Annotated in this window: 54 protein-coding genes, 3 pseudogenes and 1 riboswitch (2 of these 58 running past the window's edge); of the genes and pseudogenes, 32 read left to right on the forward strand and 25 right to left on the reverse strand. The window is 60.9% G+C overall.

The features are described 5' to 3' along the window. The 3 genes from FCL40_RS03630 to FCL40_RS03640 form a co-directional block, all read right to left on the reverse strand. Positions 1–763, reverse strand: the 5' portion of a protein-coding gene (locus tag FCL40_RS03630) for a GGDEF domain-containing protein (protein ID WP_136851484.1). It extends 395 nt beyond the left edge of the window; 763 of the gene's 1,158 nt are visible here — the first part of the coding sequence; it begins with the start codon at positions 761–763; its stop codon lies off the left edge, out of view. Positions 764–1,162: 399 nt separating this feature from the next. Further along, positions 1,163–1,930 carry a TraB/GumN family protein gene (locus tag FCL40_RS03635; RefSeq protein ID WP_136851486.1) on the reverse strand — a complete coding sequence of 256 codons (768 nt, stop codon included), beginning with the start codon at positions 1,928–1,930 and terminating at the stop codon, positions 1,163–1,165. 182 nt (positions 1,931–2,112) lie between these two features. Next, positions 2,113–2,838: an AraC family transcriptional regulator gene (locus FCL40_RS03640; RefSeq protein WP_136851488.1), complete on the reverse strand. Its 726-nt coding sequence runs from the start codon at positions 2,836–2,838 to the stop codon at positions 2,113–2,115. Positions 2,839–3,273: 435 nt separating this feature from the next. Here FCL40_RS03640 and FCL40_RS03645 point away from each other — a divergent pair, with 435 nt between their 5' ends. Together FCL40_RS03645 and FCL40_RS03650 are read left to right on the forward strand one after the other, a co-directional pair. After that, positions 3,274–4,167, forward strand: coding sequence for a DUF5692 family protein (locus tag FCL40_RS03645; RefSeq protein ID WP_136851490.1), 894 nt, complete (start codon positions 3,274–3,276; stop codon positions 4,165–4,167). Between the two features lie 9 nt (positions 4,168–4,176). Then, positions 4,177–5,397 carry a DUF5692 family protein gene (locus FCL40_RS03650; RefSeq protein ID WP_136851492.1) on the forward strand — a complete coding sequence of 407 codons (1,221 nt, stop codon included), beginning with the start codon at positions 4,177–4,179 and terminating at the stop codon, positions 5,395–5,397. A 96-nt stretch (positions 5,398–5,493) separates the two neighbouring features. On the opposite strand, the gene FCL40_RS03655 is transcribed toward FCL40_RS03650, so the two are convergent. Both FCL40_RS03655 and FCL40_RS03660 read right to left on the reverse strand, forming a co-directional pair. After that, positions 5,494–6,090 carry a DUF5610 domain-containing protein gene (locus tag FCL40_RS03655; RefSeq protein ID WP_136851494.1) on the reverse strand — a complete coding sequence of 199 codons (597 nt, stop codon included), beginning with the start codon at positions 6,088–6,090 and terminating at the stop codon, positions 5,494–5,496. Between the two features lie 92 nt (positions 6,091–6,182). Continuing rightward, entirely contained in the window at positions 6,183–7,475 is a 1,293-nt protein-coding gene (locus FCL40_RS03660) for a MipA/OmpV family protein (protein WP_229360264.1), read from the reverse strand. 262 nt (positions 7,476–7,737) lie between these two features. Further along, a riboswitch (cobalamin riboswitch) is annotated at positions 7,738–7,918 on the forward strand. 189 nt (positions 7,919–8,107) lie between these two features. On the opposite strand from FCL40_RS03660, the gene FCL40_RS03665 reads away from it, so the two are divergent. From FCL40_RS03665 to cobD, 14 genes are read left to right on the forward strand one after another with little or no spacing between them, the layout of a single operon-like run. After that, positions 8,108–9,904 carry a TonB-dependent receptor domain-containing protein gene (locus tag FCL40_RS03665; RefSeq protein WP_136851498.1) on the forward strand — a complete coding sequence of 599 codons (1,797 nt, stop codon included), beginning with the start codon at positions 8,108–8,110 and terminating at the stop codon, positions 9,902–9,904. A 41-nt stretch (positions 9,905–9,945) separates the two neighbouring features. Then, positions 9,946–10,779, forward strand: a complete 834-nt coding sequence (locus FCL40_RS03670) for an ABC transporter ATP-binding protein (protein ID WP_136851500.1) — start codon at positions 9,946–9,948, stop codon at positions 10,777–10,779. Next, positions 10,766–11,764 carry a FecCD family ABC transporter permease gene (locus tag FCL40_RS03675; protein ID WP_136851502.1) on the forward strand — a complete coding sequence of 333 codons (999 nt, stop codon included), beginning with the start codon at positions 10,766–10,768 and terminating at the stop codon, positions 11,762–11,764. Before FCL40_RS03670 ends, FCL40_RS03675 begins: the two co-directional genes overlap by 14 nt. Next, complete coding sequence (gene cobU, locus FCL40_RS03680; protein WP_136851504.1) at positions 11,761–12,282, forward strand: bifunctional adenosylcobinamide kinase/adenosylcobinamide-phosphate guanylyltransferase; 522 nt, start codon at positions 11,761–11,763, stop codon at positions 12,280–12,282. The genes FCL40_RS03675 and cobU (FCL40_RS03680) overlap by 4 nt, the downstream gene beginning before the upstream one ends. After that, a complete protein-coding gene (locus tag FCL40_RS03685) occupies positions 12,279–13,112 on the forward strand; it encodes a cobalamin-binding protein (RefSeq protein WP_136851506.1) in 834 nt (277 codons plus the stop codon). Before cobU (FCL40_RS03680) ends, FCL40_RS03685 begins: the two co-directional genes overlap by 4 nt. Continuing rightward, positions 13,109–13,618, forward strand: coding sequence for a bifunctional adenosylcobinamide kinase/adenosylcobinamide-phosphate guanylyltransferase (gene cobU, locus FCL40_RS03690; protein WP_136851508.1), 510 nt, complete (start codon positions 13,109–13,111; stop codon positions 13,616–13,618). The genes FCL40_RS03685 and cobU (FCL40_RS03690) overlap by 4 nt, the downstream gene beginning before the upstream one ends. Further along, the gene (locus FCL40_RS03695) at positions 13,615–14,232 is read left to right on the forward strand and encodes a histidine phosphatase family protein (protein ID WP_136851510.1); all 618 of its coding nucleotides are present in this window, start codon (positions 13,615–13,617) and stop codon (positions 14,230–14,232) included. Before cobU (FCL40_RS03690) ends, FCL40_RS03695 begins: the two co-directional genes overlap by 4 nt. Continuing rightward, the gene (locus tag FCL40_RS03700; RefSeq protein WP_136851512.1) at positions 14,229–15,293 is read left to right on the forward strand and encodes a nicotinate-nucleotide--dimethylbenzimidazole phosphoribosyltransferase family protein; all 1,065 of its coding nucleotides are present in this window, start codon (positions 14,229–14,231) and stop codon (positions 15,291–15,293) included. Before FCL40_RS03695 ends, FCL40_RS03700 begins: the two co-directional genes overlap by 4 nt. Before the next feature lie 4 nt (positions 15,294–15,297). Continuing rightward, the gene (locus FCL40_RS03705) at positions 15,298–16,764 is read left to right on the forward strand and encodes a cobyric acid synthase (protein WP_136851514.1); all 1,467 of its coding nucleotides are present in this window, start codon (positions 15,298–15,300) and stop codon (positions 16,762–16,764) included. Beyond that, positions 16,761–18,071 carry a cobyrinate a,c-diamide synthase gene (locus FCL40_RS03710; protein WP_136851516.1) on the forward strand — a complete coding sequence of 437 codons (1,311 nt, stop codon included), beginning with the start codon at positions 16,761–16,763 and terminating at the stop codon, positions 18,069–18,071. Before FCL40_RS03705 ends, FCL40_RS03710 begins: the two co-directional genes overlap by 4 nt. Next, on the forward strand, positions 18,068–18,829 hold the full coding sequence (gene cobS, locus FCL40_RS03715; protein ID WP_136851518.1) for an adenosylcobinamide-GDP ribazoletransferase: 762 nt from the start codon (positions 18,068–18,070) through the stop codon (positions 18,827–18,829). Before FCL40_RS03710 ends, cobS begins: the two co-directional genes overlap by 4 nt. Then, a complete protein-coding gene (locus FCL40_RS03720; protein WP_169306992.1) occupies positions 18,829–19,800 on the forward strand; it encodes a TIM barrel protein in 972 nt (323 codons plus the stop codon). Before cobS ends, FCL40_RS03720 begins: the two co-directional genes overlap by 1 nt. Further along, a complete protein-coding gene (gene cbiB / locus FCL40_RS03725; protein WP_205729079.1) occupies positions 19,797–20,714 on the forward strand; it encodes an adenosylcobinamide-phosphate synthase CbiB in 918 nt (305 codons plus the stop codon). The genes FCL40_RS03720 and cbiB overlap by 4 nt, the downstream gene beginning before the upstream one ends. Then, complete coding sequence (gene cobD / locus FCL40_RS03730; RefSeq protein ID WP_229360265.1) at positions 20,711–21,733, forward strand: threonine-phosphate decarboxylase CobD; 1,023 nt, start codon at positions 20,711–20,713, stop codon at positions 21,731–21,733. The genes cbiB and cobD overlap by 4 nt, the downstream gene beginning before the upstream one ends. Positions 21,734–21,737: 4 nt before the next feature. Here cobD and FCL40_RS03735 read toward each other — a convergent pair whose 3' ends face one another. After that, positions 21,738–23,093, reverse strand: coding sequence for an ammonia-forming cytochrome c nitrite reductase subunit c552 (locus tag FCL40_RS03735; RefSeq protein ID WP_136851522.1), 1,356 nt, complete (start codon positions 23,091–23,093; stop codon positions 21,738–21,740). An 85-nt stretch (positions 23,094–23,178) separates the two neighbouring features. Then, entirely contained in the window at positions 23,179–24,393 is a 1,215-nt protein-coding gene (locus FCL40_RS03740; RefSeq protein WP_136851524.1) for an NnrS family protein, read from the reverse strand. Between the two features lie 393 nt (positions 24,394–24,786). Here FCL40_RS03740 and FCL40_RS03745 point away from each other — a divergent pair, with 393 nt between their 5' ends. Next, positions 24,787–25,218, forward strand: a complete 432-nt coding sequence (locus FCL40_RS03745; protein WP_136851526.1) for a hypothetical protein — start codon at positions 24,787–24,789, stop codon at positions 25,216–25,218. A gap of 36 nt (positions 25,219–25,254) precedes the next feature. On the opposite strand, the gene FCL40_RS03750 is transcribed toward FCL40_RS03745, so the two are convergent. After that, positions 25,255–25,665, reverse strand: coding sequence for a DsrE family protein (locus FCL40_RS03750; protein WP_136851528.1), 411 nt, complete (start codon positions 25,663–25,665; stop codon positions 25,255–25,257). 1,081 nt (positions 25,666–26,746) lie between these two features. Here FCL40_RS03750 and FCL40_RS03755 point away from each other — a divergent pair. After that, on the forward strand, positions 26,747–27,238 hold the full coding sequence (locus tag FCL40_RS03755) for a CIA30 family protein (protein ID WP_136851530.1): 492 nt from the start codon (positions 26,747–26,749) through the stop codon (positions 27,236–27,238). A 67-nt stretch (positions 27,239–27,305) separates the two neighbouring features. On the opposite strand, the gene FCL40_RS03760 is transcribed toward FCL40_RS03755, so the two are convergent. After that, complete coding sequence (locus FCL40_RS03760; RefSeq protein WP_136851532.1) at positions 27,306–28,631, reverse strand: mechanosensitive ion channel family protein; 1,326 nt, start codon at positions 28,629–28,631, stop codon at positions 27,306–27,308. Between the two features lie 365 nt (positions 28,632–28,996). On the opposite strand from FCL40_RS03760, the gene FCL40_RS03765 reads away from it, so the two are divergent. Both FCL40_RS03765 and FCL40_RS03770 read left to right on the forward strand, forming a co-directional pair. Continuing rightward, entirely contained in the window at positions 28,997–29,956 is a 960-nt protein-coding gene (locus tag FCL40_RS03765) for a phytanoyl-CoA dioxygenase family protein (protein ID WP_136851534.1), read from the forward strand. A 116-nt stretch (positions 29,957–30,072) separates the two neighbouring features. After that, a complete protein-coding gene (locus tag FCL40_RS03770) occupies positions 30,073–30,381 on the forward strand; it encodes a hypothetical protein (RefSeq protein ID WP_136851536.1) in 309 nt (102 codons plus the stop codon). Between the two features lie 41 nt (positions 30,382–30,422). Here the strand turns inward: FCL40_RS03770 and FCL40_RS03775 are convergent, their stop codons facing one another. Continuing rightward, entirely contained in the window at positions 30,423–32,333 is a 1,911-nt protein-coding gene (locus FCL40_RS03775) for a methyl-accepting chemotaxis protein (protein WP_136851538.1), read from the reverse strand. Between the two features lie 333 nt (positions 32,334–32,666). Between FCL40_RS03775 and FCL40_RS03780 the strand changes: the two genes are divergently transcribed. The 4 genes from FCL40_RS03780 (at position 32,667) to FCL40_RS03795 (ending at position 34,755) form a co-directional block, all read left to right on the forward strand. After that, entirely contained in the window at positions 32,667–32,978 is a 312-nt protein-coding gene (locus FCL40_RS03780; protein WP_136851539.1) for a YciI family protein, read from the forward strand. A 383-nt stretch (positions 32,979–33,361) separates the two neighbouring features. Continuing rightward, on the forward strand, positions 33,362–33,829 hold the full coding sequence (locus tag FCL40_RS03785; protein ID WP_136851541.1) for a GNAT family N-acetyltransferase: 468 nt from the start codon (positions 33,362–33,364) through the stop codon (positions 33,827–33,829). A 129-nt stretch (positions 33,830–33,958) separates the two neighbouring features. Next, positions 33,959–34,378: a GFA family protein gene (locus FCL40_RS03790; RefSeq protein ID WP_136851543.1), complete on the forward strand. Its 420-nt coding sequence runs from the start codon at positions 33,959–33,961 to the stop codon at positions 34,376–34,378. A gap of 71 nt (positions 34,379–34,449) precedes the next feature. Next, the gene (locus tag FCL40_RS03795) at positions 34,450–34,755 is read left to right on the forward strand and encodes a hypothetical protein (RefSeq protein ID WP_136851545.1); all 306 of its coding nucleotides are present in this window, start codon (positions 34,450–34,452) and stop codon (positions 34,753–34,755) included. A 25-nt stretch (positions 34,756–34,780) separates the two neighbouring features. On the opposite strand, the gene FCL40_RS03800 is transcribed toward FCL40_RS03795, so the two are convergent. After that, positions 34,781–35,314, reverse strand: coding sequence for a protein tyrosine phosphatase family protein (locus tag FCL40_RS03800; RefSeq protein WP_169306993.1), 534 nt, complete (start codon positions 35,312–35,314; stop codon positions 34,781–34,783). A 183-nt stretch (positions 35,315–35,497) separates the two neighbouring features. On the opposite strand from FCL40_RS03800, the gene FCL40_RS03805 reads away from it, so the two are divergent. Both FCL40_RS03805 and FCL40_RS03810 read left to right on the forward strand, forming a co-directional pair. After that, positions 35,498–35,809, forward strand: coding sequence for a hypothetical protein (locus FCL40_RS03805; RefSeq protein WP_136851546.1), 312 nt, complete (start codon positions 35,498–35,500; stop codon positions 35,807–35,809). Between the two features lie 165 nt (positions 35,810–35,974). Further along, positions 35,975–36,541, forward strand: a complete 567-nt coding sequence (locus FCL40_RS03810) for an SMI1/KNR4 family protein (protein WP_136851548.1) — start codon at positions 35,975–35,977, stop codon at positions 36,539–36,541. Positions 36,542–36,804: 263 nt separating this feature from the next. On the opposite strand, the gene FCL40_RS03815 is transcribed toward FCL40_RS03810, so the two are convergent. Beyond that, positions 36,805–37,377, reverse strand: coding sequence for a LemA family protein (locus FCL40_RS03815; protein WP_136851550.1), 573 nt, complete (start codon positions 37,375–37,377; stop codon positions 36,805–36,807). Positions 37,378–37,427: 50 nt separating this feature from the next. After that, a complete protein-coding gene (locus tag FCL40_RS03820; RefSeq protein ID WP_136851552.1) occupies positions 37,428–38,699 on the reverse strand; it encodes a DUF3137 domain-containing protein in 1,272 nt (423 codons plus the stop codon). Between the two features lie 265 nt (positions 38,700–38,964). Here FCL40_RS03820 and FCL40_RS03825 point away from each other — a divergent pair, with 265 nt between their 5' ends. After that, positions 38,965–39,780, forward strand: a complete 816-nt coding sequence (locus tag FCL40_RS03825; protein ID WP_136851554.1) for an alpha/beta fold hydrolase — start codon at positions 38,965–38,967, stop codon at positions 39,778–39,780. Beyond that, positions 39,773–40,108 (forward strand): annotated as a pseudogene (locus FCL40_RS18865) (gamma-glutamylcyclotransferase family protein). The gene FCL40_RS03825 and the pseudogene FCL40_RS18865 overlap by 8 nt, the downstream one beginning before the upstream one ends. 122 nt (positions 40,109–40,230) lie before the next feature. On the opposite strand, the pseudogene FCL40_RS03835 reads toward FCL40_RS18865, so the two are convergent. The 8 genes and pseudogenes from FCL40_RS03835 to hflK all read right to left on the reverse strand — a co-directional run bounded on the left by FCL40_RS03835 (position 40,231) and on the right by hflK (position 49,777). Beyond that, a pseudogene (locus FCL40_RS03835) lies at positions 40,231–40,671 on the reverse strand (ISL3 family transposase). A 40-nt stretch (positions 40,672–40,711) separates the two neighbouring features. Continuing rightward, positions 40,712–41,455: an IS21-like element helper ATPase IstB gene (gene istB / locus FCL40_RS03845; RefSeq protein WP_136851557.1), complete on the reverse strand. Its 744-nt coding sequence runs from the start codon at positions 41,453–41,455 to the stop codon at positions 40,712–40,714. A 9-nt stretch (positions 41,456–41,464) separates the two neighbouring features. Beyond that, positions 41,465–42,994 (reverse strand): IS21 family transposase, encoded by a 1,530-nt coding sequence (gene istA / locus FCL40_RS03850; protein WP_229360278.1) that lies wholly within the window; start codon positions 42,992–42,994, stop codon positions 41,465–41,467. Positions 42,995–43,221: 227 nt separating this feature from the next. Then, positions 43,222–44,110 (reverse strand): annotated as a pseudogene (locus tag FCL40_RS18725) (ISL3 family transposase); the annotation flags it as partial. Next, positions 44,067–44,798: a phosphoenolpyruvate-utilizing N-terminal domain-containing protein gene (locus tag FCL40_RS03860; RefSeq protein WP_136851563.1), complete on the reverse strand. Its 732-nt coding sequence runs from the start codon at positions 44,796–44,798 to the stop codon at positions 44,067–44,069. The pseudogene FCL40_RS18725 and the gene FCL40_RS03860, both read right to left, overlap by 44 nt. Before the next feature lie 77 nt (positions 44,799–44,875). Continuing rightward, the gene (gene acnA, locus FCL40_RS03865) at positions 44,876–47,626 is read right to left on the reverse strand and encodes an aconitate hydratase AcnA (RefSeq protein WP_136851565.1); all 2,751 of its coding nucleotides are present in this window, start codon (positions 47,624–47,626) and stop codon (positions 44,876–44,878) included. A gap of 70 nt (positions 47,627–47,696) precedes the next feature. Further along, positions 47,697–48,701 carry a protease modulator HflC gene (gene hflC, locus FCL40_RS03870; protein WP_136851567.1) on the reverse strand — a complete coding sequence of 335 codons (1,005 nt, stop codon included), beginning with the start codon at positions 48,699–48,701 and terminating at the stop codon, positions 47,697–47,699. Then, entirely contained in the window at positions 48,698–49,777 is a 1,080-nt protein-coding gene (gene hflK, locus FCL40_RS03875; protein ID WP_136851569.1) for an FtsH protease activity modulator HflK, read from the reverse strand. The genes hflC and hflK overlap by 4 nt, the downstream gene beginning before the upstream one ends. A gap of 314 nt (positions 49,778–50,091) precedes the next feature. Here hflK and FCL40_RS03880 point away from each other — a divergent pair, with 314 nt between their 5' ends. The 4 genes from FCL40_RS03880 (at position 50,092) to FCL40_RS03895 (ending at position 53,536) form a co-directional block, all read left to right on the forward strand. Beyond that, complete coding sequence (locus tag FCL40_RS03880; RefSeq protein ID WP_136851571.1) at positions 50,092–50,820, forward strand: Crp/Fnr family transcriptional regulator; 729 nt, start codon at positions 50,092–50,094, stop codon at positions 50,818–50,820. A 555-nt stretch (positions 50,821–51,375) separates the two neighbouring features. Beyond that, a complete protein-coding gene (locus tag FCL40_RS18810) occupies positions 51,376–51,639 on the forward strand; it encodes a transposase family protein (protein WP_267873497.1) in 264 nt (87 codons plus the stop codon). Positions 51,640–52,235: 596 nt separating this feature from the next. Then, on the forward strand, positions 52,236–52,925 hold the full coding sequence (locus tag FCL40_RS03890; protein WP_136851573.1) for a zinc metallopeptidase: 690 nt from the start codon (positions 52,236–52,238) through the stop codon (positions 52,923–52,925). A 356-nt stretch (positions 52,926–53,281) separates the two neighbouring features. Next, entirely contained in the window at positions 53,282–53,536 is a 255-nt protein-coding gene (locus FCL40_RS03895; RefSeq protein WP_136851575.1) for a hypothetical protein, read from the forward strand. A 95-nt stretch (positions 53,537–53,631) separates the two neighbouring features. Here the strand turns inward: FCL40_RS03895 and FCL40_RS03900 are convergent, their stop codons facing one another. From FCL40_RS03900 to FCL40_RS03915, 4 genes are all read right to left on the reverse strand, one after another. Next, positions 53,632–54,357, reverse strand: a complete 726-nt coding sequence (locus FCL40_RS03900) for an amino acid ABC transporter ATP-binding protein (RefSeq protein ID WP_136851577.1) — start codon at positions 54,355–54,357, stop codon at positions 53,632–53,634. Next, on the reverse strand, positions 54,350–55,027 hold the full coding sequence (locus tag FCL40_RS03905; protein ID WP_136851579.1) for an amino acid ABC transporter permease: 678 nt from the start codon (positions 55,025–55,027) through the stop codon (positions 54,350–54,352). The genes FCL40_RS03900 and FCL40_RS03905 overlap by 8 nt, the downstream gene beginning before the upstream one ends. A 4-nt stretch (positions 55,028–55,031) precedes the next feature. Continuing rightward, positions 55,032–55,754, reverse strand: coding sequence for a basic amino acid ABC transporter substrate-binding protein (locus FCL40_RS03910; RefSeq protein WP_136851581.1), 723 nt, complete (start codon positions 55,752–55,754; stop codon positions 55,032–55,034). A gap of 242 nt (positions 55,755–55,996) precedes the next feature. Further along, a protein-coding gene (locus FCL40_RS03915) for a DUF2955 domain-containing protein (protein WP_169306995.1) crosses the window boundary here: on the reverse strand, positions 55,997–56,027 show its final stretch. 938 nt of this gene lie beyond the right edge of the window; 31 of the gene's 969 nt are visible here — the last part of the coding sequence; its start codon lies off the right edge, out of view; the stop codon is at positions 55,997–55,999.

Raw genomic sequence — 56,027 nt, forward strand, 5'->3', positions numbered from 1 at the left:
ATTTTTTACCACTCTCATGGTTGCATAGTTGAGCGTGAGCAATACCTTCAATTCTTCGTCTATTATATACTTTTGTAAGAGGGTCTATGGTTGCAAGCTGTTCAACTTCAAAATAGAGCCTGCTGTTAATCATGAGCTGAAGTGAGAACGTCAAAAAAATAACGCAAACCATGCTGAGTGTAACAAGAACGTTTTCGGCAGTTTGTATGTTAAAATATTCAACACTCTTTGTGTCACTTAGGCTGTAAAGGATTCTGAGTGCTATCACGACCAAAAACAGTATAACGGCTCGCCCAAAAATCGATGCTTGTTTTCTACTTCGTCTGCTTGCCTTGATAAATATTAGGTGGGCGACATGAGAATAGACTGCGAACATCACGGCATTAAAGAAAATGATTCTAGCGTAGATTGGGAATTGGTTTTTCACCAAAAAGGAGTATGCAAAAGGAAAGGTTGCTAGAGCCATATAATAGATTCGGCGCTCTAAGTTTAGATCCAAGTACTTGGCCATGCCAAAAACCAGGAAAACCCCACTTGCGAACATCAAGGTGTTAGAGGCAACTGTTGAAATAAGGGGCGGGGAAACTTGATGAAGAGCAGCAACATTTAACCCTGCTGAAAAACTTAGAGACCAACCCAAGAGATGTATTAACCCTTGAAATTTATGCTTGTTGTGAACATACACGACTATTAGCATTGCGGAACACGCATAACTAATTAGCACATAGACAGTAACAATGGTTCTCATGTCAAGTGAGTGCATAACAACTCTCTATTTTAAGTCCTTTAGCCCCTTAGTGTTTTATAGGGCCATTTCGCACTTATTATAGCTAGTATTAATGGCATCGTGTTGGAATTTTTTTGATTCTCGCGCTTGAGGTGTTTAAGTCCGCAAATGGCGACAATTTGAGTGTTTAAATCCATGTCCTGACGCCAAAATCAGACAAAGTCCCTGGCGAAAGTCGAGGCATGTGGCTGCTCTGCATTTAAGTCGGATTCGTGAGCTATAGAGGTTGGCAAATAGGGGTTTGCCGTACAATTTTTCCAGCTATTAGAATAGCCTGAAGGTGTCTAATCAATCGTGGGCAGCCCATCCTATCCAACCGGGTGTCCAGGGAAGCAAAGGGCTATTCAGGACACCCCAATGACCAAAATTGGCACCTTAGCGAACCCTCGGTAGCGATGGACTTACCCGGCCAATATTCAAGTGCCAATGGTAACCACTAGCCTCAGATGCGGAAATTAAGATCCCGTCTTTTGTCAGCTTCCGCTCCTTGACGGGATAAACCTTAGGGCCTTGCTCTTGATGGTTATAAACACTGCCACCACTTGGAAGCAGATTGATGCTCAGCGGATCGGCTCCCCACTCCTTAAGGTGGGCTCCCATGTTGGTGGTACCCTCAGAGCAACTTGTGTCGTGGGTTACCTTGGTGTGCCAGTTGCCGCCATAGACAATTAGTCTTGAGTCATGATGCAGATAGGGCTTGAGTTTATTTGCCATTCTCAATGCTTTTGGAGAGCCGTGATCATCGGACATCACTAAAGTGAGGCATCTCTGTCTGAGTGGTAATAATGTTTGTAACAGATCAAATATAGCCTCGCTGGTTTTCCCTGTATGCAGTTGTTGCCACTGAAAACTAGTAGCCATGTTTTGGGCAAGTTGATCTTTATTCCCATTAACGTCGGTCTGCACTGCCAGTAGCTCGATGGCTAATATAGTCGGCCTCTGCTTTAACTGGTTGCAGACGATATGTTCGACCCATTTAGGAGCTTGCACACTTCCGTGGATTTCTCCCAGCAGCAGTGGTCGGTTATTGCCAATTATTGCTGCTAATTCGGCGGGCAGAGGCTCACAGGCCCAAGACTTGACTGATAGAATAACGAGTACACCCAATACCCAGAGACGTATAAGAGAAGTTCCTTTTCCCAAAAAGAGCAGTCTATTGAGTTAACAGTGGTGATGCTGTGATGATAATCACTTTGATGCCTTGCACTCCCTACTCTCTACCGGAGAGCAAACGATAACCCGGAGACCGCATCTGGTGCCTAATGACCGTCATTGGCGCCATAGCGGACAAAGAAAGGCCGCCTGATAAGGCGGCCGTGGGGTGTTTACTGCAGTGGCAGGTAGATATCCGTCAGGAGATCGCACTCATCCACCTGGTGGATGAAATTCAGGTAGTGAAAATAGCAGGGGAAGTCCCGGGGTTGCTCGCCACTGCCCGGCAGCCAGTCGCGATAGAGGGCGTTGAGGGTGTCACCGAGTGTGTCGCTTTGGCTGATCGGTGACAGGCCGGTGGATTTGCGCCAGGCGATGAATCTGCCGGCGGTGTCGAAGACCCGCCTAGGGTCTCCTTGATGCTCGATGTAGGCCACCTCTGTGGTGGCTACCTGTTTGATCTCTACCTTCATGAGGTCATTTCCCTGTCTGGGTTGGGCATGTTGGAATCTGGCGTGCCACGCAGACCAGTCCGGCTGGGCTCTGAACTGGGAAGGCGTCTGATCAAAGGTTCGTTTGAAGGTACGGCTGAACCCCTCCGGGGTGTTAAATCCGGCCTCCAGGGCGATGTCGATGATCTTCAGTTCGTTCTCGAAGGCCAGGCGGTAGGAGGCTCGCTTTAAGCGGCTGAGCTGGACATAGCGGGCCAGCCCGATGCCGGTAAAAGCGGAGAAGATCCTGTGAAAGCGAAACTTGGAGCAGCCGGCTACGTTGCAGAGGCGGTCGAGATCCAGCGCTTCATCCAGGTTGTGCTGGACGTAGTTGCATACCCTGCTGACGCGCTGTTGGTGACCTGGGTCGGCCTGTGTCGGTTTCACGGTTGCTGCCAGGTTGGCCATTGGAGTTCCTTCATTATTCAGAGTCCGGGGCAGTGTGCCAGTGCCCTGGCCGGGGTTCTTGACCGAAATTGCGGAATGACTCAGCCATGGAGGGGGGCGACTGCCCTGGTTCCATCCGTAGTCCAGGCTTGGTGGCCAAGGTAACGTTGCCCAGTTAGCAACAAATCTTGATCTGCTTCACAACATCCTGATTGGGTTGTGTTATTTTTAGGGCAGAAAATAGAGTATATACTCTATTTTCTTTCTTTTGGTTTTCAGCCAGATAGACAGGAGGCTGCGTGGCGAGGGGCATCGGTGGTGGGTATTGCCGAGGCCGTGACCCCGCGACCGCCAATGGGGATGACTCGGGGGGATACGGGTTTAACGGACTGAAAACAGACGGGAAATGCCGTGCCAGCGCCGCTGGTTCACTCTGTTTGGTTAAAGGAGAAGGGTATGGAACCCTCAAATCTGACACTGGTCGTCTCCATTATTGTCTACGCCGCCGTTACCTATGCGCTGACCGAAGTGTTTCGGCGCCATCGTTACCTGGGGTTTGCCTTCATTGTTGGCTCCCTGTGTACTTTCCCCCTCTGGGCCGAGAACCGGGACACCTGGTTCGAGTGGGCCAAGATCGTCAGCGTGCTGGTGCCCATGGTGGTGGTCAGCCTGATGCGCATCGCTGTCTACGAGAAGAAGCAGGGCCCCTTCTGGGCGATCTTCAAGAAACCCTGGACCCTGTGGTTCCTGTTTTTCATTCTCGCCCTGAACATTACCGAAGCCTCCATTCACGACTGGCAGCTGGGGAACCCGTGGAACGCCCTGTCCGGCTTCTGCCTGGTGCTGACCATCCCCTTCGTCGGCAAGTTCTGGCGGGTGGAGGACAAGACCTGCGGTGACCTGATCGTGGATTTCCCCCTCGGCTGGTGCTTCCTCTACACCACCTGGAACGCCGCCTTCCTGTTTGGCTGCATTCCCGACGAGTTTGCCGGTGGCCTGGCGATCCTCATCGCCTGCGAGCTCTACTCGGTGTTTGGCCGTCATGACCTTTACATCATGGGCCGTATCTACACCCTGGCCATCTTCGTGGTGCAGTTGGGTCTGACCGACGTCTTCCCCTTCATGGACTCCTCTGCCTGGGCCAACCCCGAGCTGGCCACCTGGTGGGGCATCGCCAACCTGGTGCTGAGCGTGGCCTATGTCTTCTGGTACAACTGGCAGATGTACACCGGTGGCTGCGACATCAAGTTCCGCCATCCCGCCTCGGCGCCTCAAGGGGTGTTTACCGACAGGGAGCGCCAGGAATCCATCGGTGGCTTCTGGTCCCATCTCTACTTTCACCGCGCCTGAGGAGGGGGTATGACACCATTGAATCGCTGGGCCGTCTGGCGGGCCGCAGTGGCGCTGGCCTGGTTGTTGGCGGGCACGGCCCTGGCCGCCCAGTTGCCGGAGCAGGGCACCCGTGACAACTACGATCTCGGCACCTACCAGATCCTGCTGGAGGGGGTGCCGGGTACCGGAGGGTTGAGCTACCACATCGTGTTCAACCGCGGCGGCTCGGTCTACATCGAGAAGAAGTTCAACGGCGAAAACCTGGCGGAAACCCACTCCTGGACCCGGGAGGGCGACCAGCTGCGCATCCTGCCGGTGCAGGGCGGGGTGATCAACGATTTCGACCAGGCGACCCTGTCGGTGCTCGACCAGGACAACATCGCCGTCAGCCTCAATGTGCCCGGTGAATCCCTCAAGCTGATGGAGAAGGACACCGAGTTTACCCTCTACCGCTGGTACGAGTTTCAGGCCAAGGCCCACATCCTGCTGACGCTGATCTTCCTGGTGGCGCTCAACGAGCTGTTTAGGCTGGTGAAGTGGAGCGGCTTTGCCTTCTTCGTCGGCCTGTCGCTTCTGCTGACGGTGTTCGTCTGGCCCTACCAGGGGGTGGCTTACTGGTTTAAGTGGGCTAAGATCTACTCGGTGGTGTCGGCGTCGGTGTTCTTCCTGCTGATGCGCTTTACCCCGCTGCACAAGTACACCTTCGCCAAGCTGTTCTGCGTGGGCTTCCTGGCGCTGAACATCGCCGAAGCGGTGGCCCAGGACTTCACCATGGGCTTTACTCCGAACCTGCTCAACGGGGTGGCCGGAGTGCTCTCCATCCTCACCTGCTACTACGGCTGGAAGGGGATCAAGGCCGATGACTCGCCGCAGAAGGATATGGTATGGCCGAAGATGACCGCCCTGTGGATCATCGCCTACGACGTGTGGAACTTCGTCTACGTCTACCTGAACTTCCCCGCCTCCGCCTCGGCGCAGCTGATGGTGATCGTGGCGGCCACCATCCCGGCGCTGTTTATCAAGGAGGGCACCTGGCTGCAGGCCCGGGCCTACACCCTGGCGGCCTGGTTCATGTTCTACTTCACCTTCACCGAGTTCTACGAGCGCAACCTGTGGATCTTCCCCAGGACCGATGTGCTGACCTACTCGCTGGCGCTGCTGAGCCTGGTGCTCAATATCGCCTGTGTGGTTCAGCTGTGGGAGTTCCGTAAACAGCGACTGGCCCGGCAACAGCCCGCTGCGGCTTGATGTTGCTTTGACCAAGAAAAAGGCCGCCTGAATGGGCGGCCTTTGTCGTGCTAATTGGAGCGGACAGAACCAAGTGCCCATCCCATAGCGGGCCCACTAGCCCTCGGCGCTGTCACCGGCGGCATCGTCCTGATAGAAGCCGTCGCGAAAGGCCTGCAGCCCCTCATGCACCAGGCCCTGGGTCAGATCCACGTTGGTGGCGATGTCGCCGTCCAACACCTGCAGCCCGTCCAGAATCCCCCTTGCCTCGTCGATCCCCCTGTCGACGGCGTCGCCAATGACACTCATAAACCCATCGAGCTGCTCGTCGAAGGAGAGGCTGGCGTTCTGCCCCCGGTAGGTCTCAAAGAACTGGGTGGCAAAGTCGACGATGCGATCGGCGGTGGCCTGGGGCGAGTAATCGATCCCTTGCTCCAGCCCTCTCTGGGTGGCGTTATCTCCCAGGGTGGGCGCCAGGTGCTCATCGATGGCTTCCACCGCCGCCCGATAGAGCAGGGCCAGGGAGTCCTGTCCGGCGCTGAGGCTGACCTGCTCCATGGCGGCGGCCACATTGGCGTTGGCCATTGCCTTGGCGCTCTGGGCGGGGCTGTGACTCCGGGCCACCTCGGACACCGCCTGGCCGTGATTGCCGCCGTCGTTGGGCTTGTTTCTGGCGACCTGTGAGACCTCGGCCCCGTGATTGCGAATTTCCATCAGTAGTGTGCCTCAGCAAAAATGCTTCTGTTGACCCCGTTATCGGCCAAATTCCGTACCGCTTTAGTGCTGAGCCACAATCACCCGCTGGGTCAGAAGTGCCACTGCAGGTAGAGGGTGTTGTAGTTGCTGCCTCCCTTTATGCGGCCGAAGGCAGAGGAGGTCTCGAAGATGGAGCTGCGGTGGTGGATGCTCCAGCCAAACCACACCCGTTCCAGCGCCGCGCTCTGGAACAGGTCTCCTAGGTTGAGATCGAGAGAAAAATCCAAGTAGTTCATTAGCTTGGATGGGCGGTATCCCTTCTCCTCCAACTCGGTACGCTCGATGTAGGTGGGGCGGCTGATGTAGGAGAGCCCCTCGGCCACACCGATGCGCCAGCGCAGCGGCCAGTTGAGGGTGTAGTAGGCCTTGATCGCCAGCACCCCTTCGTAGCTGGGCTTCTGCACCTGGGAGCTGTGGTGGTAGACCACCCCCGGGGTGAAGTAGAGGTCGATGGGCTGGTCAAACAGGGTGTCGGTCAGCGGGATGCCGTAAAACAGCGAGCTTAGCCGGTTGTTGTAGGGATCCTTCTCCCAGTCGAAATTAAGGATCTCCCCCAGGTTGGAGGGGGTACCCCAGCCGTGGGCCAGCCTCAGGTAGTGGCCCTTGAGCGGCTCCCGGGAAAAGTGCAGCCCCTGGCTGTCCGGGCTGGGGAAGAAGGCGATGCCGGCGTAGCTCTCCAGGGTGAAACGCTTGTCCAGGGTGGGCAGGTTCCCGGCGCCGTCACCCAGCATGGAGCCCTCCAGCTTACCGATAACGTAGAGGTTGCTGATCAGGTGCCAGGAGAGGGTGACTCCGGCACTGGCGCCAATGTCGGAACGACCGCCGCCGGTCTCCAGGGCGTGGTAGTGTTCCACGAACTCGCGGCTGCGCCAGTCCAGCTGCAGGGTTGGCTGAACCGTCAGGGATGGCCAGCGGTGGTCGAAGCCGTAGCGCAGGTGACCGTAGCTGCGACCGCGGCGGTCGCTGAGCAGCTCGGCGTCGATAAAGTGCCCGGGGCTCGGCATATAGCGGTAGCGGCCGCCCAGATCGAAGCTGTCCTCCTGGATGCTGTTCTGAAACTCTCGGGGGATGTCGAAGAAGCGGAAGCGGGTAAACAGGGTGGCCTGGTGCTCATCCTGCTGCCAGAGGTGATAGCCCCCTTCGAGCCCATGAAGGTAGAAGTCATCGCCGTGGACAAACATCAGCGGCAGGATGTCGGCCCCCTGGTCCACCTCGGTACGGTAGGGGATGTCGGCGTGGCGAACGCCGATGGCGATCCCCCAGTCCGGTTGGGGGCCGCTGCCGGGCACGGCCAGGACCAGGCCGCTGCTCATCAGGGCCAAAGCGCCCAATAGTTGTCTCATCATTGGCGGATTTCGAATCTAAACGGCTTTGATTAGACAGGATAAACCTTGTCGGCAAAAAAAATCTGGAAAAAAATTTGCTCCCCGAATCGGGCAGTGAGAGGCGGCTGCTGCCGCCCGCAAACCCTTGTCACAGCCGGTTTAGACGTCCATACGGCCAAAGTCCGGTTGCGGACAACGGATTGACTGTAGGTTTTCACACACATTTTTCCCTCTTGAACGTGGCGTGATCTCTGGCACAATCTGTATCCGTGGCATGGCTATCATGCCGCCAAACCAAGGTGCGAACGGGATTATCCCGCGCATAACAGGGAACGCGGTGAGATTCCGCGGCTGTACCTGCAACTGTGATCAGAGCGACCCTCGAGATACCACTGGGAGACCGGGAAGGGGAGGGTTGGGATGCTGAGAGCCAGGAGACCTACCTCGGTTTGCTGATTTGACTCAAGCGGGTTTCTTGAGCAGATAGCCTGAATGAACAATTTAGAGAACCAAGGCAAGTGACCGGCTTGTCCTCTGAGTCGTACCCCTCTGGCATACGTCTGTTGTATGTGTCCGATCCGCGACGATCGGGCCGACCTCTCCTAGAGAGCATTCCCGCGCTTTTAAAACTCTAACTCAAAGGAAATACCATGAGTTTAAAAACGCGCTTTTCCCTGGTGGCCCTGGCTCTGGGCGCCGCCTTCTCCGCCACCGCCGCCGATGAGGTGATCGTGGTCACCGGCGACCGTTTCGATTCTGCTCCCGAGCAGCAGCTGGCGGTGGTCAACACCATCGAGCGGGTTGAGATCGAGCAGCTCAACCCCAAGTCGGTGGTCGACATCCTCGAGCGCCTGCCCGGCGTCAGCGTCACCCGCACCGGCGGCACCGGCCAGAGCGCCAGCGTCAGCGTCCGCGGCGCCAACTCCGATCACGTGCTGGTGCTGGTGGACGGGGTACGCATCAGCTCCGCCACCCTGGGCTCCGTCAGCTTCTCCAGCCTCTCCCCCGAGCAGGTGCAGCGCATCGAGGTGGTCAAGGGCCCCCGCGCCTCCGTCTGGGGTAGTGACGCCATTGGCGGGGTCATCCAGATCTTCACCCGTAAGCTGGACCAGGGACAGTGGTTCGCATCTGCCGAGGTGGGCAGCGACGCCTACCGCCGCCTGTCCGCCGGTGCCGGTGTACGCCACGGCGACGGCCGCACCAGTGTGACCCTTTCCACCGAGCAGAGCGACGGTTTCGATGCCAAGCGCGATGATGAAACCGACGACGACGGCTATGACCGGATTACCGCCGGCGTCAGTGGTGAGCAGACCCTGAACGACCGCTGGCAACTGAACTGGGCGGGTCAATACAGCACCGGAAATTATGAGTACGACAGACAGTTTGGAGGCAATGAAGCGGACTTCGACAACTTCTACTGGAGTCTGGGGACGCAGTATCAGCAGGGGGATTACACCAGCAAGGTGACGGTGGGCCAGGCGCGCGATTACAACGACAACTTCCGTGATGGCACTCCAGACCACAGCATCTACCAGACCCGTCGTGAGCAACTGAGCTGGAGCAATCAGTTTCTGGCCAGTGATATGCTGACCCTGATCGGCGGCGTCGATTACTACACCGAGTCCGTCAGCGGTGATTACGATAAAGATGAGCGCGACGTGCTGGGCGTGTTCGCCCTGGCCCGCGTCGACCTGGACGCCTGGCTGCTGGAAGCGGTGGTGCGCTACGACGATGTGGAGAAGATCGACGCCGAGACCTCCTACAACCTCAGCGCAGCCTACCGGTTCGGCAACGGCTGGCGCCTGAGCGCCGGCTATGGCACCGCCTTCAAGGCGCCCACCTTTAACGATCTCTACTGGCCCGGTTCCGGTAATCCCGGCCTGAGCTCCGAGACTGGCAAGAACACCGACCTGACCCTGAGCTACAACCGCGACGGCTACAACGCCTACCTGAGCCTGTTCCGCAACGATGTCGAGGACCTGATTCAGTGGGCGCCCACCGGTGAGCAGGACGAGAACGGCTGGGACATCTGGAAGCCGGCCAACATCGCCGAAGCCAAGCTGCAGGGGGTGGAACTGGGTGTGGACTTCAGCACCTATGGCCTGGATCACCAGCTGGCCTACACCTACCTGGACGCCCAGGATGAGACCAAGGATGAGCCACTGCTCGGTCGCAGCGAGCACGAGTTCGACTACTCCGCCGCCTACGCCTGGACCCAGTGGGACCTGCGCCTGGACTACCACTACCAGGGCAAACGCAAAGACAAGGACGATCACTTCCTCGCCCCCTACCACCAGCTGGATCTGAGCCTGGGCTACGCCTTCGCCGACAACTGGCAAGTGCGGCTGAAGGCCAATAACCTGTTGGATGAGGAGATCGTCTCCAACGGCAACTACTTTGGCCCGGGGGCCGAGTGGTTCCTCAGCGTCAGCTATACCCAGTTCTAACCCAACCGCGGGCCGCCTGGCGGCCCGCCGGAGGCAGCGCCATGTTTAAGGCATTTGACGACACCCCGCGTAACCCCCAACCGCCGCTGCAACTGGAGGTGGAGAACCTGGGGTGGGGCGACGGCCGCCGCAGCATACTCTCCGGAGTCAGCTTCAACCTATTCCAGGGAGAGTTTGTCGGTCTGCTGGGGCCTAACGGGGTGGGCAAATCTACCCTGCTGCGCTGCCTCTACCGCTTCCTTGAGCCCACCAGCGGTCGGGTGTTGCTGGGGGGCCAGGATACCAGGACCATGAGTCGCCGCCAGTTCGCCCGCCAGGTGGCGGTGGTGACCCAGCACCTGCCCAGCGGATTTTCGATGACCGTGCGTCAATTTCTGACCACCGGATTGCTGGCCCACAGCAGCTGGTGGCAACGGCTGGACCGCCGCCAGGAGCGGATGCAGATCGATGAGATGCTGGAGCGGGTGCAACTGACCGAGATGGCCGACCGCCACTTCGAGCTGCTCTCCGGCGGCGAGCGCCAACGGGTGCTGATCGCCCGGGCCCTGCTGCAGCAGCCCAGGCTGCTGCTGCTGGACGAGCCCACCAACCACCTGGATATCCGTTATCAAATTGACACCCTCAAGCTGCTGCGTGGCTTGGGGGTGACGGTGATCGCCTCCATTCACGACCTCAACCTGGCCAGCGCCTACTGCGATCGCCTGCTGCTGCTGCACCAGGGGCGGCTGGCGGCCTTCGGCGAGCCGGGACAGGTGATGACCCAGGAGCAGATCGCCCGGATCTATGGCGTCGATGCCCGCATCGATCCCCACCCGCAGGGGACCCACCCCAGAATTACCTTCGATTACCACAATGGCGACTATGTCTTTGCTTAAACCCGGGCAGCTGATGCTGCTGCTTTTGCCCCTTCTGCTGATCTCCCCGCTGGTGGCGGTGGCCACCGGCGCCGCCGACATCGCGCCCTATGACGTGGCTCAGGCCATCGGCCGCGCCCTGAGCGGCGCACCCGCCCAGGGGCTGGCGGACCGCATCATCATCGAGCTGCGACTGCCCCGGGTGCTGCTGGCCATGCTCTGTGGTGCCGGCCTGGCGGTGTCCGGCTCGGTGCTGCAGAGTGTCACCCGCAACCCCCTGGCCGATCCCTACCTGTTTGGCATCTCCGCCGGTTCCACCCTGGGGGCGGTATTGGCCCTGACCCTGGGGCTGGCCGGACTGGGCCTGCCCGTGTGCGCCTTCCTGGGGTCGCTGATCGCGGTGTTCGTGGTGATGGTGATGGCCAGGGACGGCCAGGTCGAGGGGCTGATCCTCGCCGGGGTCGCCATCTCCTTCCTGCTCTCCTCCCTGGCCAACCTGGCGCTCTACTTCGGCGACAGCCAGGCGATCCAGGCGGTGCTGTTCTGGAACCTGGGCAGCTTCAGCCGTGCCAGCTGGGGCACCCTGTGGATCCCCGCGACCGTGGTGCTCAGTGCCCTGGTGATCATCCATCAGTTTCAGCGGCCACTGCAGGCGCTGATGGCCGGCGATGAGAGCGCCCACACCCAGGGGGTGGCGGTGGTGCCGCTGCGCCTGGGGATGCTGCTGCTCACCGCGCTGATCACCGCCTCCCTGGTGGCCTACTGCGGCGGCATCGGCTTCGTCGGGCTGATGGTGCCCCACATCGTGCGGATGCTCATCGGCGCGGCCAGCGGTGCCACCATAGCGGCCACCGCCGCCTTCGGGGCGGTGATGATGGTGTGGGTGGATCTCCTCTCCCGGCAACTGCTGGGCAACCAGGAGCTGCCGGTGGGGGTGGTGACCGCCATCCTCGGCAGCGGCTTCTTTATCGCGCTGCTGGTGAACCGCCGCAGGAGAATGGCATGAAACAACTGATTAGCGGCGGAGCCCGTTCGGGCAAGAGCGCCCTGGCCCAGGCGCGGGCCCTCCAGTGGCAGCAGCAGACTGGCGGCAGGGTGGTGGTGGTGGCCACCGCCACCGCCGAGGGCGACGAGATGGCGGCGCGCATCGCCCATCACCAGGCCCACCGTCCCGACTCCTGGCAGCTGGTGGAAGCGCCGACCAACCTGGCGCAGACCCTGGCCAAGTACAGCGATGGTAATACCCTGGTACTGGTGGACTGCCTGACCCTGTGGCTGGCCAACGAGCTGTTCGGCGGTAACTGGCCCAGGGAGAAGGCGGCGCTGCTGGAGACTCTGCCCGGCCTGCCCGGGCCACTGATCCTCATCGGCAACGAGGTGGGGCAGGGGGTGGTGCCCCTGGGTGAGGGTAACCGCCGTTTCGTCGACGAGTGCGGCTGGCTGCAGCAGCACCTGTCCCCGCGGATGGACCGGGTAACCCTGACCATCGCCGGTCTGCCCCTGGAACTGAAGGAGCGGTCATGAGAACCCTGTTGCTGCTGATGCTGCTGATGCTGCTGATGCTGCTGGCACCGTCGGCAGAGGCGATGCGGCTGGTGGTGCTCTCGCCCCACTCGGTGGAGATGGTGTATGAGCTGGGGGCCGGAGACGAGATCCTGGCCACCGTCGATTACGCCGACTACCCGGAGGCGGCCAGGGCGATCCCCCGCATCGGCCGCCACGACCACCTCAACCTGGAGCGCCTGCTGGAGCTGCAGCCAGAGCTGGTAGTGCTCTCCTTCGACGACACCTCCGACGCCATACTGGCGCGGCTGAACGCATTGGGGGTGCCGCTGTTTGACACCGGCGTGACCAGCGTCGATCAGGTGGCGGATCGCCTGCAGGCGCTGGGCGCCGCCATCGGCCGCCCTGCGCAAGGGCAGAGCAGTGCCCGCCAGTTCCGCGAGCGTCTGGCCCGGCTCAGACAGCAGTACCGCCACAGAACCCGGGTGAAGGTGTTCTACCAGGTGTGGCCGGAGCCGCTGACCACGGTCTCCGGCGGCTGGATGAACGGCATCCTGGCCGATTGCGGTGCCGACAACATCTTCGCCGACGGCGTGGCCGCCTACCCCCAGGTGGCCATGGAGCAGGTGCTGATGCGCATGCCGGAGCTGATCATCAAGCCCTTCGCTCACGGCGGCCGCAACCAGCAGGCGGTGGCCTGGGACAGCTGGCCCGAGATCCCGGCGGTCAAGCATGGCCACCTGGCCCAGATCGACGGGGACCTGCTCCACCGCACCGGTCCGAGGGTGCTGGAGGGGATGGCCAGGGTGTGTCAGCTGGTCGAACAGGTACGCCAGGAGCCGGTGCGATGATTCATCTGTTCCTGGGCGGTGCCCGCAGCGGCAAGTCCTCCCTGGCGGAGGCCCTGTGCCACCGCTGGCCCGGCCAGGTGGTCTATGTGGCCACCGCCCGCAGTCACCCCTCCATGGCCGAGCGCATCGAGCTTCACCGCCGCCGCCGCCCGCAGAGCTGGCACTGCGTCGAGGAGCCGCTGGCGCTGGCCAGGCTGCTTGCAGAGGCCGGGGAGGACCAGCTGCTGCTGATCGACTGCCTGACCCTGTGGCTGACCAACCAGATGATGGCCGGCGCCTGCCTGGACCAGGCCACAGAGGGGCTGATTGGCGCCCTGTCGGCCTGCCGGGCCGAGGTGGTGCTGGTCAGCACCGAGGTGGGCCAGGGGCTGATCCCCGACGATCCCATGAGCCGCGCCTTCGTGGTGGCCGCCGGTGAGCTGCACCAGGGCATTGCCCGGGTGGCGGACCGGGTGAGCTTCTGCCAGGCGGGGCATCCCATCCCTGTGAAAGGGGAGCGACCATGAAAACCCTGTTGACCCTGGTGCGCCATGGCCGTCCCGATCGGGCCGACCGCCTGCTGGGTCGCACCGATCCCGGCCTGACTCCGCAAGGGTGGCAGCAGATGCAGGTCAGCTGCGACGGGCTGGAGGTGGATGGCATCATCAGCTCGCCGCTCAGCCGCTGCGCCGAGTTTGCCCACCACCTTTCCCGACAGAGACGCCTACCCCTGACCATCGAACCCGGGATCCAGGAGCTGGACTTTGGCCAGTGGGACGGAGTGGATTTCGAGACCCTGTGGCAGAGCACCGACGGGGCGTTCGAGCTCTACTGGCAGACCCCCTGGCAGCAGACGCCGCCACAGGGGGAGTCCACTCAGGCACTGCATCAGCGGGTGGAGCAGACCCTGCTGCGCTGCGCCAGGGAGCACCCGGGCCGGCACCTGTTGCTGCTGACCCACGCCGGGGTGATGCGAGTGGTGCTGGCCTGGCTGCTTGAGGGCAGCCGCAACGGTAACGCCCACCTGAGCCGGGTCACCCTGGGCCATGGGGCCAGGCTCAGCCTGAGTCTCTACCAGGATGAGCAGGGGCAGATCTGGCCCCAGTTGTTAGAGCTGTTTAATCCCGAGGAGGGCAGATGACCCCGGTCAGCCACACCATTGTGTTCAACATCCTCAACGGTGCCGCCACCCAACTGCCTGAGCTGCATAATCTCAGTGACGCCGGCGCCGGCAAGGACCTGATGCACCTGACGCCCACCCGGGACTCGGAGCTGATCTGCAGTGGCCGGGCATTGACGCCGCTGACCGTGGCGCCGCCCGCCACGCCCCTGACCGCCAGGGGGCTGTTGGGCAATGGCGGCATCAGCCCGGCGGTGCTGACCCGTGGCCTGCTGCGGGGCCTGGCAAAAAGGGGGTATCGGGTGGCATTTCGCAGCTTCAACTTCGGAGTGGCCCGGCCGCAGCCGGGGCACAGCGACTGGTATGACAGCGCCGAACACTACGGTGGCTTCGATGCCAGCCCGGATCAGCTGATTGAGCAGGCGTTGTTGCCGGAGCTGACCCGCCAGGCACGCAGCGGTCACCTGAGCGTGCTGGCCGAGTGTGGGGTGGGAGGCACCACCTTCTCCACCCTGTGGCTCAGGCTGCTCACCGGCCTGACCCTGACCCCGGCGGGCAGCACCAAGGACAGCGCCAAGCTGGCCCGCAAGCAGCAACTGCTGAGCCAGCTGCAGCGGGAGTACCGCCAGCAGCGCCAGGGATTTTGCGCCGACACCCTGCTGGGCAATCCCAGGTTCCACGACGCCATTCAGCGGGCGGTGTATCGCCTGTTGCGACACTGGCCCCAAGACCTGCCGCTGCCGAGGCTGGCGGGGGGGATGATGTTCGTCGCCCCGCTGCTGGCGGCCCACAGGGCGCGCCCGGACCTGACTGGCTCGGTGGATACCACCCGCTGGGTCACCGCCGGGGAGGGGCAGGCTGTGCTGGCGCACCTGCCAGAAGGCTGGCGGCTTCGCCTCAACTGCACCGATTTCAACCGCAGCCCTCACCGCTGCCTCAACCTGTACGAGCAGGGGCTGGTGGTGGAGGGGTGCGGCCTGGGGGGCTGCCTGGTGCTGGCCGAGCAACTGGGCCTGGACCAGGACGAGATCATCGGCACCCTGAACCGGGCGGTCACCGAACACATGAACCAATTTGGGTAACAACATGAGTGGATTCAAACTGATGGTGCAGGGCACCACCAGCGACGCGGGAAAGAGTGTGATGGTCGCCGGTCTGTGCCGGGTCCTGGCGAGGAGGGGGATCAAGGTGGCGCCGTTCAAGCCGCAGAACATGGCCCTCAACAGCGCGGTGACCGCCGAGGGAGGCGAGATCGGCCGCGCCCAGGCGGTGCAGGCCCAGGCCTGTGGCCTGAGCCCCAGTGTGCTGATGAACCCGGTGCTGCTCAAACCCAACACCGACACCGGCGCCCAGGTGATCCTCCGGGGGCGGGCGCTCACCGATATGGACGCCCGCGAATACCACCTCAACAAGCCCAGGCTGCTGCAGATGGTGCTGGAGACCTTCGAGGAGCTGGGACAGGGGCGCGAGGCGCGGCTGGTGGAGGGGGCCGGCAGCCCGGCGGAGATCAACCTGCGCGAGCACGACATCGCCAACATGGGATTCGCCGAGGCGGCGGACTGCCCGGTGGTGATCGTCGCCGACATCGACCGGGGCGGGGTGTTCGCCCACCTCTACGGCACCTTCGAGCTGCTGTCCGACAGCGAAAAGGCCAGGGTCAAAGGCTTCATCATCAACCGTTTCCGCGGCGATCCCTCGCTGCTGGACTCCGGCCTGGCCTGGCTGGAGCAAAAGACCGGTGTGCCTGTGCTGGGGGTGGTGCCCTACCTCAGGGGGCTCTACCTGGAGGCGGAGGACGCCATCAATGTCCAGCAGACCGACGAGGACGCCCGCTTCAGGGTGGTGGTGCCCGGGCTGCCGCGGATCTCCAACCACACCGATTTCGATGCCCTGAGGCTGCACCCCAAGGTGGATCTCACCTTCGTCCGTCCCGGCGGCGATCTGCCCCCGGCGGATCTGATCATCCTGCCCGGCTCCAAGAGCACCCGCGGCGATCTGCAGGCGCTGCGGGACCAGGGTTGGGACCGCCAGATTGCCCGGCACCTGCGCTTCGGCGGCAAGCTGATCGGCATCTGCGGCGGCTACCAGATGCTGGGGAGGCGCATCGAGGATCCCCAGGGGATCGAGGGGGCCCCCGGGGGCAGCGACGGCCTGGGTTATCTGGATATGACCACGGTGCTCACCGGTGACAAGCGCCTGACCCGGGTGCAGGGTACCCTGACCCTGGCAGGGGAGCGCGCGTCGGTGACCGGCTATGAGATCCACGCCGGCCGCAGTCAGGTGAACGCCGCCCAGCCGTTCCTGCTGGCGGGCGAGGCCGACGGCGCCATCGATGCCGACGGCCAGGTGATCGGCGGCTACCTACACGGCCTGTTCGATGAGCCACAGGCCTGCAACCTGTTGCTGCGCTGGGCCGGACTGGAGGCGCAGCACGCCCAGGGCCAGGATATGACGACCCTGCGGGAGCAGGGGCTCGACCGCCTGGCGGACTGCCTGGAGCAGCACCTGGACCTGGAGCGGCTGTTCGCCGACCTCAAGGGGTGGCAAGCATGAGCCGCCACAGCTGCCCGGCCCTGCTGGTGACCGCCCCCTCCAGCGACAGCGGCAAGACCACCGTGGTGGCGGCCCTGGCGCGCTACTGGCGCAACCGGGGCAAACGGGTGCGGGTGTTCAAGACCGGGCCCGACTTCATCGATCCCATCTTCCACGAGGTGGCCAGCGGCGCGCCCGCCCATCAGCTGGACCTGGGGATGATGGGGGAGGCCGCCTGCCGCCGTCATCTGGCCCAGGCTGCCACCGAGGCGGACCTGATCCTGATCGAGGGGGTGATGGGGATGTTCGACGGACACTACTCCAGCGCCGATCTGGCGGCCCGGTTCGGCGTGCCCACCCTGGCGGTGATTCCGGCGGCCAAGATGGCCCAGACCTTCGGCGCCATCGCCTGCGGCCTGGCCCACTACCGGGAGGGGGTGACCCTGTTCGGGGTGGTGGCCAACCAGGTGGGCGGCCCGGGCCACGCCGAGCTGCTGAAACACAGCCTGCCCGAGACCATCGAGTTCTGTGGCTGGTTACCCAGGGACGACAGCCTGGCCCTGCCGGACCGGCATCTGGGCCTGGTCCAGGCCACGGAGATCCCCGATCTGGAGGCCTGGCTCGACGGCGCCGCCGCCAAGCTGGGGGAGAGCTGCGCCATGCCGCTGCCGGCGCCGGTGGTGTTTGACCCCGTGGCCGAGGACCCGGCGCTGCTGGCGCTGGGTGAGCCGCTGGGCGGCCGCACCGTCGCCGTGGCCGAGGACGCCGCCTTCGCCTTCATCTATCGGGACAACCTGTCACTGCTGCGCCGACTGGGCGCCGACCTGGTGCACTTCAGCCCACTGAAGGACCCGCTGCCGGCGTGTGATGCCCTCTACCTGCCCGGCGGCTATCCGGAGCTTCACCGGGAGGCGCTGGTGGCAAACCGCCCGCTGATGGCGCAGATCCGGGCGTTTGCCGACGCCGGCAAGCCGGTGGTGGCGGAGTGTGGCGGCATGCTCTACCTGCTTGAGCAGCTGGCCGACAAGGAGGGGCAATGCACGGAGATGACGGGTGTGCTCCCGGGCCGTGCCCAGATGCAGCCGCGCCTGCAGGGGATCGGCATGCTCAGCGCCGAGATCGGCGGACACAGCCTGCGTGGCCACTGCTTCCACTACTCCAGCAGCGACATCGGGCTGGAACCGATCGCCATCGCCACCCAGGCGGGCAGGATGCGGGCGTCTGAGCCGGTCTATCGCCAGGGGAGTGTGGTGGCCTCCTATGTGCACTGGTACTTCCCCTCCGCACCGGCCCTGGTGGCCGACTGGTTCGGGGGAAGGTGTCGATGAACCCCAAGCTTATCCTGACCGCCCTGGGCTTCCTGACCCGGCTGAGGATGCCCGCCTGGGTGCCGTTCGACCCGGACAGCGTCGCCTGCGCCGCCCGCTGGTTCGCCCTGATCGGCCTGCTGCTCGGCGCCCTGGCCGCCGGCCTGTTGTGGCTGCTGGCCCCCGGGCTGGGTCAGCCGTTGGCGGTGGTGCTGGTGCTGATACTGCTGCTGCTGCTGACCGGGGCCTTCCACGAGGATGGCCTGGCGGACACTTTCGACGGTTTCTGGGGCGGCTGGGAGCGGCAGCGCAAGCTGGCGATCATGAAGGACAGCCAGATCGGCACCTACGGGGTGCTCTCGCTCATCGGCTGTCTGGCGATCAAGGCGGTGGCCCTGAGCCAGTTGCACCTGGGACTGGCGATGGTGGCGTTGCTGGCCAGTCATGCCGGCGGCCGGACGGTGGCCGGGCTGGTGCCGGTGCTGCTGCCCTACGCCCGTTCCGACGAGGGCAGCAAGACGCCCCAGCGTCAGCGTTCGCCCGGCTTCGGCGATCAACTGGCGCTGATGGCCTGTGGCGCCGCGCCGCTGTTGCTGCTGCCCCAGGAAGCCGCGGCGGTGGTGGCCCTGGTGTGGGCGGGAGCCTTCGGCTTCATGAGCTGGCTGATGCACCGCCACATCCGGGGTTACACCGGCGACACCCTGGGCGCCACCGAGCAGGTGACCGAATGCCTGACCCTGATCGCCCTGGTGGCGATGATGAACCAGGGGTGGCTGTGATGAAGCAGCTGCTGAACATCAGCGTCAACCCGGCGCCGGGGCATCTGCTGGGCGACTGGCAACAGGCCCGACGGTGGCTGAGCCGCTGGTCCCTGGACGGCTTCGAGTTGGCCCCTCATGGCCGCTGGTGCCATGACGCCGTGCCGGCGGATCTGGCCGGCGGTCTGCATCTGACCTTCTTCCCCATCCTCACCCCCTTCTGGCGGCAGGACTGGCGGGAACTGCTGCGGATCTTCGGCAATCGCCAGACGGTGGAGCACTTCTACGGCGGCCTGGAACCGGACCACTTGGTGGCCATCTACGTCGATCAGCTGCAGCTGGCACAGGCGCTGCAGCTGCCCTACGTGGTGTTTCACCCGGTCACCTGCGACATGGCGCACCTGTTCAGCCAGGCGTTTCCCTGGCACTGGCGGGACACCCTGGCGGTATGCGCCGAACTGCTTAACGCGTCGCTGTCTCGCAGTGGCTATCGCGGCCGGGTGCTGTTCGAGAACCTGTGGTGGCCCGGCAGCTTCCGCCTGGACAGCCGTCTGGAGTACGACACCCTGAGGCGGCTGGTGAATTTCGACAACTGCGGCCTCTGCTTCGACAGTGGCCATCGTATGGCCACCAACACCGCCCTGACCAGCGAAGCCGACGGGGTAGCTTGGCTGTTGAAGGAGCTGCGTCGGCTGGATCTCACCAGTGAGATCCATACCCTGCACCTGAACTGCAGCCTCAGTGGCCACTACATCGAGCAGGCGAAGGGGCAGACCGCCCCCTATGCCAACTGCCCGGACTTCTGGCATCAGCTGGAGGTGGCCCTTAAGCATGTCAGCACCATAGACGGCCATCACCCCTTTTCCCGGGTCGATCTGCGGCCGCTGATCGACGCCTGTGAACCCGGGCACCTGGTCCACGAGCTGGCCCAGTCCTCCCTGGAGGGCTGGGCCGCCGCCATCGAACAACAAACCTCCCTGGTACGTCCATGATTGAACCCCAGCCCCTGTGGCTCACCCTGATGATCCCCGTCCTGGCGCTGCTGCTTGACCGGCTCCTGGGCGAACTCCGCCGCGGTCACCCCCTGGTTGGCCTGGGAAGAGTGATCTCCTGGCTGGAGCGTCGGCTCTACCGGCCCAGCCGTCTGCGCGGCGCGCTGGCGGTGGCGATGTTGCTGCTGCCCGTCGGCCTGCTGCTGGTTTGGCCCGTGCCCTGGTGGGGCCAGGCGCTGTTGCTCTACCTGGTGCTGGGCAACCGCAGCCTGGCCGAGCATGGGCAGGCGGTAGCCGAGGCCCTGACGGCGGAGGATCTGCCCCTGGCCAGAGAGAGGGTGGGCTATATGGTCAGCCGGAAAACCCAGGCGCTCACCGACACCCAGGTGGCCGCCGCCACCGTGGAGTCGGTGCTGGAGAACGGCAACGACGCGGTGTTCGGTGCGCTGCTTTGGTTCCTGCTGGCCGGTGTCCCCGGTGCGATGGCATTTCGCATCGTCAACACCCTGGATGCCCGCTGGGGCTACAGGAGCGACCGTTACCTGCAGTTCGGCTGGGCGGCGGCCCGCCTCGACGACCTGATGGGTTGGCTGCCCGCCCGGCTGACGGTGGTCACCTATGCCCTGCAGGGGCGCGCTGTTGCGGCACTCCGCTGCGCCTGGCACCAGGGCCGACTCTGCGCCAGCCCCAACGGCGGCCCGGTGATGGCCGCCGGTGCCAGTGCCCTGGAGGTGACCCTGGGGGGTGCGGCCCAGTACGAGGGCTACCGCTGTGACAAGCCCATTCTCGGCCGGGGAAGTGCCCCGAGCGCCGATGCGGTTCGCCGGGCGGTGCAACTGGTGAACCGCGGCGCCTGGGGCTGGGTCGGCCTGTGCGCCCTGGTAGCGGCGGTCATCTGGGGAGGAGCGCTGTGAGCCGTTTGCATCACGGGGGCAGGCTGCGTCAGGCCGCCGAGGAGTACGGCATTGCCCTGGATCAGTGGCTGGATCTCTCCACCGGGGTCAGCCCCTGGACCTACCCGGTCGGGGCGATCCCGCTGGCGAGCTGGAACCGCCTGCCGGAGTGTGAAGATGGCCTGGAGCAGGCGGCCCGGGCCTATTACGGTTGTCCGTCGCTGCTGGCGGTGGCCGGATCCCAGGCGGCGATCCAGGCGCTGCCCAGGCTGTGGCGCAGCCGTGTGGATGTGCCGGAGAGCGGCCAGGCGGGGTTGAAGGTGCTGCTGCCCAGGGTGGGCTACAAGGAGCATCAGAGTGCCTGGCACGGTGCCGGATGGCAGGTGGCGCACTATGACGGGGTGCCTCCGCAGCGACTGGGTGAAGGGGTGGCGGCGCTGGTGGTGATTAACCCCAACAACCCCACCGGCCAGCAGCTTGACCGGGAGTCGCTGCTGGGCTGGCACCGTCAGTTGCAGGGCTGCGGCGGCCTGTTGCTGGTGGACGAGGCCTTCGCCGATCTGGATTCGGCTCAGAGCCTGTCACCCCTGTGCCCCCGCCCGGGGCTGGTGGTGCTCCGATCTATCGGCAAGTTTTTCGGTTTGGCGGGGATTCGCGCCGGTTTTGTGCTGGCGGAAGCGTCACTGCTTGGCGAGTTGGCCGATGAGCTGGGCCCCTGGACCCTGGCGGGTCCCAGCCGGACTGCCTGCCGCCAGGCCCTGGAGGACAGGCCGTGGCAGGTCCTGCAGGCGCAGCGACTGCAGTCGGCCTCGGCGCGGCTGGCACGGATGCTGGCTCCCCTGGGGGGACGGCTGTGTGGCACTGGCCTGTTTCAGACCCTCTACCACCCCAGGGCGGAGACCTGGCACCGGAGGTTGTGTCTGGAGGGGATCCTGGTTCGCCTGACCGATGAGCGGGATGGTCTTAGGTTTGGCCTGCCTGAGGCGGAGAGCCAGTGGCAGCGCCTGGCTCAGGCTCTGCCACTGCTGCTGCTCCCCTAGGCGCCTACTCCTGTGGCGCTCGGCTGGCCGCCTCCGGCCAGTGTTTCCTGATCTCGGCGTCGATAAAGGCCCGCTTCTCCTCGGTGAGCTTATCCATCTCCAGCCCCACCGCCTCCTGGGCGGCCGCCTTACTGGAGAGATCGGGGTAGGCCACCTTCTCCACCTTGAGCTGGGCCAAAATCTCACTCAGCCGGGCTCGTGCCTGCTTGGCCTGGGCCAGGGCGGTGGTCAGCAGGGCCATCCCTTCGTCCGGGTTGTGTGCATACAGGCCGTGGGAGGAGACGGCGAAGTCCCAACGCCATTGGCTGTGGCGGATGTTCATCAGCGGCTCATCCATGAAGTACCACTCGGCACCGGCATCCCAGGCGGCCTTGGCTTCATAGTGGGCCTTGACCAGCAGCATCTCCACCTCGGTACGCAAGGTGTCGATCTTGGTCTTGTTGACCCTCAGTGCCGCCTCGATGCCCGCCTTGCTGTCGTGGCAGCCGGCGCAGGCCTGGTCGAAGCGCTCCAGGGCGTTGCCCACCCGGTGTTCGCTGAAGCTCTGGCCATTGTCACCCTGCTCCTGGGGCATGTGGCAGGTGATGCAGGTGGCGCCCTGCTTGGCGTGATGACTGCGGCTCCAGTGCTCAAACTCCGGATGGCGGGCCTTGAGCATCGGTGTGCGGGAGATGGGGTGAGACCACTCGAAGAAGCGGCGGGTGTCGTAGTACCGCTCGATGGCATCGGCGGTGGAGCCGAAGATCCAGGGAATATTGACCTTGTTGCTGGCCTCCGGCTGGAAGTAGTAGGTGACGTGGCACTGGCCGCAGGTCTGGGCGCCCTGCATGGCAGGGCCCTGTTCCGCGAAGGGCAGGCTCACCTTGGCCATCGCCTTCTGGGCGTGGGGACGGCTCAGGGTCAGCTTGCTGCTGTCGGATTCATGGCAGTCGCTGCAGCCGACGGTGTTGCCCATCTCCGCTCCGAGATCGGTGAAGTTGTGGCCGGCAAACCCCTCCTCGCCCAGGGTGGCCATCAGTCGCGGCACATCCGGGCCCTTACAGGTCCAGCAACTGGCGGACATCCCTTTCTGCCCCTCGGCCGGGGCCACCCCGGTTCTCAGGGTCTGGGCCACATCGGCAATGGCGAATCTGTGCCCCCGCGGGCTGTGAAACTCTTTGGCGTAGGCGCTGCCGGCCCACAGCACCACCAGCTGCGGCCGGTTGGCCAACATGTCCTCTCGCTCTCCCTGGTTTTCTGTGGCTTGCCAGGACTGGTACTCCAGGGGGGCGCGCTCCTTCCAGAAGCTGTTGGGTACGACGTCGGCGGCGTGCAGGCTAACACTGATGGCCGACAGTAGCAGGGGGGTAATGATGCGCATGGGGCTCTCGTTGTCTTGTTGTGGTTATCGGTAAATCTAGTCGAGGAGGGGGCGGCTGGCCGGTTGCAGCGCCCCGTCCGGGTCATCAGCCGGGGCGTCCGTCCAGCCTGGGTTTACTGAGCATGCCGGTGTAGTGCCACAGGAACAGTCCGAAGGCGGCGGTCCACAGGCTGGCGGCCAGCCAGTGCCAGGTGGGGGTGGAGTCTGGCCACAGGATGGGGCCGAAGGCCCGCACCAGGGCGGCGATCAGGATCATCAGGAAGGCGGGCGCCATGGTTGGCCCGGCGTAGATGTTACGACCGGTGTGACCCAGGGAGACCCGGGAGATCATCGACAGGCACATGCCGCCGATGGCGCCGACGCCCACCAGGTGCAGCATCTGCCGCTCCACAAGGGGGTTGTCCAGGAACAGTGCCATCCCCAGCAGGGCCAGGGCGATGCACAGATAGCTCAGGTGCAGCGACCACAGCATAGGCTCCTTCAGGGTCTTGTGGGGAAACCAGCGGGCCTGGCGAACCAGTTGCAGCAGGCCAGCCAGGACCAGCAGCGACTGCAACGCCACGCCCTCGAGGGTATGGGTTACCGCGTTGATGGCCAGCACCCCCAGGGCGGTAAACAGTGGCCAGTCCAGGTAGGGCAGGGGAGAGGGTTTGCCCCGCTTAATGCGGATGGCGGTGAAAAAGGGCACCACCCGGCCGCCGACGAAGGTGATCATCAGCGCCATCCACCAGATCATCCCCTGCCACAGGGTGGAGGCGAGAACCATGTCCCTCTGGTACAGGGCGTAGTAACTGTAGAGGTTGGCCAGGGTTGCCAGTAGCAGCAGGATGGGGAAGCCCAGGTTGCGCCACTGCCGCACCTTGATGATGGCCTGGGCCAGCTTGGCGGCGGTGATCAGCAGGAAGCCGGCATCGGCGGCGGCGGGCAGCCACAGGGGGACGGCCGCAGGCAGCATCAGGCTTACCCGGGCGATCAGCCACAGGCCAAACACCAGGGCCAGAGGCCAGCCCTTAAGGCCGGGCTGATTGGTCCAGTTCTGCACGGCGGTCAGCAGGAATCCGGCGACGATGGCCATGGCGAATCCGAACAGCATCTCGTGGGGGTGCCACCAGATGGGGATCACCGGCGAGTAGAAGCTCGGGCTCAAGATGGGCGACTGGCCGGGCAGATACCACACCAGCAACCACAGGGGGATCAGCAGTGCGGCAGCGGCGGCGCCGGCCAGGAACAGGGGACGGAAACCCAGCCGAAACAGCGCCGGGGTCGGGTCTTTGAAGTTGGGATCGTCGATATTCAGCATAGGGTCACCTGCAATGATTCGGTGTCATCCTGAGCCACCCGGCTGGTCGGTGCTAACTCGTCCCTTAAAGGTGCATTCAGAATGACGGTTATACCTTAGTGAAATACTCAGGAATGCTCAAGCACTCTGTGCCGAGGCCGGAGGAAGTGTGATCGGCTTCACTCCGGGCCTATTACTTTATGGGTAAGTAACTGACCGCGAGTTGAAAACAGCGTCTCCTCCCGAGGCTGATTTCTCAGCTCGGCGACCGGGATTCGATCGCCGCAAGGGCGATGCAATCGGGGCCACGGCAGTGAAAAATGGTGGAAAAGTGCCCAGATAGGGGCCATGTTATAGACGTAGGGAGTAGGACAGATTGCCGGTTCGGCACTCTTTGTTAAGGGACACACCACTATGACTCATGTTTTCACGCATCCCGATGAGGTGAAGCAGCGTGTTCATATCGAGCTGCCGCTTCTGGCCCTCGCCGGCACTTTGACCCTGATGTTTCCCACCTGGGTGGACAACCCGCACTGGGCGTTGATCCTGTTCTGTGCCGCGCTGGGGTTGTGCTGCTTCCGCATGACCTACCAGATCCTGCGGTTGCTTCCGTTTCTCAACACAGAGATCCAGATCGATCCCGTTGGCTTCACCCTGACCAGTGCCGATGGCAACTTCATTCGCCATCTGTGGCAGGAGGTGGAGGACGCCCACTACGACCCCACCTCCCAGGTGATGGTGGTGGAGGACGCCCGCCAGCGACCGTTGTTTGTGGTCTCTGAACAGATCAATGACTTCCCGGCGCTAGAGAAGGCGATTCGTCAGCACGCGCTGATCTGTCTGTGATCGCGGCAAGGGTGCCCTGAACGCGCCCCTGCGTCATCAGGGTTTGATGTAGACAAACCCCTCCTCTGCCTGCAGGCGGAGGATCTCCATGGTGCCTGAGGGGACGAAGGTCACTCCGGTCAACACCTGGCTCTCCTCCAGTTCCCTGAACCTTAGGGTCGCCGCACAGAAACGGAACTGCACCCCCTGCTTCATCAGCGCCGCGACATCGGGCGCGTAGGCGTCACCGTCCCTGTCGGTCTCCCCCTTGAGGAGGAAGTCCACTCCGGCGGCGTAGGCGACCAGGGTGATCTGCATGTCGGGCTTCAACTTGAGGTGATCCTGGGCCATGTAGAGGGCGAAGCGGGCCTGGCTGGGATCATCGATGTGGAAAACCGCCTTGATCGGCTGGGCCAGTGCTGCCACGGGCAGTAGCAGGCTCAGGAGTGCGATACGGATGATGTTCATGGTGTTGCCTCCCCCGATGGGTTGGGGACAGATTGAAGGTCACACCTAACTCTAGATAGCCCCCGGGGGGAGAGCAAGGAGGGCTAGCAGCAACCCCCGCTGGTAGCCTCGGCAACATCATACCGGGGACGCCGGAGAGTTCTCTGGACCCGATCTCTTACCTTTGTCCACGGTGTTGGTAGTGGCACCGGTCTGCCTCCCACTGGGTCTTGCCATGGCGGCAAAATAGAGGGGCATGGTGATCTCCAACAACAGATCCCACAGTAGAGCAGGCGCCCTGGCGTAAACACAATGTTATTTATCACAGCGGTTGGGCCTGGTGTGATGTGGCTCTCGGTCAGGGGCATTGAGTAACTTCGAGAAATCATGAGTTTCATATCAAACTTTGGCTCAAAGGCGTGACGCACGCAGTTTTGTTACCTTTCCGTAGCTGAAAATGGCTGCAAAACACACAATCGAGGGATGTTTAGAGAAAATATGTGACAAACAACAGTTCCATTTGCGTCTGTAATCGGTAAGATGATTTGTGAACTTAATTACAAATCTACGGTGTTAGGTTCATTATCATTTCCCTGCAAAAGGCGGCGTCTCATCAGCGCCGCCTTTTTTTATCTGCGCCACAGCCCCCGGTCTTGTTGGGATTCTGTATTGAGAATTCCCAATGTGTATATCGCAAATTTCTAATTCACTGCCGAATGCATCAGGGTAAGACTGCTTATCGGCCTTGCTGTAACTAAATTACATTCTGATGGTCAAAAAGCAGACTAAGTGAGTGGCGAGAATACAACCTTTTAACATCTTGGCCGGATTTTGCTTGTTTTTAGATGGTTTCGAAGTGGATTCGGCATAAGTTATGAGAAATCGCATGATTGATCTGGGTTTAATTCGGTGGCAGCCAGGCGTCAAAACGACGGCGAGGGGCGTCAGGGTCTGTGATGGCCGCCGGGTTGGGGTATGCTGGATAGGGGCACCTTGGTTGGGGCGACCCTGCAGCTCTGTTGGTGATTGCGGGTAGGAGTCAGTAGAGACTGGGGCGGGGTGTGAGGCGAAAGGTGTCGCAGAGAGATGGAGAGGGACGGAGATGGAGCTGATCAATTTTGCCGACAGGGGTGAATGTGCCCGTTGGCACAGCGTCAACGACGCGGTGATGGGGGGAGTGTCCCACAGCCGTATGCTGGCCACCGGGCACGGCTGCCTGTTCCAGGGGCAGGTCTCCCTGGCCAACGGCGGTGGGTTTGCCTCGATGCGGCGGGCCCTTTCCCTGCCCGGCGACTGCCGGGCGCTGGCGCTCCGGCTCAGGGGGGATGGCAAACGCTACCAGCTCAGGCTGAAGATGGATGGTGCCGTCGATGGGGTGGTCTATGTGGCTCCCTTCGAAACTGGCGGGAAGCGGTGGCAGGTGTTGGCGCTGTCCCTGTGCCGGTTCCGGCCCAGATATCGTGGCCGGGCGGTGACCGGCGCCGATCCCATTGACCCCGGCCGGGTGGCGCAGATCGGCCTGTTGGTCGGGGAGGGGCAGCAGGGGCCGTTCGAACTTGAACTGGCCGGGCTGTCGGCGGTCCTTCCCCGTTGATTGTCACCGTTGCCGGCATGCACGAGGGGTTCACCCCGACTCAGTTCGATACCTGGTGCTCCGAGCCCTATTTGATCTTGCCCAGACCCGGGTGGCCCCGGTTGAGAATGCGCACTTCCCTCTGAGGGAACGGAATTTCGAAGCCATGCTCCTGCAGGGCCTCCAGTATCATCAGCATCAGATCGCCCCCAACCCGGTTTTTGCCGTCGTCGATCCCCTCCATCCAGAATTCGACAAACATGTTGATGCCGGAGTCGCCGAAACTGTCTATCTCGCAATCCGGTCGTTCCTCCAGGGGAACGGCATCGCCACTGAAGACTTGGGGGTGGGTGGCTACCACCCCCTTGATGATCTCGACCAGCTTGCGGACATCGGTGTGGTAGGCGACGGAAAAATCGACTCGGTAGCGTTGTCGCTTGTCCTTGTGGGTCCAGTTGATAAAGGTTTCGGTAATGAACTTGTCGTTGGGCACCACGATGTCTTTGCCGTCAAAGGTTTCGAGGGTGGTTGCCCGCATGCTCAGCTCGCGGACCACCCCGGTGGAGCCGTCATCCAGTTCGACGTAATCCCCTAACGACACCGACCGATCAGCCAGGATGATGATGCCGGAAATGAAGTTGGAAGCGATGGCCTGCAACCCCAAGCCGATGCCGACACCCAGTGCTCCCCCGAATACCGCCAGGGCCGTGAGGTTGATCCCCAGGATCTTGAGCAGCAGCAAAGAGACAATAAAGAAGATGACGATCTCGAACAGCTTGGCCGCCACTTCGCGGGTACGGACATCCAGATCCTCCTGGTGGGAGATGAACTCACGGCCGGTCTTGCTGCTGACGCGGCCTAACCAGAACAGCAGTGAGCCAAAAATCGCCAGGCGGGCGATGCCATAGGCCGAGATCTCGATGTTGCCTAGGTTAATCGAGATGGATTCGAGGATCTCGATCAACCCGCCGAGCAGGCCGAGCAGGTGCAGCAGCAGGATGGGCAGGCCGATCCAACGGAAGAGCCTGGCAACGACCCGGTTACGAATAAAGTTATGAATGATCGAGTTGAACAGAATCAAGATGGCGATGGTCAGCGCCGTCTGCACCAGCCAGCCCTGGCTCAGGGTGGTCTTGGTGATGGCCAGGGAGAGCCGCAGCAGGAAGATCGCCAGAACCGGGAAGAGCAACCCTCCCAGCTTGGAGAGGAACAGGCGCCAGCCCGGGTCGCCCTCCGCCTTGTCGCCCTTATCCAGAAACGGGGAGAGCCTCAGTATCCGGCTCGCCACCAGGTAGGCGAAGGTGTAGATCGCCAGGATGATGAGGAACTGGATGTAGGTGTCCGTCTGGACAAGCTCTGTGTTTGCTTTCTCCAACAGCTGTTGGGCCAGTTGGTACAGGTAATCCGGTGACATGGTTCAGGCGGCTCCAGCTATGAAATGAGCTCAGGAGTGACAACTCAATCAACCCGGGAGCGATATAGAGCATGGTTACTGCGCTGGACTCTAACTGTTTGTCATCGCTCGACTGTTTGTGCTTTGTGGGCGCATGCTGCTTTGATGTTACTAACTATAACTCATCGTCTTACCCTCGGAGTGAATTCTTCGGCCTACGGCTCCCTTGGCCATCATCGGGTCCGGGTTGAGCGCAGCTGTGGATTAGGTGATCGGCCCGGCGCAATGTGAGAGCAGGCTGAAATGTGACGGACAGGTTTGTCGACGGGGAGAAACTGGATAATTTAGGAGAAGGTCTCTGTTGATGGCCAAGCCATGGAGGGCGTATGAGAAACTATCAGTTAACCCCGGATCAGCGCCGTCGGTTTTCAAGGCGGGGATTCCTGCTGCTTCCCAGGGCGTTTCCCGATCGCTTGGTGCAGAGGTGGAGGGAACTGGCCGACACCCTGGAGAAGCAGGCGCTGGAGGCCCATCGCCTGGGCCGGCATCAGGGCGAGTTCTGCGTGGTTGAGGACCCGGCGGGTCCCAGAGTGATGCGTTACGACAACCTGTTCTGTCACGCCCCCGAGCTTCTGCTGGAGACCCTGGCGTCGCCGGCGATGATGGCCCTGGCGCGGGAGCTGTGCGGGCCCGGAGCGGTGCCTCTGCACGCGGATCTGCTCTACAAGCATCAGCACCCCCATCCGGTGAGCACCTGGCACCAAGGGGCGCAGCATGACCGCCGTTTTCCCTACCTTAATGTCGGCCTCTACCTGGACGATGCCGCTGCCGGCGATGGCTGCCTGCGCTATCTCCCTGCGACCCAGCATAAGCGTCAGCCCATCGAGTCCCTGTCGGAGCGTTACGGCTGGGAGCCGCCCGGAGTGGTGGAGCAGCCGGCGCGACGGGGCGACATCCTGGTGCAGGACATGATGATTCTCCACGGATCTCAGCCGAAGCGCTCCCCGGGGGGGCGGCGGACCCTTTATGTGGAGATCCGCCCTTGGCAGGCGGTACTGGAGGGCCACAGCCAGTCGCCGGCGTGGACCGAACTGCGGCGCCAGTGGATGAGCCAGGTGATCGTCCGGGCAGACCGGGCGGACTGGCCCCGTGACTGGGAGCACTATCCGGCGCTGGTCCCCTCTCTCAGCGCCCTGGTGGCGGCGACCCGGGCGAGGTGGGAGCCGCCACTGCCCGCCGTTTCGGCCTGCCGTGACGTGGATCACCCGGACTATCCCATCCCCTCCGAACTGAGGGCGCCGGCTGATCCGGGCAACAGTCTTCACCTGGCCAGGGTGGCCACCTAACCCCGGCGGGGCGTAAAGCTTCAAATGGGTTGCCGCACGAATAGCTAATCACCTGATGTGGATGAAAAATGGTCTACGCTTAAGTTAAGGGTTAAGCGTTAAACAGGGAGGTTGTCATGAGTGTGGATGCCGTTGCCTTCGTCGGAGGACTGGCCTTCGGGTGCCTGTTTGCCTTCCTGCTTTGCATTGGCATGGCCGTGGTCGGAGGCCGGGGACGCCCTGCCGAGCGCTCTGAAGAGAACGGACCGCTTAGGCAGCACCTGGCCGAATGCAGGTTGCGACTGACGCAAGCGGGCGAGGAAAACCGTCTGCTTAGGCGGCGCATTCGCGAGTTAGAGGTCGAGGTGGAACCGCTGCGCCGGCCGGGAGGGTACTATCGGGGCGATCCCCTGGATGGCGCCTTCCGGGTGAAGACGGTGCGCTGAAGACAGGAAAGGAGAGGGGGCCGATTGGCCCCCTCTCTCGGTCAGAGCTTGAACTGACTGATCAGCCGCGCCAGGTTATCAGACAGCCTGGCCAGGTCCTTACCCGCCTGTGCCGCTCGGTCGGTTTGTTGACCGGTTTCGGCGACAATCTCATTAATGTTGGTCACGTTCTTGTTGATCTCGTTGGACACTGCCGACTGCTCGTTGGCGGCGCTGGCGATCTGCATATTCATCTCGGTAATGCTGCTGACCGCCAGGCTGATCTCTCCCAGGGCCTGGTCGGCACTGCCCGCCAGGGCAACGCATTGCTCCGAGGTATGCCTGCTGCTGTCCATCACCGACACCGCCCGTGCCGATTGGCTTTGCAGCTGCTCGATCATCTGCTGAATCTCCTGGGTGGAGGTCTGGGTACGGCTGGCCAGGGTCCGCACCTCATCGGCGACCACTGCGAAGCCCCGCCCCTGATCACCGGCCCTGGCGGCCTCAATGGCGGCGTTGAGAGCCAGCAGGTTGGTTTGCTCGGCAATGTTGCGAATCACCTCAAGCACCCCGTCAATGCGGCCGGTCTCCTGTTCCAGATCCCGGATCACCGTCACCGCCCCGTCTATCTCCGAGGAGAGCCGGTGAATGCTGCCGGAGACCGAGGTGACCACCTCCTTGCCTGCGTCTGTGGCGGTATCGGCGTTTTGGGCGGAGTCCGCCGCCAGGGTGGCGTTCTGGGCGACCTCCTCGACGGTGGCGCTCATCTGGTTCATGGCGGTGGCCGCCTGCTCGGTCTCCTGTAACTGCCGGTCCATGCCCTGCTTGGTGTCGCCGGTGATGGAGGCCAGCTGGTGGGCGGCATCGTCCAGCTGGCGGGCGACGCCGGTGACTTCACCGATGGTGTTGTGCACCTTGGCGGCAAAGCGGTTGAAGGCGCGGGCCAGGTCCGCCAGTTCATCGTGGCCCCGGTCATCCAATCTCAGGGTGAGATCACCATCGCCATCGGCAATGTTGGTCATGGTGGCGGTGGTGGCCTCAATGGGCCGGGTGATGCCTCGGCCGATGATCCAGGCAACGGCGATGCCGATGGCCAGGGCCGCCAGGCCAACCAGGATGACGGTATTGCGCATCTGGGTCACCATGGCCAGGTTGTCGCTGCGGTCCATCACCACCTCGAGCACGCCCATGGGCTTGCCGGAGTAGTCGCTGACGCTGTGCAGGTAGACCGCCACCGGGGCGTCGCCCAGTTGGGTCTGAACCACCTGGGGCTGGCCGCTGAACGCCGTTGCCAACTGCTCATCGGTACCCAGCCGAGTCTCCTTCAAGGTGGAGCCGAACGCCTTCCAGCCGCTACCGTCGGGCAGGTGCAGTGCCACATCCACCACGTGGGTCGCCTTGAAACGGTCGAAGAACGCCTGTCCAAAGGAGAGGCCGAACTCCACCGACCCCAGGTGCTGCCCCTGGAAGGCAACCGGTACCACCCCGCGGATGCCGATGCCGGCCACGCCGCGCTCCAGGCCCATGACAGGCTGGCGTCTGCTGTTGGTCTCCACCACGGTATGGCGGAAGGAGGAGAGGTCATCACCGAACTTGGCCGGCTTGTGAACCCGCAGGAAGGAGGTTGCCGGTGGGTTATGGAACTGGAACTGGCGGGCGCCAAACTTCTCCTTCATCACCTTGAAGATCGGCAGGGTGGCGTTGGCCAGAGCCTCCCGGTCCTGCTGGGCGAAGGCCTGCTGGAACTGCGGGGTGAGGGACACCACGCTGGCCAGGGCCTTGGCCAACCGGCCGGAGGCGTTGAGCTCGGTGATGGCCGTTTCATTCAGCTCCTCCAACTGACGCAGCTCGGCGGAGTCGATCGCCTTGGAGAACTGGATGATGATCAGGGGCAGGATGAAGGCCATCAGCAGGGACACCAGCAGGCTGATGCCGATGATGATGCGGTTTCTGATGTTCGGTTTTCTCAACATGTTTTACTCCGTATGATCCGGATTCAGGCGTCGGTTGCCCGCAGGCAGATCCCGGCTGTTATTCTATTTTGTGTTGCCAGATTAGCCGGGTTTGATGAAGGGAAATAGAGAGTAGATTCAGGTTTTTAAGTTGTCGTTTTGTGGCATTGGCAAATTGGGATCTCAGGCGAAAAACCCTGCACTCGAGGGTAGAAACTCTTTTCTCCAGGCCGCCAGGGTGATGCCTGAACCCGCTGAACACCAACAGGGGAATCCTGGCCGTTTCCCAGGGAAATTGAGTCGGCCCCCAAGGTCACATACACTGGGGTGACACAAGGTGCGAAAGGAGGCGTGATGAACCAGTTTTTATATAAGTTGAGGCCACTTAGACCAGAGATGCTCAGCCAGGGACCGACGCCACAGGAAGCGGGGGCGGTCGAGGCTCACTTTGCCTACCTGAGCCGGCTCAAGGATGAGGGTAGGGTGGCCATGGCCGGACGCACCCTGACCGAGGATGAGCACAGCTTTGGTGTCGTGGTGCTGCTGGCCGACAGCCAGGAGCAGGCGCACAACCTGATGGAGTGCGATCCGGCCGTCTCGGAAGGGGTTATGAGCGCCGAACTCTACCCCTTCCGGGTGGCGCTGTGGGGGCAGGACCCACGTTAGCCCGGGCCGGCATCGCCACCAACCGGGCGCAGCTGAGCAGGGTAAGCCAGATCATCATCGGCTTCGAGATCCCGATTGAGGCAGAGTCCTGTGAGGGTGCCCCTTTAAACCCACCGGAACTGAGTGTAAGATTTTCGTCCTTAAAAAACAGCAAGATACTGGCGTTGGTGAGCTCAAACGGCCATAAATGAATTGTGGCGATACGAAGGTCGTATTCCGGTTTGCCGTCAACAAGCAGAAGTCTGTAACGGCGCTCTGCCGTGAAGCCAAGGAGCCGCCGACGTTTCCGGGCTTATCCCCATCCCGTACCATCCGTAAGCGACTGAGGTCACAGAGCAACGATGGATGATTTGCCCTGTCAGGGATCGGAAATCAGGAGCAAGATGAATATTCATATCAGGGTGGCAACGACCGATGATGCTAAGGCAATCAGCCGGTTGATCCAGCCTTTGACGAGAAAGCATGTCTGTCCGACCTGCGATGAGTCGGTGCATGATGCCTTGTTGGCGTCGATGTCGCCGCAGAGTATGGCGTCATACCTGTCGAGCAACCATTTTTATGTGGTGGCGGCGACCCACGACAATGAGATCGTTGGTGTTGCCGGTATACGCGATTATGAGCACCTGTATCATCTGTTTGTCGATGACCGCTTTCAAGGTCAGGGATTGTCACGCAGGCTTTGGGACGAGGTTAAGGCGGCGTCGTTACACCATGGCAATGGTGGGCGATTCACCGTCAACTCGGCACTCAATGCCGAGCGGATCTATCGGCATTTCGGCTTTCAGCCCAGGGGAGGCGTAAGGGATCGCCAGGGGATGAGAGATATTCCGATGGTGCTGGTGGAGGGCTAAGGCGATGGTAGGGCATGGGCAACCGCAGGCTATCCAGCAGAGCGTCGGCAGCCGGGAGCTCAGGCCGGCACTGAAACAGGGCGCGCTCACCCAACCGGGTGTGGCGTCAGATCGAGACGGGAGGCGGCAATGAAACCACGGCATAAGGGGTCCTGCCTGTGCGGCAAGGTGCACTATGAAATTACCGGCGAGTGTCAGTCGCTGTACCTATGTCATTGCCATCGTTGCCAGAAGGGGAGTGGCTCCGTGCACGGAGCCAACCTGTTTGCCCAGGATGCCAGTTTAACCTGGATTCAGGGGGCAGCCTCAGTCACCACCTATCACCACCCCGGCACCCTCCATGTAAGAAGCTTCTGTCGGCACTGTGGCTCGGCGCTTCCGTCGGTGGATGACCGCTCGGGTTGGGTCACCGTGCCCGCCGGCAGTCTCGACACGCCAGTGCCGATTTCGGTGACGGCAAAGATCTTCACCGCCAGCCGCGGCGAGTGGGTAAAGAGCGCGGATGAGGCGCCCAGCTTCGACGCTCTTCCCCAATCGGAGGGGCAGTGATCAGCCATTGTCGGCCCAACCGTGGTGCCGGACGAGCGCGATGGGAACCGTAGTTTGTAGAAGGAGAGTGGATGAGTTGGGTGTGTAAAGGCTGTCAGGCCACCATCGATGACGACGAGTTTGAGGTGTGCTGGAACTGCAGTTGTCCCAAAGGACAGAGTAAACCGGAGCAACAGAGCCGGGGCAGGGCACTGGAGTGCCTGCGCTGTGAGGTTCCGTTGAAATTCGTCGGCACCAAGAACTTCCACGAGGGCACCAGTTGGGGCGCCCTGGGGGAGTTGGGTGAGCTGTTCGTGAACAAGGAGAGCCTGGAGATGTACGCCTGTCGGCGCTGCGGCAAGGTGGAACTCTTCCTGAGCAACTTGCAAGGCGACTGAGTAGAATCACCGAATGTACTGGGCCCTAGCGGGCCCTTTTGGCCTCTTCGATCAGCTTGTGCCACTGGGGATAGGTCTTGAACCCCTCCTCCAAGTCGCCCCACGGGGCCATCGCCTTGCGCTGCAGGGTGTCGCTGTCGCTGGCGCCGGTGTGCAGCAGGTAGAGGTAGTAAAACGCCGATGCCCGGTAGTTGGCGGCGCAGTGGATCAGCACATCCTTATCCTGGTTGGCATCCATCACCGCCAGGAAGCGTGCCAGGTCCTCGTTGCTGGGCGCGTTCCAATCGACCCCGATGTGGGCATAGCTCATGCCCGCCGCCGCCACCAGCTCGGCTTCGTTGGCCAGGCCGCTGGCATTGCCCGCCGGGATCAAATTGATCACCAGATCCACCCCGGACGCCTTCAGCCTGGGGAACTGCTCGGCAGACGGTTGGCCAGCGGTGATCACCCGACTGGAGGCAAACTGCACCGCCTTGATCTCCTCCAGCCCCCTGGGTTGGATGGCGGCTTGAACCTGGCCGCCCATCAGCAGCAACAGCAGTAGCACTCGGTTGATCATCGTTGTCTCTCCCTGAATCTCTTGTCATTACATCATCATAGTATGACCGTCTGACTGCAACTGTGCCTGGCCTGAGCACCCGGCGTTGCGGCGGCGATCTGGCCAACTGTCACGCCTTTCCTTGAGCTTCATTCGCCAGTTCTGATAGGGTTTGCTCCTCTGAGTTGAAACTGGATCAGTCGTATGAAACATCTACCCGCCGCCATCGCGGCCCCGCTGTTGGCACTGGCACTGCAGGCTCCGGCCTTCGCCAAACACCACAACCAGGACGGGCTGCCACCCGGGTTGCAGAAAAAGGCGGCGCGGGGCCAGAGTCTGCCTCCGGGCTGGCAGAAGAAGCTGTCTGTCGGGCAGATGATCGACGATGATCTCTACCGCCACGGCCGGGTGATCGCCCGGGACGATAAGGGGCTGGTGACCGTGAGCATCGAGGGGAAGCTGGTGCGCATCATTGAAGATACCAGAGAGATTGTAAAGGTACTCGGCAATCTGTAGCCGTCTGCTAAAGGGGGACTCCCTGTTGCCTTGGCCAGGCGCCAACCTCGGTGTATTCCATTGGCGCCTAGCGGCGATAGAAACAATTCATAATGGCCGGGTCGTCCGGGCAAATTGGGCTGTGGTAGTCTGCGACAATCTCGAACCTGCCCTGTACCACGCCCCATGAAGCTGTTTACCGACAACCGCAAGCTCTCCATCCTCCACAAAGGGGAGGAGCTGGTGGCCCCGGACTCCAAGCTGAGTCAGATCTCCTTTGCGCCGCTGAAGTCGCCGCTGGATCGCCAGGTGCTGTACCACCTGGAGACGAGCCTGGGGATCCGCTACCCCCAGTTGATCATCGATTTCCTGGAGCAGTGCGGCGGCTACGAAGCCAGTACCCGCTATGTCTATCCCAGCGCCCTGGGCAAGGCGTTCAAACCCATCGGAGTGGAGTTGCGCTGTCCGGACCGGCGTTGGTTTTTCGATCTCTCCTGCTTCCAGCTGCCGGAGCCCGATCCCTTCGCCACCCTGTCCGCCGCCCTCCCGCCAGACTTCGTGCAGCAGAACGAGACGCTGCTGCGCAAGCTGGTGCCCCTGGCCTGGGACAACGGCTTCCTGCTGTGTCTGGACTTCAGCCGCAACCCCGGCGAGCCCGCCATCGCCTTCATCGATCCCAAGACCCCGGTGATCCACCCCATGTTCCTCAACTTCATCGATTTTGTGCTGAGGATCGGCTACCTGGAGGCCTAAAAAGGGCTGTGCCTGAGTCAGCCGTTGAAGTTAGGCGATGCCCTGGTTTAACCGGGCTCGCCCATCTAGTGAGGCACTCAAGCATGACTGGGAACTTGGTGCTCTATTCATCAGACCTTGGACCCTGACGTTCGTCAGGGTGTCGATTGTGACTGTGGTGCAGGGAGCGCCTGCTAGCCAGGTTGGTTGATGAGCAACAGCCAGTTAAGACGCAGCCCCAAAAAGCCCGGCACAGCCGGGCTTTCTGTTTGCCATGTTGAGGATTACAGGTTGGGCTTGTAGTCAAACCCTGCCTGTGCCTCGGCGTCGCTGAAGCTGTTGATGGATTGCTTGCGGTTGAACATGGCATTGACCAGTGAGCCTGGGAACATCTGGATGCCGTTATTGAACTCTTCAACGTTGCGGTTGAAGATGCGGATCGCCGCACCCACCTGCTCCTGCTGTTCGGAGATCTCCGCCATCACCTTGAGGTAGGTGTCAGAGGACTTGAGGTCCGGATAGGCTTCCACGGCCAGCTTCAGCCCCTGAAGCAGTCCGGCGGTGTGCTTCTCGGCCAGGGCCAGCTTAGCGGCATCGACGCCCCCTTGGCTGAGATCGCTGATGGCGCTGCGCAGCTTGGTTACTTCGGTGAACACCGAGGCTTCGTGCAGCTTGTACTGCTCCACCATCTTTTCCACGTGAGGGATGATCTTGTTTTTCTGACGCTCCTGAGTTAGCACCGAGGCCCAGGCTCGATCTACGGCGTTGTGGCGACCCACGATGCCGTTGTAGATGACGATCACTACCACCACAAGCAGCAGCGGCAGGGCGAGTAGAATAAGGCTTGTTTCGTTCATGTCGGTTTCTCTTGTTGTCACCTGGCGCTGGCCCGGGGTGCGGGACAGGATCAGGCAAAGTTGTTGTCGCTCAATCGCATCAGGTTGTGGACCATCTCTAGCAGGGTATCCAGCTTCTCCAGCTTGGCGTGGCCGGCGATCTCCTCTTTAAAGGCGTCCGGCTGGTCCAGGCCATGACGGCGCTCCAGCTTCAGCAGGTCCTTGTCGTCAAAGGCGATACACATCTTGCCCTTGTCGGTGATCTCGATCACCGGCTGACGGAAGCGGCTGCCAAACTCGGTCAGAAGCTCTACCACGGCCGGAGTCAGCAGGCGGGCAGCCTCCATCTGATCCCTGGCGCGTACCTTGAAAGCGCGGTTGAAGGCGTTGGAAGCGCTGGTGTACTTGTCTCCATAAAAGCGGAGTCTTGAGTCACCATCCAGGGACACCCCCTTGGCAAAGGGGAACGCCAGCAGCACCCCGTAACGATCGTAGTGATCATAGCGGGTGCGGGTCCTGGTCTTGCCGTCGGAGTCGGTGTAGGTTTCGGTTCGTTTATCCACGTAGTGGAAATGGTACAACTGATAGCCAAAGTCATGTACCTCCCCGGTGCAGTCACCGCTATAGAGGGCGCGGATCTCCCGGCTGTAGTTGCCCCGGTCAAAATCGCGAAACAGCCTTCCCAGCTGCCGGGCCTTGCCGGTGGCATCGACCCTCTCTTGCAGCAGGTTATTGTTGAACAGGATGTCCAGGTGCTGGATGCGATCGGAAACCGGGTCGCGCCAGTGCTTGCGTTTTCTCAACCACAGATACAGGCCCACCCCGAGGAGGAGGGCGCCGAAGCTGATCTCCAGTCCAAAGTACACCTGGCCTCCCAGGGTCAGCAACATCAACAGGTTACCTAGTGTGAACCAGTAGGCCATCTGCCAGGGGGGCAGTTGGGCTAACAGCCCGACGACGACGGCGATCAGTGCCGGCACCACCCAGGAGCGGTTCAGCAGGCCGGGCAGGGTAGGCAGCTTGCCGTGGTTGTGAAAGTGGCGGCCGACGGCAAAGGCGACCATCGCGGGCACCCAGTACACCGAGCTGTCCACCAGGGCATAGGGTACGATAGCGAGGGAGCTGTAACGGTTGCCCATGGCGTGGTTGATGACGGCGCCGAGGACGGCGATGCCCATCAGTAGCCACATCATGGCGCGGGCCAGCTTGTCGTTGTAATCCAGCGGACCCGGATGGTTCTGAACGGAGGTGATCACCTGGATCAGCTGATCCTGGCTGGTGGCCGCTTCCACATCGGCCTTGATACGGTCGATATTGGCGGTTACCTGCTTGTTGTGGCTCATGAAACTCCTTCTGTCTTGCTTCGGAGTGGCGGTGTGCGGATATATTGCTTTGAAGAGGCGATAATAATACCTAAAAACCACTGAAACTAAACAAGAAATGTAATTGACTGCCGCAGTGATGGGGTGAGGGTCACCGCCGTTCGGCCATCGCCGAAAAAGCCGTCAGTCGGCTACATTGGGTGAAACCGCCGGATGAAATCGGCCCCATCCTTGGAGTAGAGTGGGGCCCACAACAACCCTACACTCCAGACACCGGGAGATTGTCATGAAATCCATCACTATCCAGGGGAGCGAACTGAGCTTCCAGGATCGGGGAGAGGGTCCTGTCCTGCTCTTCGGCCACAGCTACCTGTGGGACGCCGCCATGTGGGCCCCCCAGATCGAGGCCCTGAGTCGCCACTACCGCTGCATTGTGCCCGATCTCTGGGGCCATGGCGCGTCAGGGCCGCTGCCCGCCGACACCCGCAACCTCAAGGGGATTGCCAAGGATATGCTGGCGCTGATGGACGCCCTGGAGGTGGAGCGCTTCTCGGTGGTGGGCCTGTCCGTTGGCGGCATGTGGGCCACCGAGCTGGTGCAACTGGCGCCCGCCAGGGTCGAGAGCCTGGTGCTGATGGACACCTTCGTCGGCCTGGAGCCAGAGGTGACCCACAGCAAGTACTTCGCCATGCTGGCGGCCATCGAGCAGGCCAGACAGGTGCCGGCGCCGCTGCTGGAGCAGATCGTGCCGCTGTTTTTCGCCACCGACGTGACAGAACGTCATCCTGAACTGGCACAGGGGTTCCGTGATCGCCTGGCCAGCCTGCCCGAGTCCCGCATAGACGACACCGTTCGTCTGGGACGGATCATCTTCGGTCGCCGCGATCAGGTGGAAGAGCTGGCCAAGCTAGCGCTGCCGGTGCTGATCATGGTGGGCCAGGAGGACAGGGCTCGCACCGCGCTGGAGAGCTATCTGATGCTGGATGAGATCACCGGCGCCGAGATGGTGGAGATCCCCCAGGCGGGTCACATCTCCACCCTGGAGAATCCCGAGTTCGTCAACCGTCACCTGTTGGCGTTTCTCGAGCGAGTGTATGGCTGAGCAGAAACTCTTTGTCTATGGCACCCTGGGACCGGGGCGTCCCAATGAACACATCCTTAACGCGGTTGGCGGCAGCTGGCAAGCCGGTTCCATTCGCGGCATCCTGCGCCAGGGAGTGTGGGGCGCCGCCATGGGCTATCCCGGCATCACCCTGAATGATGATGGAGACAAGGTTAAAGGCTTTGTCTTCAGCTCAGAAAACCTGTAGGCCCACTGGGCCGAACTGGATGAGGTTGAAGGGCAGGGCTATCAGCGCACTCAAACCCAGGCCATTCTGGAGAATGGCCAAACCGTCGAGGTGTATGTTTACGCCCTGGCCAATCCCTGATCGAGCCTTTACCCGCCTTACTGTCTTTATGCTGCAATGGCGCCCAACGGCTGGTTGGGCGCCAATACCGGTCGTTCACGCTTTCAATGACTCTTACCCCTTGAACCGCACATACAAAAGGTTCATCGCGTATCTCCGGGAAAAGCAGCTCGGATCTTCAAGAAGAAGTAGCTGCTATCCCGGAACCCGTAAGCCATACGTTTTATCACCTTAATCTTGTTGTTCATTCCCTCGAGCCGACAGGTATGTAACCGGTACACCGCTGATGAAGTGATGCCTGCAAGGTAAGGTTTGAGTTTAAGAGCGAAGTCCAACAGTGGCTTGATGCCACTCTCCTGAACTTGTTGCCACCATAGCTGCCACTGATTCTGAGCAACCTCGCGGCTTTCTGCCTACCAGAGCTCCTTCAACTGCTCTCTCATCAAGTGCACCACCATCAGTTCTCGGTTCTCTGCCAGCAGTTCCTCCAAGTAGGACTGCTGTTTATCAGTCATGTTTTCCCGGTTCTTCAGCAACACCCAGCTGCGTATTCCGGTGATTCCGATCAGTGATTCCGGAGTTATCCGATCACCCTAATGGCGTCTCTAAGCGCATACTGTATTTCTAAGCTAAGTGATCGGATTGCTCCAGTTTTCGCATCGATTCTCCTTTGAGTTCCAGTCGGTGGCTGTGGTGCAGTAGTCGATCCAATAACGCATCGGCTACCGTGGCGTTTGAGATCATCTGATACCACTCGCTGATCGGCAGTTGGCTGGCGATCACCGTGCTCCCGCGTCGGTAGCGCTCCTCCATCACCTCCAGTAGATCACTGGCCTGGCGACCAGTCAGCTTTTCGAGTCCCCAGTCATCCAAAATCAGCAGCTCCTTCTTGCTGAGTTGGGTCAGTTGCTGGTTGTAGCTACCGTCGGCATGCCCTGCGACAAGATCGCCGAGCAAACGGGGCAGCCGGTAGTAACCCACCCGCCGATGCTGTTGACAGGCCTGCTCCCCAAGGGCACAAGCCACGTAGGTTTTGCCACTTCCGGTTGGGCCGGTGATCAGGACATTGCGTGATTGGTGTAGGTACTGGCCATTCAGCAACTCCGCCATCTGCTTCCGCGATAGCCCTCGCTCAACTCGGTAGTCCAGTTGGCTGGCCTGAGCTTGCAACCGTAGCTTGGCTTGCTTCCTAAGCCGGTTGACCCGGTTGCTTTCTCGGTGGTCTAGCTCATGTTGCAGCAGCAAGGTGAGCCGCTCACAGAAGTCCATCTCCAGATAGGTGCCTGGCTGGGCCTGTTGTTGTTCCAGAGCCTGAGCAAGATGGCTGAGTCGCAGTTGACGCAGTTGTTCATAGACGGCTTGAGTCATAGCTCCTCCTCAGTTGAAGTAGCCGGGGCCACGTAAGTTGGTGTGGGCCGGTGGCTCATTGTCGAGCGGCAACTCGCCTTGGACTTCTCCGGGGCGTTTAAGCAGGTTTCGCACTGTCTTTAACTGAGGCCGCTCCAGCAGCAAGGCTTTCTGGCAGGCATTCTCCAGACCGGCATTACTGTATTGACGACTTAGGTTGAGTAGGCCGAGGCAGCTGCGGTAGGCCTGCTCGGGGTGGTGGCGGGCGCGTAGCAGTTGGGCGACCACTTCCCGGGTGCCTGGGCCGATATTGGCTCCCCACCCCAACAGCCGCTCCGGTGACCAACGCTGGCTTTGGTGGGACTGAGGCATGTGCTCGTCTACCGTGCTGAAGCCGCCGGGCTTGTGACTGCGGGGATGTTGAGCGATCAATTGGCCTCGGTGATAAAGTCGAACCAGCCGGGCGCTGGCTTCCAGTTCGATCGGCTCGCCCACCAGGGCGTGTGGAACTGAGTAAGCGTGCTTTTGATAGAGGATGTGATAGTCCGGTCCCACCTTGGCACGCCGGCTGTCGACGTACTCGTAGCGATAGCTAGGTAACGGCAACAAGGCAGGCTTATCCAGATGGTCGAACAACTCGCGGCGAGAGCCAGACAAGATCCGCTGTGGGCGATCGCTGAGCTCAGCGAGTAACTGCTTTAGCGCCTGATTGAGCGCCCCAAGACTATGGAAGAGCTGATTGCGCAGCCGCATCAAGATCCAGCGCTCGACGATGAGGACGGCGTTTTCGGCTTTTGCTTTATCCTTGGGTTTGTAAGGGCGAGCCGGGATCACCACGGTGTTGTAGTGTCTGGCCAGTCGAGCGTAATTCTGATTCAGCACTGGCTCGTAGCGATCGGCCTTGGTCACGGCGGCTTTCAGGTTATCCGGTACCAAGATCTGCGGCACTCCGCCGAAGAACTCAAATGCGTTGCAGTGGGCCATCAACCAGCTTTCGCTGTTTTGGCTCCGGCAGGCCTCCACGTAGGTGTAGTTCGATGCCCCTAGGGTGGCGACGAAGATCTGCGCTGGGTAGGTCTCGCCGGTTTCAGGATTCACGATCGGGACAGTGGGCCCACAGAAGTCGATGAACAGCTTCTCACCGGCCCTGTGGTGCTGGCGCATGCTGCGTTTCTGTCGGTTGATCCAGCGGCCATAGAGTTCGCAAAACTGCGAGTAGTGATAGGCGCTTTCAGGCTCATCCTGGTAGTACTCTTGCCACAGCAGCAACTTAGTCATCGCGGGGCGTTTCAGCTCCCGATGCATGGTTGGGAAATCCAGCGGCCGCTTTCCCCGCGAAGGTAAGCTCTGGGGGTAGAGTCGGCTGGATAACTGGGTATCGGTGATGCCGTCATCCAAGGGCCAACCCAGCCCGGCAGATTTACAACGAGTTAGGAGTTCAGAGACGGTCGAGGCGCCGATCTTAAGGCATCTGGCGATGTCTCGATTGCTGAGCCCCGCGCAGTATTTCAGGCGAAGTACTTCTTTTATCTGTTTCATATCGGTTCTCTTTCTTGGCACGGTCATTCCCTCTCAGCAATTTGAAATCATGCTTTGAGGTTAAATGTTGTTTTGCTTAGAAAAAGAACGCCATTCCGGAAAAGCGATCATCGATTCCGGTATTCCGATCACCGATTCCGGAGAATTGGGCTAAATCGATCGGATAAAAACGGAATCAGTGATCGGTTTGCTCCGGAATGAGTGATCGGATTGGAGCGGAATCAGTGATCGGATTCGACCGGTACATGCACCCAGCGGCCCCGTTTCACCCTCCGTCTGGCCCCCCTTATCGGCCTTGAGTTCGTTGGCCCTATCGACCCGTACCCGGTCAATCACCTCCCGACCGTACTTGGCGATGACGTGGAACAGGTCATAGACCACCTCGGCGTTGGGGCAGTGCATGGCCACCTCCAGGTCGAAGGCGGTGTTCATGTCCATGGCGACTGCTTCGATGTAGTTGCAGTGTTCCCCTAACATGGTAAAGAACGGTCGAATCGCCTCCCTGCTACGCCCTTCACCCACCCACAGTACCTGGTGGGTATCGGCGTCAGCGATGACTGTGGCGTATCGATGCCCCTTGAACAGGGCGAACTCATCCATCACTAACCGACGCACCTTCCCCCATTCTGGCTCTGTGACCACTCTCTCTAATCGTTGTTTATCGATGCCCTTTAGGGTGTGCCAGTGCAATCCGGTCAGCTTAGCGACGTGCTTAACCGGCAACAGTTCAAGAAGCTGTTCGGCGTGCCGAACCAGTCTGTCCGTCAGCCTTGAGAACCGCTTTAACCAGGGGATATGTTCAGTGACGACGCCGCAATCACCACATCGAAGTCGCCGAATGGGCAGCGACAGCGTTACTTGGTAATCGAGAATCGGCTGCTCTTTAATGGAGCGTATGCTGGTGTCATGAATTGCAGCCACCTGTTGCCCACAGCGACAGATACCATGAGCTTGGGGTGACAAGTGGATGGTCAGGTCATGTTGGTGAACTTCGGTACGGATGGGTGAAAACCCTTCCCACAAAGGGATTGGAAAGGTAAGCTTCGACATCGAAAACGGCTGGTTGGTTGTGGTTTGATTTGGCGATGAAACCTTAACCTTTCCAGCCGTTTTTGTATCCTGTTCCCGCATCCGCATCCAGCAGCGCCAGAGTAGCGTCGGGCACGGTGCTCATCAGATCCGGGATGCCTGATATGCAGGGCAGGCCAAGCTGGCGAACAAACAGGGCCGCGTGGGAACCGCTGCTGCCGTGTTCGATCAGCACGCCGGCGATGGCTCGATGGGCGAGAAAAACGGTATCTGAGGGCAGCAGTCTCGAGGCGACCAGGACGCACCCCTGGGGGATCTCATCGAGTGGGTGAACCGTAATTCCAGCGAGGGCATTGCGCAGGCGTATCGATAGATCGCGCATATCATCGCCTTTTTCCCGGGCGATCTGGGACTCCAACGACAGAAACCGGCTTTCCCAGCGCAGAAAAACCGCCTTCACCGCGCTGCTCGCGCAGAGCAGGTTGTCGACGACTTCTTTTCTCAACTCCTGTTGCAGCGACGGGTCATTGAGCATCAGGTGGTGCGCGCCAAACACCTCGGAAAGTCGCGAATCAATCTCTTTTTCCACCCGCGTCGCCAGCACCTCAAGATCACCCGAAATGCTCGCGGTTGCGAGATCAAGACGGGCCAGTTCCTGTTCGACTTGGCTCTGGTTAATGTCCACGGGCGCATCGATCAGCCCAAGCATATTATGGTGGACGTGGGTAATACCCTGCGCCAACCCTGGCGAGATCGGGGTGCCATGGATGGTGAAAGACGAACCATCGTGTTGCATAAGCTACCTGCTGTACTAAATAGAGGTTCGTGGTGCGCTTGGGCCCCAGGACACCGCCTGAAACCCTCACGCATCGATCATCGCTTTGACGATGGACTGGCGATCAGTTCACGTAACCGGCATTGCAGAATGCCTCCGTGGTGGAAGAATAGCAGCTCATCTTGGGTATCGATCCGGCAGCGGGTGGTGACGGTCCGGGGGGAGGTGTTCTCCGACAGAATCTGTACGCTGACGTCGCTTCCCGGGGTTAGCTGCGCCAAGCCTGCGATACTGATGCACTCGTGACCGGTAAGTTTCAGCGCGGCGAGAACGGTCCCCTGTTCCAGTTGCAGGGGCAGAATGCCCATGCCGATCAAATTGGAGCGGTGAATCCGCTCAAAACTCTCGGCAATTACCGCGCGTACGCCGAGCAGGCACGGTCCCTTGGCGGCCCAGTCACGGGAGGAGCCGGTGCCGTATTCCGCCCCGGCAAAAACCACCAACGGGGTTCCCAACTGGTGAAAATGCTGGGCCGCGGCAAATATGCTGACCACCTCCTGAGAGGGCACCAGCCGCGTCACCCCGCCGCGCTGCTGCGGCGTCATCCGATTCTGCAGCCGTGGATTGGCGAAGGTGCCGCGCATCATCACTTCGTGGTTGCCACGGCGACTGCCGTAAGAGTTGAACGCCGCCGGCTCGACACCGCGGCTCTGCAGGTAGGCACCGGCGGGGCTGTCCTCGGCGATGCTACCGGCCGGGGAGATATGGTCGGTGGTGACGCTGTCGCCGAGCAGGGCCAGGATCCGCGCCTCGGCGATATCGTCGACGGCGGGTGGCGTCGGTTGCAGGCCGTCAAAATAGCTGGGATGGCGCACGTAGGTGCTGTTGCTGTCCCAAGGATAGCGCTGGCTGTCGCTGATCGCCAGTTGCTGCCAGTGACGGGTGCCGGTGAATACGTCGGCGTAGCGTTGCTGAAACTGCGCTTGGTGGACATGGGCGGTGACGGTGGCGTTGACCTCCTTGGCATCCGGCCAAAGGTCGCCCAGGTACACCGGCTGGCCACTAGAATCCTGACCCAGCGGATCGCTGGACAGATCCAGATCGACCCGGCCGGCCAGGGCGTAGGCCACCACCAACGGCGGTGAGCAGAGAAAACTGGCAGTGACCTGCGGGTGAATCCGCCCCTCGAAGTTGCGGTTGCCGGACAGCACCGCGCAAACGTTGAGCCGCTGCTGGCTGATGGTGCCGGCGATGGCGGGGTCCAAAGGACCGGAGTTGCCGATGCAGGTGGTGCAGCCGTAACCCACCAGGTTGAAGCCGAGCTGATCCAGCTCCGCCTGCAAGCCAGCCGCCTGCAGATAGTCGGTCACCACCTTGGAACCGGGCGCGAGGGAGGTCTTGACCCAGGGGGAGACCCGCAGGCCGCGCCGACGGGCGTTGCGGGCCAGCAAGCCGGCGGCCATCATCACCGCGGGGTTGGAGGTATTGGTGCAGCTGGTGATCGCCGCAATCACCACCGCCCCCTCCTGCAACACATAGGGTTTACCGAGTAGGGGATAGGATCGCGCAGAACCCGGGCGCGGTGGATCCTCAAGCGGGTGTCCCTGCGCCTGACCCTGCGCTTTACCTTGAGCCTGGGCAAACTGCTGGAAGGCGGCAGCCACATCCGGCAGCGCGACCCGATCCTGAGGACGGCGCGGTCCGGCGACGCAGGGGGTGATATCAGCCAGCGCCAGCGGCAGCGTCACGCTGTAGGTGGCGGGCGGCGACTTTTCATCGTGCCAGAGCCCCTGGGCGCGGGCGTAGGCTTCCACCAGGGCGACCTGCTGCGGGTCGCGCCCGGTCAGCGTCAGGTAACGCAGGGTTTCGGCGTCGATGGGGAAGAGCCCACAGGTGGCGCCGTATTCCGGCGCCATGTTGGCGAGGGTGGCGCGATCGGGCAGGCTCAGACTGACCAGGCCGCTGCCGAAAAATTCGACGAAGCAGCCGACCACGCCCTGCTGCCGCAGCAGCTCGGTCACCCGCAGCACCAGGTCGGTGGCGGTACTACCCGGCGGCAGACGACCGCTCAGCTCGACCCCGACCACCCGCGGCAGTTGCAGGCTGATCGGCTGGCCGAGCATGGCCGCCTCCGCCTCGATGCCGCCCACGCCCCAGCCCAGGATGCCGAGCCCGTTGATCATGGTGGTATGGCTATCCATCCCCACCAGCGTGTCGGGGTAGGCCAGCTGCGCGCCATTTTCTAGCGCCCGCGTCCACACCACCCGCCCGAGGTACTCCAAGTTGACCTGGTGGCAGATGCCTGTGCCGGGGGGCACCACGCGGACGTTTTCGAACGCGGCCTGCCCCCAGCGCAGAAAAGTGTAGCGCTCGTGGTTGCGCTGCATCTCCTGGCGTACGTTCTCATCAAAGGCGCCCGCGTCGCCGGCGCGATCCACGGTGACCGAGTGGTCGATCACCAGGTCCACCGGAATCTGCGGGCTGATCCGCCCCGGATCGCCGCCGGCCTCGGCCATGGCGTCGCGCATCGCTGCCAGGTCCACCAGCGCCGGCACCCCAGTAAAGTCCTGCATCAGAATGCGCGCCGGCATAAAGCCGATCTCCTCGGTCGACTCGCCTTTTTTAAGCCAGTCGCCCAGCGCCTCGATCGAGGCCCGGGTGGTCTGCCCGCCCTGCCCGTGGCGCAGCAGGTTTTCCAGCACGACCTTCAAGGCAAAGGGCAGCCGCGACAGGTCGCCGCATTCGGCGTAGGCCGCATAGGCGGCGGGCAGTGCGTAGTAGTGGTAGGTCTCGCTACCCACCTGCAGGGGGCGTTGGAACAGGGCGGGTTGGTCCGCAGCTTGAGTCATGATGTGCTCTCCGGTGGTGGTTTGGCGGTACGGTCGATGACTGCCATCACACTCCTGAGATCGTCGGCGATCACGGCAGCGCGACCTGCGCGTTCTCCGCGGCCCCAGGGCCTTCCGGCGTTATGCCCTGCAGGTATTTGAACAGCTCGCTGTCGGTGGATAGCACCAAGGTGGTATTTTGTCCGATCACGGCTTGATAAGCCTGCAGGCTGCGGGTGAACTCGTAGAAGGCCACGGATTCTGGGCTCTGGTTATAAGCGCGGGCGTAGATTTCGGTGGCCTTGGCGTCGGCCAGGCCGCGTATCTCCTCCACCTGGCGGTAGGCTTCGGACTGGATCTTGTTCAGGTCTCGCACCCGGTCGCCGCGGATACGTGCCGCCTCACCGTTGCCCTCGGATAGAAATCGCTCGGCGATCTGGCGCCGTTCGCTGATCATCCGGTCGTAGATCTTGGGGCGCACGCTTTCGTTGTAATTGATCCGCTTGAAGCGGATATCGAGCAGCTCGATGCCGAACACCCGCACCTTGTCGGCCGCCGCCGCGAATATCTCGGCTTCCACCTGCTTGCGGCCCTTTTGGATCGCCACCCAGGTGCTGGTATCCTGCGCGCGCTCCCCGCCGCTCAGTAACGCATCACGCTGCGGCACCCTATCCTTGGTGGTGCGGATAATCTCGATCAACTCGTGCTTGGCCACCGCGTTTCGGGTCTCGCTGCCGAGGATGTCGTCCAGTCGCGACTGGGCGCTGCGCTCGTCGCGCAGTCGCAGAAAATACTGCAGCGGATCGGTGATGCGCCAACGGGCAAACAGATCCACGGAGATATAGAGCTTGTCCTTGGTGGGCATGTCCGAGGGATTGCCGTCCCATTCGAGCACCCGCTTGTCGATAGCGTTGACCACCTGAATAAACGGCAGTTTCAGCTTTAGACCGGCCTCGGTGACGGGCTCCCCCACCGGCTTGCCGAACTGGGTGATAATCACCTGCTCGACTTCACTGACGATGTAGACCGAGCTGTACAGCAGGTACCCCACCAGCGCCGTCAGCAGCAGGCTGGTGGTCGATATTATCCGGTTCATGGCTGACCTCCGCGGGGCGTTCCCAAGTTGGCAGTTCCCAGGTTAAGCAAAGGCAAAATCCCGCCCGCCTGCTGGTCGACGATCACCTTGGCCTGGATGTCGGGCAATACTGCCTGCAGGGTCTCGATATAGATGCGTCGACGGGTCACCTCCGGTGCCTTGCGATACTCGGCCAGCAGTGCACTGAAGCGTGCCGCATCGCCTTCGGCTTCGTTGATCCGCTTGAGACGGTAGCCATCGGCCTCGCGAATGCGCTGATCTTTCTCACCCTGGGCCAGTGGGATCACCTTGTTGTAGTCACGCCGCGCCTCGTTGATCAGCTTCTCTTTTTCCTGCTGTGCCTGATTGACCTCGTTGAACGAGTCCTGCACCGGCAGCGGTGGGTTGATGTTCTTCAGTTGCACCTGGTCGATGCTGATCCCCATCACGTATTTGCTGGAGAGCCGCTGCATCTTGTCCAGAGCTTCGATCTCAATGTCCTGACGCCCCACAGTGATCACCTCATCGACGGTTCGGTCGCCCACCACCTCGCGCATCACCGATTCAGACACGTAGCGCAGGGTTTCGGCGGGCTCGCGCACCTCAAACAAAAACTTAACCGGATCGGCGATGCGGTACTGCACCACCCACTCCACCAGCGCGGCGTTGAGGTCGCCGGTGACCATTTGCGTTTCGCGCTTCTTATCGCGGGAGCGGGGGCTTTGGTAGGGATCGTTGGCGCCGGGGGTGGCAAAGCCGAACTCCTGCTTCAACTGCCGCTTGACCGGCACGATGGTGGCGATATCCATCCCCAGCGGCAGCTTGAAATGCAGCCCCGGCGGTACTTCGTAGAGGTATTTGCCGAAGCGTTGCACCACCGCCACCGAATCGCTCGGCACGGTGTAGTAGGCGGTCCACATTCCCAGCCCGGAAAACACCAACACCACCAGCATGATGATGCCAGTACGGCTACCGCCTGGGAGGTGACACCCGCAGCGAGCCAACCCATCAGCGAGGATTCGATCCAGGCCAATCGCCGGTTTCTTGCTGCCACTCCAGGGATCTTTCTGATCACTGTTGCTGCTTTGGTTTGACATCCTATACTCCTCTTCTGACGCCTGATCACTCGCACGAAAGCCCCCGAACAACAAGAGAGGGGCCATCTTTATCCGCCCGAGCCTTTTCACTTTCGGGTTGAGCCGAGGCCTGTTGATAATTCGAAAGGATTTAGGCCGTTAAAGACTTAGGATATAAGCCGCCCTTGGGGGTGTCGGTGCGCTAACAAACATAAAGCGCTAATAAGAAGACGTGCTCAATAGGCTTGCCAGATGACCGATAAACACCTGTACTTGACTGATAAGCTGTTATTTGTAGCCGATGATGGCTTTCGAACGATGCTCTGGAGTGAAAAATGTCTCCTTCTCCACAACAGAACCATTTGTTGGCGTCGCTGCCCTGTGAAGTTCAGCAGCGTCTGTTTCCCTACCTTAAGCCGGTTACGCTGCCGCTCGGTAAAGTCTTGTACGAGTCGGGAGAGATTCAACATCAGGTTTTTTTTCCGACTGACGCCATCATTTCGTTGCTTAATGTGATGGAAAATGGCGCGTCTGCCGAAATTGCGGTGGTGGGTCATGAGGGCTTGATTGGAGTGAGCTTGTTTATGGGCGGTGAAAGCACCCCCAGTCGCGCCTTGGTGCAAAGTGCCGGATCCGCCCTGAAACTCTCAGCATCGCGTCTCAAGGCGGAGTTTGACCGCCACGGGGAGCTATTGCTGTTGCTGCTACGCTACACCCAGTCGTTGATCACCCAGATGGCCCAGACCGCGGTGTGCAATCGGCACCACAGCATCGATCAGCAACTGTGCCGCTGGCTGCTGTTGTCCCTGGACCGACTGCCGGGTAATCAGTTGGTTATGACTCAGGAGCTGATCGCCAATATGCTCGGCGTTCGACGCGAAGGGGTGACCGACGCTGCGGGCAAGTTACAGAAACTCGGCGTGATCGAATATCATCGCGGACACATTAGCGTGCTAGACCGCCCGCGCCTTGAAGCACTTTGCTGCGAGTGTTACGCCGTGGTTAAAAAAGAAACAGACCGATTATTGCCCTGGCACCCTAACAATCTAACGACGGGTAATTAACGGCTTGGTAGTGCAATGGTCAGGGCTCCAGATGCCTCTGTATGGGTTGGTGGGTGGGCAATCTGTGTAAATCTGCAAGCCATCCCTTTGGGGCTCGCCCGGTGGCCGCCACTGTCATATGAGCAAGCGGCGGCGCTGACCAAGGGCTTTCACTTACCTTCTCGTTCATCCCTGTCAGGCGCAGTCTGTGCCGATGACCTTGGTGCTGGCTCCTGCTGAGGCCCATGCTCTTCGGCAACCTTGCTTCCTTTTCTGGCCGGTTGACCTTTATGGCTAAATACCCTCGAGTCGTCAGCCGCAGGGGCCTCACGGGTGGTTGTTTTCTGTTCGCGTGGCGTTTTCATATAAACCTCTGAGTAATCCCGCAACTCGCGATATTGCGTGCTACGGGGATAGTTACTATGTCAGCAATACTCCGAAGTGTCGGATGGTGTTTTCCAACTTGCTATGCCCCAGGAGCAGGGCAAGATCATGAACGTTTCTTATCCAATTTCTATGTGTGATTGACCGGCTGGCCGCTCTGTGATCTTATGCTCTCTTTTTCGGGGCATAAGCATGGATATCGAGACTATCAAACAGCACTTCAGCATCATTCGGGACGACCGCCAGAGCGCGAAGGTGAACTACCCGTTGTTTGACATCCTCTTCGGCTCCCTTTGCGCAGTGACCGCAGGGGCTCACTACGCTCGTTGTCATTGCCTATTTGGACACAAACATCGTGCTTCTTATCCGCCCAATCGATACCAACAAAGGCCGAAAATTCCGACAGTTGGATATTGCTCATCGCGTATTCTCCTTCATCCCGTCGACGCAGTTTGAGTTCGGCGAAAACAATATAGAGAGCCTACAGGCAAGCCCTGAGTGTTCGTTTTGAACTCAAGAAACCCAGCGGTTCGAAGACAATCCGGCAATCATCTCAGTGTTAGTGGCGAATATTCGTAACCCTGGGTGTAAGTCTCACTGATCATGGCTTAAAACCTTCAGTTATCCTGAGGAAGTTGAGTGACTATAATGTGGCGTTAACAGACATTCCCAAAAGTAATGGTTGCTAAGATATAGCGCCCAAGGATCACCTTAGGCGGCTTGTATAGACATCACTAAAGACCGTGACTTAGCCAATTCTCCGGATGATGCAGGGTGAAGTTAACTGGACACCCAGCCTAAGAGCTTTGGTTCTCGTTGCTTGTGACGTCCCCGCAAAGCTGAGACGGATAGCAAGCAGTTGGACAGTGCTGGGGGCTTCTCGAGATGGATACCCCACGGATGCAAAGGTGGGTGTCCAGTTAGGCTCTGTTAAAGTCGTTTCCTATTTTCGCCAACTTCTGAAGCAGACAGTCGTCGGCAAGCATCTGCTGCTCATTTCTATGCGTATAATGATCGGTAGCCGCATAAATACTCATTACATAGCGATTTAAATGGTCTGGATCATCATCTTACTCATCATCACATTATGCGTCTTCTTGCCGGGTATGTGGGTCAAACATGTGATGGAAAAGTACGCACAGCCGGCAGATCGTTACCGCAAACAGGGAAGTGGTGGCGAACTCGCGCGCCACCTGCTCGACAGCTACGGCCTGGGCGATGTCCAGGTAGAGGAGACCTCTGACGGTGATCATTATGATCCGACTGCTAAGGCTGTGCGTCTGACGCCGAAAAACTACTCAGGATACTCCTTGACCGCAGTGACTGTTGCCGCCCATGAGGTGGGGCATGCTATTCAGGATTCACGGGGCGAGTCGTTGTTCCTGGCGCGGCAGAACCTCGTTAAGGCAGCAATGGTCGGCGAGCGCCTTGCTGGCATTATGCTAGTGGCGGCTCCGCTTATCCTACTACTAACCCGCCTTCCACAAGCAGGAGCATTAACGATAGTGATTGGCATTGTTTCGATGGCACTAAGTACCTTGGTGCACCTGATTACCCTTCCAGTTGAGTTCGATGCCAGTTATGGCAAGGCGCTGCCGCTCCTGGAGAAAGGCGAGTACCTGCACGACGGTGACCTGAAGCATGCGGAGAAAATTCTCAAGGCGGCGGCTCTGACTTATGTCGCTGCCTCGCTGACCAGCTTGCTAAACTTGGGACGATGGATCGCGGTGCTTCGTCGGTAAGGTTTAAGAATTCAGAGTAATTGAAGGCTTCAATGACCGGAATGTGGCGGTAGGCGTCGTCCCTAAGGTCTTGCCCGCATGTTGCTCAGCATGCTTGACCGCAACCCTGAGCTCGTCGAGTACAGACAGCCAATAGGACCAAAGGTACTCAGATAGTAGACGGTCCAAACGCGCGCACTCTGTCGCTTGCCTACACACCTGCCATCATGCAGTGCAACGGCTGGAGATGGGAGCCTGGCAGCTACCGGTCCCTTCGACTGGTTACCTTGGTTCTCGATGACTCTGATATCATCTAGGACTAACATTCAACAAGAGAGCCAACTCGCTTCCGTAAATTACGAGATCAGGATCAAGTGGTGAAGCACATGAACACTGAAAGCATCACAACATTAGAATCAGCCATAGAGCAGTTTCCTTTTATCTGTGAAATCCGGACTCCAGAGGAGCACGAAAAGGCACTGATCCTGATGGATCAGTTGACAGATGACTATGACGTCAACTTGGCGATTATCGACATCCTTTGGCCAACCATTGAGCGCTATGAGAAAAGTGCCCCAGAATTGACTAAGTTCAATGATGAACTAGCGAAGTTGAATAGGGGTATTGAATAGCCTCCACTTCCATAGAGTGTTGTGCTCACCGATTGAATCCACAATGCGCTAGTTCAGTTGAATGTAAAAAAGCCCCCAAATCTGGGGGCTTTTGTCTATCTCAGCACCTTGGAGAGGAAGGACTGGGTCCGTCGGTGCTGGGGCGCATCGAAGATCTGCTGTGGCGGTCCGCTCTCCACCACTTCGCCGCCGTCAATAAACAGCACCCGGTCGGAGACCTCCCGGGCGAAGCCCATCTCGTGGGTAACTATCACCATGGTCATGCCGTCGTCGGCCAGCGCCTTCATCACGTCCAATACATCGCCGACCATCTCCGGGTCCAGGGCAGAGGTGGGCTCATCAAACAGCATCAGGTCCGGCTGCATCGCCAGGGCGCGGGCGATGGCCACCCGCTGCTTCTGGCCGCCGGAGAGGCTGGAGGGGTAGGCCTGGGCCTTTTCGACCAGACCCACCTGATCCAGCAGTGACAGCGCCTTGGCCTCGGCTTCCGTCAGGGTCATCAGGCCCAGTTTTACCGGCGCCAGGGTGATGTTCTGCATCACCGTCTTGTGGGGGAACAGGTTGAAGTTCTGGAACACCATGCCCACCTTGCGCCGCAGCTGGTCCACGCAGGCGCCTGGGGCGGTAATGGACTCTCCCTCGATGAGGATCTCACCCTGGGTGGGGATCTCCAGCAGGTTGAGACAGCGCAGGAAGGTGCTTTTGCCGCTGCCGCTGGGGCCGATGACGCTGACTACCTCGCCGGGGGCGATGGTTTCATCGATCCCCTTGAGCACTTCAACGTCGCCGAACTGTTTGTGCAGATTGCTTACCTTAATCACTCTGTTTCAGCCTCTTCTCGAATTGGGACAGCATCAGGGTGAAGCTGTAGGTCAACATCAGGTAGATGATGGCGCAGGTAAACAGGGGCACCACGTCCTCGAAGGTGCGGCTGCGGATGATCTCCCCGGCACGCATCAGGTCGACGCCACCGATAAAGCCGATCACCGCGGTCTCCTTGAGCAGCACGATGAACTCGTTGCCCAGGGCTGGCAGGATGTTCTTCACCGCCTGGGGCAGAATCACCTCTTTCATCGCCTGACCCCGGGACAGACCCAGGGAGCGGGCCGCTTCCATCTGGCCCTTGTCCACCGCCTGGATGCCGGCGCGGATGATCTCCGAGATGTAGGCGCCGCTGTTGATGCCGAAGGCGATCACCGCGGCGGTGATCTTGTCCACGTCCAGGGAGGCCAGCACGATGAAGTAGAGGATCACCAGTTGGACCACTACCGGAGTGCCGCGGATAACCGACACATAGAGGTTGGCCGGCCAGCGCAGGTACCAGTGGCTGGACATCTTCATCAGGGTGGTGCAGATCCCCAGCACCGAGCCCAGCAGGGTGGCCAGCAGGGTCACCGCCAGGGTGACCTTGAGGCCGCTCCAGATCAGCAGGATGCCCACCATTCCATCCTGGCCGATGGGGGTAAAGAGAGAGTCGATGATCGCCTGCATGGGGTTACTTCATGTACTGGGAGATGAGGGCGTCGTACTGGCCATTGGACTTCATCTTGTCCAGGGTGGCGTTGGTCTGCTTGAGCAGTTCAGCGTTCTCCTTGGAGATCGCCAGGCCGTAGTATTCAGGCTCGAAGGCCAGTGTGGTCAGCTGCAGGTCCGGGTTCTTCTTCATGTGATTGGCGGCGGGTTCGCTGTCGAACAGCACCAGATCCACCTTGCCGTTTTTCAGCTCCATGATCGCTTCGAAGCCGGTGTTGAACGCCACCACGTTATGGCTGTACTCCTTGGCCATGATGTCGCCGGTAGAGCCCAGCTGTACGGCGATGATCTTGTCCTTGAGATCCTCGGGGCTGGTTGGCGCCTTGCCCTGTTGGGTCAGCACCACCTGGGTCGCTTCGTAGTAGGGCTGGGAGAAGCTTACCGCTTTCTGACGCTCCGGGGTGATGGTCATGCCGGCGGCAATCATGTCGATCTTGCCGGCATTGAGCGCCACGATCAGCGAGTCAAACTTCATGTTCTCCACTTTGAGGGTTTTTCCTGCGTCTTCGGCGATCTGGCGAGCGATGTCGATGTCGAATCCCTTGGCCTCGTCACCGTTGGGGCCTCCCATGTACTCAAAGGGGGGGAAGGCGGCGTTGGTGCCGACCACCAGGACGTTCTCTTTTTTGCCGCACCCGGTCAGGGTGAGCAGGGAGAGGCTCAGTACAGCAATGAGTTTCTTCATAATCTGGTCTCTATCGTTGGGTTCGAAACGGGGCTGAGGCCGACTATAGGGCAGACCAGGTTTGAGGGTCAATACAAATGCGAGCCCAAAGCATAAATATGCGTTCGGTTGCAGTAATTATCGCCAGTTTGCAGCCTTTTCATCTGTGCGGGAGAGACGCTGGCGAGCATTAGTTGAAAAAAGGCTGGCGGTCGTAGGAGGGGAGTGACCGCCGGCAAAAAGGCGGGTGAATAGTTATGCGGTCATCGTGCGGGCTGCCAACGATGGAACATC

Origin of the sequence: Ferrimonas sediminicola (assembly GCF_005116715.1) — a bacterium.
Taxonomy (GTDB): Bacteria; Pseudomonadota; Gammaproteobacteria; order Enterobacterales; family Shewanellaceae; genus Ferrimonas; species Ferrimonas sediminicola.

Coding starts and splice junctions, on each gene's coding strand:
- FCL40_RS03695 (WP_136851510.1), top strand. CDS start 13,615: ATGAAAACCCTGTTGACCCTGGTGCGCCATGGCCGTCCCGATCGGGCC.
- FCL40_RS03880 (WP_136851571.1), top strand. CDS start 50,092: ATGTCTCCTTCTCCACAACAGAACCATTTGTTGGCGTCGCTGCCCTGT.
- FCL40_RS03760 (WP_136851532.1), bottom strand. CDS start 28,631: ATGTCACCGGATTACCTGTACCAACTGGCCCAACAGCTGTTGGAGAAA.
- FCL40_RS03810 (WP_136851548.1), top strand. CDS start 35,975: ATGAAGCTGTTTACCGACAACCGCAAGCTCTCCATCCTCCACAAAGGG.
- FCL40_RS03745 (WP_136851526.1), top strand. CDS start 24,787: ATGACTCATGTTTTCACGCATCCCGATGAGGTGAAGCAGCGTGTTCAT.
- FCL40_RS03775 (WP_136851538.1), bottom strand. CDS start 32,333: ATGTTGAGAAAACCGAACATCAGAAACCGCATCATCATCGGCATCAGC.
- FCL40_RS03700 (WP_136851512.1), top strand. CDS start 14,229: ATGACCCCGGTCAGCCACACCATTGTGTTCAACATCCTCAACGGTGCC.
- cobU (WP_136851508.1), top strand. CDS start 13,109: ATGATTCATCTGTTCCTGGGCGGTGCCCGCAGCGGCAAGTCCTCCCTG.
- FCL40_RS03645 (WP_136851490.1), top strand. CDS start 3,274: ATGGAACCCTCAAATCTGACACTGGTCGTCTCCATTATTGTCTACGCC.
- FCL40_RS03795 (WP_136851545.1), top strand. CDS start 34,450: ATGAGTTGGGTGTGTAAAGGCTGTCAGGCCACCATCGATGACGACGAG.
- FCL40_RS03755 (WP_136851530.1), top strand. CDS start 26,747: ATGGAGCTGATCAATTTTGCCGACAGGGGTGAATGTGCCCGTTGGCAC.
- FCL40_RS03800 (WP_169306993.1), bottom strand. CDS start 35,314: ATGATCAACCGAGTGCTACTGCTGTTGCTGCTGATGGGCGGCCAGGTT.
- FCL40_RS03670 (WP_136851500.1), top strand. CDS start 9,946: ATGTTTAAGGCATTTGACGACACCCCGCGTAACCCCCAACCGCCGCTG.
- FCL40_RS03910 (WP_136851581.1), bottom strand. CDS start 55,754: ATGAAGAAACTCATTGCTGTACTGAGCCTCTCCCTGCTCACCCTGACC.
- FCL40_RS03685 (WP_136851506.1), top strand. CDS start 12,279: ATGAGAACCCTGTTGCTGCTGATGCTGCTGATGCTGCTGATGCTGCTG.
- FCL40_RS03710 (WP_136851516.1), top strand. CDS start 16,761: ATGAGCCGCCACAGCTGCCCGGCCCTGCTGGTGACCGCCCCCTCCAGC.
- FCL40_RS03705 (WP_136851514.1), top strand. CDS start 15,298: ATGAGTGGATTCAAACTGATGGTGCAGGGCACCACCAGCGACGCGGGA.
- FCL40_RS03820 (WP_136851552.1), bottom strand. CDS start 38,699: ATGAGCCACAACAAGCAGGTAACCGCCAATATCGACCGTATCAAGGCC.
- hflC (WP_136851567.1), bottom strand. CDS start 48,701: ATGAACCGGATAATATCGACCACCAGCCTGCTGCTGACGGCGCTGGTG.
- FCL40_RS03805 (WP_136851546.1), top strand. CDS start 35,498: ATGAAACATCTACCCGCCGCCATCGCGGCCCCGCTGTTGGCACTGGCA.
- FCL40_RS03785 (WP_136851541.1), top strand. CDS start 33,362: ATGAATATTCATATCAGGGTGGCAACGACCGATGATGCTAAGGCAATC.
- FCL40_RS03770 (WP_136851536.1), top strand. CDS start 30,073: ATGAGTGTGGATGCCGTTGCCTTCGTCGGAGGACTGGCCTTCGGGTGC.
- hflK (WP_136851569.1), bottom strand. CDS start 49,777: ATGTCAAACCAAAGCAGCAACAGTGATCAGAAAGATCCCTGGAGTGGC.
- FCL40_RS03640 (WP_136851488.1), bottom strand. CDS start 2,838: ATGGCCAACCTGGCAGCAACCGTGAAACCGACACAGGCCGACCCAGGT.
- FCL40_RS18810 (WP_267873497.1), top strand. CDS start 51,376: ATGGATATCGAGACTATCAAACAGCACTTCAGCATCATTCGGGACGAC.
- istB (WP_136851557.1), bottom strand. CDS start 41,455: ATGACTCAAGCCGTCTATGAACAACTGCGTCAACTGCGACTCAGCCAT.
- FCL40_RS03665 (WP_136851498.1), top strand. CDS start 8,108: ATGAGTTTAAAAACGCGCTTTTCCCTGGTGGCCCTGGCTCTGGGCGCC.
- FCL40_RS03765 (WP_136851534.1), top strand. CDS start 28,997: ATGAGAAACTATCAGTTAACCCCGGATCAGCGCCGTCGGTTTTCAAGG.
- cbiB (WP_205729079.1), top strand. CDS start 19,797: ATGATTGAACCCCAGCCCCTGTGGCTCACCCTGATGATCCCCGTCCTG.
- cobU (WP_136851504.1), top strand. CDS start 11,761: ATGAAACAACTGATTAGCGGCGGAGCCCGTTCGGGCAAGAGCGCCCTG.
- FCL40_RS03655 (WP_136851494.1), bottom strand. CDS start 6,090: ATGGAAATTCGCAATCACGGGGCCGAGGTCTCACAGGTCGCCAGAAAC.
- FCL40_RS03905 (WP_136851579.1), bottom strand. CDS start 55,027: ATGCAGGCGATCATCGACTCTCTCTTTACCCCCATCGGCCAGGATGGA.
- FCL40_RS03860 (WP_136851563.1), bottom strand. CDS start 44,798: ATGCAACACGATGGTTCGTCTTTCACCATCCATGGCACCCCGATCTCG.
- acnA (WP_136851565.1), bottom strand. CDS start 47,626: ATGACTCAAGCTGCGGACCAACCCGCCCTGTTCCAACGCCCCCTGCAG.
- FCL40_RS03890 (WP_136851573.1), top strand. CDS start 52,236: ATGGTCTGGATCATCATCTTACTCATCATCACATTATGCGTCTTCTTG.
- FCL40_RS03675 (WP_136851502.1), top strand. CDS start 10,766: ATGTCTTTGCTTAAACCCGGGCAGCTGATGCTGCTGCTTTTGCCCCTT.
- FCL40_RS03750 (WP_136851528.1), bottom strand. CDS start 25,665: ATGAACATCATCCGTATCGCACTCCTGAGCCTGCTACTGCCCGTGGCA.
- FCL40_RS03650 (WP_136851492.1), top strand. CDS start 4,177: ATGACACCATTGAATCGCTGGGCCGTCTGGCGGGCCGCAGTGGCGCTG.
- FCL40_RS03660 (WP_229360264.1), bottom strand. CDS start 7,475: ATGAGACAACTATTGGGCGCTTTGGCCCTGATGAGCAGCGGCCTGGTC.
- cobS (WP_136851518.1), top strand. CDS start 18,068: ATGAACCCCAAGCTTATCCTGACCGCCCTGGGCTTCCTGACCCGGCTG.
- FCL40_RS03735 (WP_136851522.1), bottom strand. CDS start 23,093: ATGCGCATCATTACCCCCCTGCTACTGTCGGCCATCAGTGTTAGCCTG.
- FCL40_RS03815 (WP_136851550.1), bottom strand. CDS start 37,377: ATGAACGAAACAAGCCTTATTCTACTCGCCCTGCCGCTGCTGCTTGTG.
- FCL40_RS03740 (WP_136851524.1), bottom strand. CDS start 24,393: ATGCTGAATATCGACGATCCCAACTTCAAAGACCCGACCCCGGCGCTG.
- FCL40_RS03825 (WP_136851554.1), top strand. CDS start 38,965: ATGAAATCCATCACTATCCAGGGGAGCGAACTGAGCTTCCAGGATCGG.
- FCL40_RS03790 (WP_136851543.1), top strand. CDS start 33,959: ATGAAACCACGGCATAAGGGGTCCTGCCTGTGCGGCAAGGTGCACTAT.
- FCL40_RS03720 (WP_169306992.1), top strand. CDS start 18,829: ATGAAGCAGCTGCTGAACATCAGCGTCAACCCGGCGCCGGGGCATCTG.
- FCL40_RS03780 (WP_136851539.1), top strand. CDS start 32,667: ATGAACCAGTTTTTATATAAGTTGAGGCCACTTAGACCAGAGATGCTC.